The sequence below is a fragment of the Dawidia cretensis genome, from assembly GCF_018598175.1.
In the GTDB taxonomy this organism is placed as follows: domain Bacteria; phylum Bacteroidota; class Bacteroidia; order Cytophagales; family Cyclobacteriaceae; genus Ohtaekwangia; species Ohtaekwangia cretensis.
In genome coordinates, this window is sequence record NZ_JAHESE010000026.1 from 57,672 (window position 1) to 112,584 (window position 54,913).

At 51.3% G+C, this 54,913-nt stretch carries 57 protein-coding genes and 1 riboswitch (1 of these 58 running past the window's edge); of the genes, 38 read left to right on the top strand and 19 right to left on the bottom strand.

The features are described 5' to 3' along the window. The 4 genes from KK062_RS21300 to KK062_RS21315 form a co-directional block, all read left to right on the top strand. Nucleotides 1-1,540: the 3' portion of a T9SS type B sorting domain-containing protein gene (locus tag KK062_RS21300; RefSeq protein WP_254086375.1), read on the top strand. Its footprint begins 839 nt before the window's first position; the window shows 1,540 of its 2,379 coding nt (coding positions 840-2,379); its start codon lies beyond the left edge, outside the window; its stop codon occupies nt 1,538-1,540. An 8-nt stretch (nt 1,541-1,548) separates the two neighbouring features. Further along, nucleotides 1,549-2,457, top strand: a complete 909-nt coding sequence (locus tag KK062_RS21305; RefSeq protein ID WP_254086376.1) for a PorP/SprF family type IX secretion system membrane protein — start codon at nt 1,549-1,551, stop codon at nt 2,455-2,457. Nucleotides 2,458-2,553: 96 nt separating this feature from the next. Beyond that, nucleotides 2,554-3,522, top strand: a complete 969-nt coding sequence (locus KK062_RS21310; RefSeq protein WP_254086377.1) for a hypothetical protein — start codon at nt 2,554-2,556, stop codon at nt 3,520-3,522. A 12-nt stretch (nt 3,523-3,534) separates the two neighbouring features. Continuing rightward, nucleotides 3,535-4,206, top strand: coding sequence for a basic secretory protein-like protein (locus tag KK062_RS21315; RefSeq protein WP_254086378.1), 672 nt, complete (start codon nt 3,535-3,537; stop codon nt 4,204-4,206). Between the two features lie 16 nt (nt 4,207-4,222). On the opposite strand, the gene KK062_RS21320 is transcribed toward KK062_RS21315, so the two are convergent. The 3 genes from KK062_RS21320 to KK062_RS21330 are packed head-to-tail and all read right to left on the bottom strand — an operon-like array spanning nt 4,223 to nt 7,272. Beyond that, nucleotides 4,223-5,491, bottom strand: coding sequence for a DUF1501 domain-containing protein (locus tag KK062_RS21320; protein WP_254086379.1), 1,269 nt, complete (start codon nt 5,489-5,491; stop codon nt 4,223-4,225). A 37-nt stretch (nt 5,492-5,528) separates the two neighbouring features. After that, nucleotides 5,529-6,554, bottom strand: a complete 1,026-nt coding sequence (locus tag KK062_RS21325) for a DUF1800 domain-containing protein (RefSeq protein WP_254086380.1) — start codon at nt 6,552-6,554, stop codon at nt 5,529-5,531. Nucleotides 6,555-6,573: 19 nt separating this feature from the next. Then, nucleotides 6,574-7,272 (bottom strand): DUF1800 family protein, encoded by a 699-nt coding sequence (locus tag KK062_RS21330; protein ID WP_254086381.1) that lies wholly within the window; start codon nt 7,270-7,272, stop codon nt 6,574-6,576. Nucleotides 7,273-7,573: 301 nt separating this feature from the next. Here KK062_RS21330 and KK062_RS21335 point away from each other — a divergent pair, with 301 nt between their 5' ends. Next, entirely contained in the window at nt 7,574-7,975 is a 402-nt protein-coding gene (locus tag KK062_RS21335) for a LytR/AlgR family response regulator transcription factor (RefSeq protein ID WP_254086382.1), read from the top strand. Here KK062_RS21335 and KK062_RS21340 read toward each other — a convergent pair. Genes KK062_RS21340 through KK062_RS21350 form a run of 3 tightly spaced genes read right to left on the bottom strand, consistent with a single transcriptional unit; the run spans nt 7,972 to nt 11,469 of the window. Continuing rightward, a complete protein-coding gene (locus tag KK062_RS21340) occupies nt 7,972-9,114 on the bottom strand; it encodes a DegT/DnrJ/EryC1/StrS family aminotransferase (RefSeq protein ID WP_254086383.1) in 1,143 nt (380 codons plus the stop codon). The two genes, KK062_RS21335 and KK062_RS21340, sit on opposite strands and share 4 nt — an antisense overlap. Next, nucleotides 9,111-10,154: a Gfo/Idh/MocA family protein gene (locus KK062_RS21345; protein ID WP_254086384.1), complete on the bottom strand. Its 1,044-nt coding sequence runs from the start codon at nt 10,152-10,154 to the stop codon at nt 9,111-9,113. The genes KK062_RS21340 and KK062_RS21345 overlap by 4 nt, the downstream gene beginning before the upstream one ends. Further along, entirely contained in the window at nt 10,135-11,469 is a 1,335-nt protein-coding gene (locus tag KK062_RS21350) for a glycosyltransferase family 4 protein (protein WP_254086385.1), read from the bottom strand. The genes KK062_RS21345 and KK062_RS21350 overlap by 20 nt, the downstream gene beginning before the upstream one ends. Before the next feature lie 233 nt (nt 11,470-11,702). Between KK062_RS21350 and KK062_RS21355 the strand changes: the two genes are divergently transcribed. From KK062_RS21355 to thiH, 9 genes are all read left to right on the top strand, one after another. Further along, entirely contained in the window at nt 11,703-12,446 is a 744-nt protein-coding gene (locus KK062_RS21355; RefSeq protein ID WP_254086386.1) for a hypothetical protein, read from the top strand. Between the two features lie 26 nt (nt 12,447-12,472). Further along, entirely contained in the window at nt 12,473-12,862 is a 390-nt protein-coding gene (locus KK062_RS21360) for a DUF4890 domain-containing protein (RefSeq protein WP_254086387.1), read from the top strand. Between the two features lie 193 nt (nt 12,863-13,055). Then, nucleotides 13,056-13,145, top strand: a riboswitch (TPP riboswitch). Between the two features lie 75 nt (nt 13,146-13,220). Next, the gene (gene thiS / locus KK062_RS21365) at nt 13,221-13,424 is read left to right on the top strand and encodes a sulfur carrier protein ThiS (protein WP_254086388.1); all 204 of its coding nucleotides are present in this window, start codon (nt 13,221-13,223) and stop codon (nt 13,422-13,424) included. A gap of 2 nt (nt 13,425-13,426) precedes the next feature. Next, complete coding sequence (gene thiC / locus KK062_RS21370) at nt 13,427-15,241, top strand: phosphomethylpyrimidine synthase ThiC (RefSeq protein WP_254086389.1); 1,815 nt, start codon at nt 13,427-13,429, stop codon at nt 15,239-15,241. Between the two features lie 4 nt (nt 15,242-15,245). After that, a complete protein-coding gene (locus KK062_RS21375; protein ID WP_254086390.1) occupies nt 15,246-15,851 on the top strand; it encodes a thiamine phosphate synthase in 606 nt (201 codons plus the stop codon). After that, nucleotides 15,827-16,579, top strand: a complete 753-nt coding sequence (locus tag KK062_RS21380) for a hydroxymethylpyrimidine/phosphomethylpyrimidine kinase (protein ID WP_254086391.1) — start codon at nt 15,827-15,829, stop codon at nt 16,577-16,579. Before KK062_RS21375 ends, KK062_RS21380 begins: the two co-directional genes overlap by 25 nt. Next, nucleotides 16,572-17,216 carry a thiamine phosphate synthase gene (locus tag KK062_RS21385; protein ID WP_254086392.1) on the top strand — a complete coding sequence of 215 codons (645 nt, stop codon included), beginning with the start codon at nt 16,572-16,574 and terminating at the stop codon, nt 17,214-17,216. The genes KK062_RS21380 and KK062_RS21385 overlap by 8 nt, the downstream gene beginning before the upstream one ends. Next, nucleotides 17,191-17,961 carry a thiazole synthase gene (locus KK062_RS21390; protein ID WP_254086393.1) on the top strand — a complete coding sequence of 257 codons (771 nt, stop codon included), beginning with the start codon at nt 17,191-17,193 and terminating at the stop codon, nt 17,959-17,961. The genes KK062_RS21385 and KK062_RS21390 overlap by 26 nt, the downstream gene beginning before the upstream one ends. Nucleotides 17,962-17,963: 2 nt before the next feature. After that, a complete protein-coding gene (thiH, locus tag KK062_RS21395; RefSeq protein WP_254086394.1) occupies nt 17,964-19,103 on the top strand; it encodes a 2-iminoacetate synthase ThiH in 1,140 nt (379 codons plus the stop codon). Here the strand turns inward: thiH and KK062_RS21400 are convergent. Further along, nucleotides 19,082-19,945: a lipopolysaccharide kinase InaA family protein gene (locus KK062_RS21400; RefSeq protein WP_254086395.1), complete on the bottom strand. Its 864-nt coding sequence runs from the start codon at nt 19,943-19,945 to the stop codon at nt 19,082-19,084. The genes thiH and KK062_RS21400 overlap by 22 nt on opposite strands. A gap of 199 nt (nt 19,946-20,144) precedes the next feature. Further along, nucleotides 20,145-21,194, bottom strand: a complete 1,050-nt coding sequence (locus KK062_RS21405; protein ID WP_254086396.1) for a glycosyltransferase family 9 protein — start codon at nt 21,192-21,194, stop codon at nt 20,145-20,147. 215 nt (nt 21,195-21,409) lie between these two features. Between KK062_RS21405 and KK062_RS21410 the strand changes: the two genes are divergently transcribed. The 8 genes from KK062_RS21410 (at nt 21,410) to KK062_RS21445 (ending at nt 28,209) form a co-directional block, all read left to right on the top strand. Next, on the top strand, nt 21,410-22,330 hold the full coding sequence (locus KK062_RS21410; RefSeq protein WP_254086397.1) for a DMT family transporter: 921 nt from the start codon (nt 21,410-21,412) through the stop codon (nt 22,328-22,330). A 31-nt stretch (nt 22,331-22,361) separates the two neighbouring features. Then, complete coding sequence (locus KK062_RS21415; protein WP_254086398.1) at nt 22,362-22,883, top strand: GNAT family N-acetyltransferase; 522 nt, start codon at nt 22,362-22,364, stop codon at nt 22,881-22,883. 35 nt (nt 22,884-22,918) lie between these two features. Continuing rightward, nucleotides 22,919-23,416: a GNAT family N-acetyltransferase gene (locus KK062_RS21420; protein ID WP_254086399.1), complete on the top strand. Its 498-nt coding sequence runs from the start codon at nt 22,919-22,921 to the stop codon at nt 23,414-23,416. Between the two features lie 103 nt (nt 23,417-23,519). Then, on the top strand, nt 23,520-24,095 hold the full coding sequence (locus KK062_RS21425) for a DJ-1/PfpI family protein (RefSeq protein ID WP_254086400.1): 576 nt from the start codon (nt 23,520-23,522) through the stop codon (nt 24,093-24,095). 21 nt (nt 24,096-24,116) lie between these two features. Beyond that, the gene (locus tag KK062_RS21430; protein ID WP_254086401.1) at nt 24,117-25,523 is read left to right on the top strand and encodes a pyridoxal phosphate-dependent decarboxylase family protein; all 1,407 of its coding nucleotides are present in this window, start codon (nt 24,117-24,119) and stop codon (nt 25,521-25,523) included. A gap of 55 nt (nt 25,524-25,578) precedes the next feature. Beyond that, nucleotides 25,579-26,655, top strand: coding sequence for a branched-chain amino acid aminotransferase (locus KK062_RS21435; RefSeq protein WP_254086402.1), 1,077 nt, complete (start codon nt 25,579-25,581; stop codon nt 26,653-26,655). A gap of 82 nt (nt 26,656-26,737) precedes the next feature. Then, entirely contained in the window at nt 26,738-27,739 is a 1,002-nt protein-coding gene (locus KK062_RS21440; protein WP_254086403.1) for a zinc-binding dehydrogenase, read from the top strand. Continuing rightward, on the top strand, nt 27,736-28,209 hold the full coding sequence (locus KK062_RS21445) for a GNAT family N-acetyltransferase (protein WP_254086404.1): 474 nt from the start codon (nt 27,736-27,738) through the stop codon (nt 28,207-28,209). Before KK062_RS21440 ends, KK062_RS21445 begins: the two co-directional genes overlap by 4 nt. A gap of 29 nt (nt 28,210-28,238) precedes the next feature. Here the strand turns inward: KK062_RS21445 and KK062_RS21450 are convergent, their stop codons facing one another. Next, nucleotides 28,239-29,483, bottom strand: a complete 1,245-nt coding sequence (locus KK062_RS21450) for a DUF4374 domain-containing protein (protein ID WP_254086405.1) — start codon at nt 29,481-29,483, stop codon at nt 28,239-28,241. Between the two features lie 44 nt (nt 29,484-29,527). Continuing rightward, on the bottom strand, nt 29,528-31,984 hold the full coding sequence (locus KK062_RS21455; protein ID WP_262899282.1) for a TonB-dependent receptor: 2,457 nt from the start codon (nt 31,982-31,984) through the stop codon (nt 29,528-29,530). Between the two features lie 285 nt (nt 31,985-32,269). Here KK062_RS21455 and KK062_RS21460 point away from each other — a divergent pair, with 285 nt between their 5' ends. The 3 genes from KK062_RS21460 (at nt 32,270) to KK062_RS21470 (ending at nt 33,648) form a co-directional block, all read left to right on the top strand. Beyond that, nucleotides 32,270-32,677 carry a GNAT family N-acetyltransferase gene (locus tag KK062_RS21460; protein WP_254086407.1) on the top strand — a complete coding sequence of 136 codons (408 nt, stop codon included), beginning with the start codon at nt 32,270-32,272 and terminating at the stop codon, nt 32,675-32,677. Nucleotides 32,678-32,778: 101 nt separating this feature from the next. Next, nucleotides 32,779-33,168 carry a VOC family protein gene (locus KK062_RS21465; RefSeq protein ID WP_254086408.1) on the top strand — a complete coding sequence of 130 codons (390 nt, stop codon included), beginning with the start codon at nt 32,779-32,781 and terminating at the stop codon, nt 33,166-33,168. Nucleotides 33,169-33,234: 66 nt separating this feature from the next. Next, nucleotides 33,235-33,648: a Dabb family protein gene (locus KK062_RS21470; protein WP_254086409.1), complete on the top strand. Its 414-nt coding sequence runs from the start codon at nt 33,235-33,237 to the stop codon at nt 33,646-33,648. A gap of 68 nt (nt 33,649-33,716) precedes the next feature. Here the strand turns inward: KK062_RS21470 and KK062_RS21475 are convergent, their stop codons facing one another. Both KK062_RS21475 and KK062_RS21480 read right to left on the bottom strand, forming a co-directional pair. Beyond that, a complete protein-coding gene (locus KK062_RS21475) occupies nt 33,717-34,280 on the bottom strand; it encodes a redoxin domain-containing protein (RefSeq protein ID WP_254086410.1) in 564 nt (187 codons plus the stop codon). Further along, nucleotides 34,277-34,906 carry a 4'-phosphopantetheinyl transferase family protein gene (locus KK062_RS21480; protein ID WP_254086411.1) on the bottom strand — a complete coding sequence of 210 codons (630 nt, stop codon included), beginning with the start codon at nt 34,904-34,906 and terminating at the stop codon, nt 34,277-34,279. Before KK062_RS21480 ends, KK062_RS21475 begins: the two co-directional genes overlap by 4 nt. A gap of 63 nt (nt 34,907-34,969) precedes the next feature. On the opposite strand from KK062_RS21480, the gene KK062_RS21485 reads away from it, so the two are divergent. Genes KK062_RS21485 through KK062_RS21500 form a run of 4 tightly spaced genes read left to right on the top strand, consistent with a single transcriptional unit; the run spans nt 34,970 to nt 37,935 of the window. Next, nucleotides 34,970-35,881 carry a WD40 repeat domain-containing protein gene (locus tag KK062_RS21485; protein ID WP_254086412.1) on the top strand — a complete coding sequence of 304 codons (912 nt, stop codon included), beginning with the start codon at nt 34,970-34,972 and terminating at the stop codon, nt 35,879-35,881. Nucleotides 35,882-35,893: 12 nt separating this feature from the next. After that, on the top strand, nt 35,894-36,691 hold the full coding sequence (locus KK062_RS21490) for a DivIVA domain-containing protein (protein ID WP_254086413.1): 798 nt from the start codon (nt 35,894-35,896) through the stop codon (nt 36,689-36,691). Then, entirely contained in the window at nt 36,688-37,053 is a 366-nt protein-coding gene (gene folB / locus KK062_RS21495; protein ID WP_254086414.1) for a dihydroneopterin aldolase, read from the top strand. Before KK062_RS21490 ends, folB begins: the two co-directional genes overlap by 4 nt. A 21-nt stretch (nt 37,054-37,074) precedes the next feature. Next, complete coding sequence (locus KK062_RS21500; protein WP_254086415.1) at nt 37,075-37,935, top strand: ChaN family lipoprotein; 861 nt, start codon at nt 37,075-37,077, stop codon at nt 37,933-37,935. 73 nt (nt 37,936-38,008) lie between these two features. On the opposite strand, the gene KK062_RS21505 is transcribed toward KK062_RS21500, so the two are convergent. The 4 genes from KK062_RS21505 to glgP all read right to left on the bottom strand — a co-directional run bounded on the left by KK062_RS21505 (nt 38,009) and on the right by glgP (nt 44,879). Then, nucleotides 38,009-38,473 (bottom strand): hypothetical protein, encoded by a 465-nt coding sequence (locus tag KK062_RS21505; protein WP_254086416.1) that lies wholly within the window; start codon nt 38,471-38,473, stop codon nt 38,009-38,011. A gap of 31 nt (nt 38,474-38,504) precedes the next feature. Then, nucleotides 38,505-39,947, bottom strand: coding sequence for a SusD/RagB family nutrient-binding outer membrane lipoprotein (locus KK062_RS21510; RefSeq protein WP_254086417.1), 1,443 nt, complete (start codon nt 39,945-39,947; stop codon nt 38,505-38,507). A gap of 19 nt (nt 39,948-39,966) precedes the next feature. Next, the gene (locus tag KK062_RS21515; protein WP_254086418.1) at nt 39,967-43,023 is read right to left on the bottom strand and encodes a SusC/RagA family TonB-linked outer membrane protein; all 3,057 of its coding nucleotides are present in this window, start codon (nt 43,021-43,023) and stop codon (nt 39,967-39,969) included. A 206-nt stretch (nt 43,024-43,229) separates the two neighbouring features. Next, the gene (glgP, locus tag KK062_RS21520; RefSeq protein WP_254086419.1) at nt 43,230-44,879 is read right to left on the bottom strand and encodes an alpha-glucan family phosphorylase; all 1,650 of its coding nucleotides are present in this window, start codon (nt 44,877-44,879) and stop codon (nt 43,230-43,232) included. A gap of 574 nt (nt 44,880-45,453) precedes the next feature. Between glgP and KK062_RS21525 the strand changes: the two genes are divergently transcribed. Then, a complete protein-coding gene (locus KK062_RS21525) occupies nt 45,454-46,695 on the top strand; it encodes an AAA family ATPase (protein WP_254086420.1) in 1,242 nt (413 codons plus the stop codon). A 4-nt stretch (nt 46,696-46,699) separates the two neighbouring features. Next, nucleotides 46,700-47,404 carry a hypothetical protein gene (locus KK062_RS21530; RefSeq protein ID WP_254086421.1) on the top strand — a complete coding sequence of 235 codons (705 nt, stop codon included), beginning with the start codon at nt 46,700-46,702 and terminating at the stop codon, nt 47,402-47,404. A gap of 4 nt (nt 47,405-47,408) precedes the next feature. On the opposite strand, the gene KK062_RS21535 is transcribed toward KK062_RS21530, so the two are convergent. The 3 genes from KK062_RS21535 to KK062_RS21545 all read right to left on the bottom strand — a co-directional run bounded on the left by KK062_RS21535 (nt 47,409) and on the right by KK062_RS21545 (nt 50,267). Further along, on the bottom strand, nt 47,409-48,182 hold the full coding sequence (locus tag KK062_RS21535) for a hypothetical protein (protein ID WP_254086422.1): 774 nt from the start codon (nt 48,180-48,182) through the stop codon (nt 47,409-47,411). A 90-nt stretch (nt 48,183-48,272) separates the two neighbouring features. Continuing rightward, on the bottom strand, nt 48,273-49,253 hold the full coding sequence (locus tag KK062_RS21540; RefSeq protein WP_254086423.1) for an ABC transporter ATP-binding protein: 981 nt from the start codon (nt 49,251-49,253) through the stop codon (nt 48,273-48,275). Nucleotides 49,254-49,256: 3 nt separating this feature from the next. Next, nucleotides 49,257-50,267 (bottom strand): iron chelate uptake ABC transporter family permease subunit, encoded by a 1,011-nt coding sequence (locus KK062_RS21545; RefSeq protein ID WP_254086424.1) that lies wholly within the window; start codon nt 50,265-50,267, stop codon nt 49,257-49,259. A 706-nt stretch (nt 50,268-50,973) separates the two neighbouring features. On the opposite strand from KK062_RS21545, the gene rplC reads away from it, so the two are divergent. The 7 genes from rplC to rpsC form a co-directional block, all read left to right on the top strand. Beyond that, complete coding sequence (gene rplC, locus KK062_RS21550; RefSeq protein ID WP_254086425.1) at nt 50,974-51,606, top strand: 50S ribosomal protein L3; 633 nt, start codon at nt 50,974-50,976, stop codon at nt 51,604-51,606. Further along, on the top strand, nt 51,606-52,238 hold the full coding sequence (gene rplD / locus KK062_RS21555) for a 50S ribosomal protein L4 (protein WP_254086426.1): 633 nt from the start codon (nt 51,606-51,608) through the stop codon (nt 52,236-52,238). The genes rplC and rplD overlap by 1 nt, the downstream gene beginning before the upstream one ends. Next, nucleotides 52,238-52,525 (top strand): 50S ribosomal protein L23, encoded by a 288-nt coding sequence (gene rplW, locus KK062_RS21560; RefSeq protein WP_254086427.1) that lies wholly within the window; start codon nt 52,238-52,240, stop codon nt 52,523-52,525. The genes rplD and rplW overlap by 1 nt, the downstream gene beginning before the upstream one ends. A 10-nt stretch (nt 52,526-52,535) precedes the next feature. Beyond that, the gene (gene rplB, locus KK062_RS21565; protein ID WP_254086428.1) at nt 52,536-53,360 is read left to right on the top strand and encodes a 50S ribosomal protein L2; all 825 of its coding nucleotides are present in this window, start codon (nt 52,536-52,538) and stop codon (nt 53,358-53,360) included. Continuing rightward, nucleotides 53,360-53,638: a 30S ribosomal protein S19 gene (gene rpsS / locus KK062_RS21570; protein WP_254086429.1), complete on the top strand. Its 279-nt coding sequence runs from the start codon at nt 53,360-53,362 to the stop codon at nt 53,636-53,638. Before rplB ends, rpsS begins: the two co-directional genes overlap by 1 nt. 2 nt (nt 53,639-53,640) lie before the next feature. Next, a complete protein-coding gene (gene rplV, locus KK062_RS21575; protein WP_262899283.1) occupies nt 53,641-54,111 on the top strand; it encodes a 50S ribosomal protein L22 in 471 nt (156 codons plus the stop codon). Further along, a partial coding sequence (rpsC, locus tag KK062_RS21580) for a 30S ribosomal protein S3 (RefSeq protein WP_254086430.1) occupies nt 54,111-54,913 on the top strand: 803 nt, incomplete at its 3' end. The genes rplV and rpsC, both read left to right, overlap by 1 nt.

Consider the following 54,913-nt stretch of genomic DNA (forward strand, 5'->3'; position numbering starts at 1 on the left):
GCAATTTGATAACGATAATACAGACGAAAATGGCCTTAAGCTGATCGATAACAACTTGGCTTCAAAATATCTCATACCTGATGACTATGCAGTGCCCTATTGGGTTCGGTATCAGTCGACCACTGGTGGGAATACGCTGCTGACGAAATATACACTAACCTCGGGCGGTGATGCTGCGGAACGTGATCCGAAAAATTGGGTGTTGGAAGGCTCTGACAATGGCGCCGACTGGACCATGGTCGATATACGTACCAATTTTTTATTTGCGGCCCGTAGTCAAACAGCAACCTTCGTGGTGCCGACGCCCGTGCAGTATACATATTATCAGATACGTGTGACAGACAACAACGGCAGCACCGGTATACCGGGCCAGATTACGGAGTGGGAGTTATGGGGTGTTGATCCGAATGCGCCCCCACTGCCGCAAAACATAGCGGTCACGGCACTCTCGAAACGAGTAGCCGAGATCACCTGGGAAGATGCGGCTGCGAATGAAACGGGCTATGAAATCTTTCGCTCGGACAACGGCACCGATTTTTTGTCGATTGACACGGCAGCCGTGGACGCGACATCGTTTACCGACACGGGACGCAAAGGGGGGCTGACATACTACTATCGTATCCGCACGCTGTATGGTACAAACAATGCCACCATCTACTCGGCAATCACCGCCGTCACCATGCCAGGACAGAATATTGCGCCGACCCTCGACCCGATTGCGGATATCACGACGTGTAATGCGTCGGTGGACCATGTTATTTCGCTGACGGGCATCACCCCGGGTGAGGGGGATGAAGATCAGCAAGTGGCCCTGTCTGTTACGATTGAAGCTGATGGCCGGGAGGTATTTGAAAAAGTACCGGCTGTAACGGAAATCGTCGATGGAAAGGCTACACTAACCTTTAAACTCAACCCCGAAGCCGATGCCGCGACCGTTATTATGAAAGTACAGATTAAGGATGACGGTGGCACGGGCAATAGCGGTGTCGACACAGTAGTGTATAACGTGAAAGTGATCTTTGATCCCCTGCCGGTCGCTGTTAGTCTCGATACAAATTTACCGCTGGCGCGGGGCACGACGATACAACTGAAGGCTACGGGCGCCGAGCAATATATTTGGGAAGAAGGCCCTGGTATCATCGCCGGATCTTCGACCGATGAGCTGACCGTACGCCCGACGCAGGGTTATACCTACGTCGTAACCGGCAGCAACGCCGAAGGCTGTGAACGTGACGCCTCGTTCTTCGTGGGCATAGAAGGTACCTACGCCCTGGATCCTACTAACATTCTCACCCCGGACCAGGACGGCAAGAATGACACCTGGGTGGTATGGAACATCCACATCTTTCCGGGCAACCAAGTCAGCGTATACGATCGCGCGGGAAAGCAGGTATTTAACATGGAAGACTATACCAACGACTGGACGGGCACCTATCAGGGTTCGCCGCTGGCCAATGGTGTATACTACTATGTCGTCGAGCCGGGTGCGGGCATCAAGCCACTCAAAGGTTCTCTTACTATCATTCGCTACGATAAATAAAGACTATCATGAAAAACATTTCTATACGGCTGTGGCTGGTAGGATGCGGCATACTGGTAAACACCGTAGCCTGCCTGCAAGTACAAGCGCAATTAAATCCACCGTCGGCCATCTATTTCCAAAATCAATACCTGGCCAATCCCGCCTGGGCCGGTGCGGAAGAAGGCGCCACGATAAACCTTGGGTATCGTCGTCAGTGGAACGACATCGAGCAAGCTCCTGTCACACAGTACCTCAGCGGTGTCTATAAGTTTGATGAGAAGGCCGGCTTGGGCGCTGTTTTGTATAGCGAGAAAGCGGGCCTGCTCCGTCGCACAAAGATCATGGCTTCGTACGGCTATCACCTGCCGCTTGCCACCGACCGCACCCTACACCTGGGGTTATCGGCCGGTGTCATGAGCGAAAAGATCAGCACCAGCGACATACACGGCGACCTGGACGATCCCACCGTGGCACGGTTTAACGATCGTGGTCTGTATGTGGACGGCGATTTTGGTGCGGCGTACACCGATCACAGCTTCACGTTACAGGCATCTATTCCAAACATTCGGTCAACCTTTGAAAACGAAGATAATCCGGTGGACAAGTCGCTTTTCTTTGCAGCGGCGAGCTACGCCTGGGTATTTGAGCGTGCATTCAACACGGTACGGCTTGAACCTAAAGTAGCATTCCGCGGTGTGAAGGGACACGACAACATTGTCGACGTGGGCGCCAATGTCCGTCTGGAGAACCAGCGGCTAAACTTCTTTGCCATGTACCACACTACGAGGAACGCTACACTGGGGGCAGGCCTGGAGGTAGTCGAACGGTTGACCTTAACGGCCATGTTCACGTCGGAGACGAGTGGGCTGCGGGAGCAGGGCGGTGGCACGTTCGAGTTTGGCCTGAAAGGAAAATTGTTAGGTAAGGAGAAATAATATGCAAAGGGTAAGGCCGGCGGATTTCCGCCGGCCCTTGTTTAGGGAATCATCGACTTTTATTGACTTAATTTGTAAATGCATAAACCGAAATTCATGATACGGAAATTTCAAGTATGCTTGTTATGCCTGTTCTTGCTGGCTGTTGGCAGTACAATGGTAGCTTGTAGCGGCGGCGATGACGAAGAACCCGTCATAGACACGCCCGACGACGATCCGGAGGAAGAAGAAGAGGAAGTGAAGTTGCCGGTACCGCCGGAGTTTTGGACGGAACATTGGCACGATCACCGACAATCGCTGGAGCGTGTTTATTATGACGATGATCTGGTGGTGTATTTTGATAAAGATGTAGACCGCACCGTGCGCTGGCCATTCCAATACGTAGGCGATGTATGGAGGTATACAAAAAAGACATATGGTGGCTATGGTGATGATCCGCGTTTGTGGGCTGTCTTTCACACTGGTCGCCACAGTGGCGGTCACCCAGGCTATTATTTCGATGCGTCGCACGACTACCGCAATGCCATCGACTGTGGCGATGGCACCTGGCTGACGCAGGAAGGCAACATCGACCTGCCCACTCACGAAGTGTTTCACATTGTGGAGTCGGCCAGCTTTGGCGCAAAGGGCTCTCCGGGTTTTGGTAACCCACCAAACGGCGTATGGGGTGATAGTAAGTTTGCCGAAATCTATCAATACGACGTATACCTGGGACTAGGCCTGACAGCTGAAGCCAATCGTTGGAAAGATCACGTCATGAACCAGGTCAATGATAATCCCAAAGCGCTGACTTATTGGTTCCGCGATTGGTTCTATCCGATCTATACCCAGCATGGAAAGACAAAAGTACTCGTAGAGTACTTTAAGCTTCAGGCGAAATATTTCCCAAAAGATGCCAACAATCATTTCACACGCCAGATGAACTGGGGTGAGTTTGTTCATTTCTTTAGCGGGGCCGCCAAAACTGATCTGCAGGAAACCGCAGAGACCGCCTTTGGCTGGACCACCGAGATGGAGGGGCAATTGTACCAGGCGAAGATCGATTTCCCCGATATTACCTACTAATTGTATCTATATATGAAACACTGTTCTATTTTATTGTTGTTATTGGCGCTGTTGGTATGTGGCGTGCAGGCGCAAACTCCCGAAGTCTTCCGTGAGAAAGGCTATACGTTGAATTTTGTTAACCAGGATCCGACATTTGATCCCGCCGTGAAAGCCCGTCTGATCAAAACGTTCTTTGAAGTATATCCCGTATTGGTGGATCAATACAACAAAGCCTCCATCAAAGAAGTGACGTTCTTTGTCGATACCACCTATAAAGCCGTAGCCGAAGCCGGCGGCGGCCGGGTACGGTTCAGCCCCGGATGGTTCCGGGCACACCCTGGTGATATCGATGTGGTCACGCACGAAGTGATGCACATTGTGCAGTCGTACCCACACCGTGCGGGTCCGGGTTGGTTGACAGAGGGCATTGCCGACTATGTACGGTATGCCTATGGCGTCGACAACAGAGGTGCGGGCTGGTCACTGCCCGCGTATGCTGCCAGTCAGCACTATACTAACGCCTATCGCATCACAGCCCGCTTTCTGCTGTGGCTGGAGAAATATGTGAAGCCGGGGCTGGTTAAGACACTGGACGACGCCATGCGGACGAAAACCTATACTGACGGCATCTGGAGTAAACAAACCGGTAAAAGCCTGGACGACCTCTGGCAGACCTACGCCGCACAAGCCGCAAAAAGCTAACGAGTATATACCGGTGTCAGGCAGTTCGCATGACACCGGTTCTTTTTTCTTCCCAGTCCGGAAACAACACGCGGTTGTTCTGTATAGCCAGGTGCGTGCCGGCAACCTCGCTAAAGATACTCCGGAAGTCCGTCGTTACTGCCAGGTCGCGTCCGTCTTCCAGATTCTCGACCGCCAGCGGATGCAGCGCGCCGTGTACCAGGCCACCCTTCACATCATTCCCAATAATAAAGGAACACGAGGCACGCCCATGATCGGTACCTCGGGTGCCGTTTTGTTTAACCGTGCGTCCGAACTCTGTCATGGTTAAAATCGTCACATCATCTTGATACGCGACCAGGTCGGCCCAGAAGGCAGCAATACTATTACTAAAATCCTGTGCATTGCGGGCAAAGGTACCGTTGCCTGTACCCTGATTAAAATGTGTATCCCAACCCCCGGATTCGGCAAAAGCAACTTCGAGGCCGACGTCCATCTTGACAAGCTGCGCGATTTGCTTCAACGATGTACCCAGTGCAGTGGTAGGATAGACTACTCCTGGCGCAGGGGCATACTTGCCAGTTTGGGCCTGCTGTAGAATCTTCATAGCTTCAAAGCTCTCCTTACCAGTTTGTTTTAATAGTGCGGACGACGTCTGGTCATATAAGCTTTCAAAACTCTGCGCAGTGGTGGAAAGGTCCAGCGGAGTACCCTTGGATTGCAGTGCAAAGTCTTTGAGGTCGCGTATGGCGAGGGCAGGTTGATCACCGTAGAGTGAGCGGGGCATGGCAGACGTTAGGCTGACCGCCTGGAACGGTGAGGCATCATGCCCCAGAAGGCCCACGGCACGATTCAGCCATCCACTGGACGTGGACTTGCTAAACGGCGTGCCGGACTCCATATAGTCCTGCGCGTCGAAGTGTGAGCGCGTATTGTTGGGTGAGCCCATGCCGTGCACAATCGCCAGACGCTTTTCGCGGAACAAGGGTTCGAATGCCTGCAGGGCAGGATGTAGTCCGAAGGTACCATCGAGATCAATCAATGGTTTACCCGTGCCGTTGCGCGCGGGAGACATAAACAGATCAGGCCGCGCCTCGCGTAAATAAGGATCGTTGAATGGAGACACAGCCATAAGGCCGTCCATCGCACCGCGTTGAAAGATACAAACCAGCACCTTGCTCCGTTTATAAAGTGCTATATGCTTTTGACTGTCGGCAGCGCGTGCCATAAAACCAGGCACACCACCGAGGCCTAATCCCACCAGGGCCAGGCCTCCTGCTTTTAAAAATGCTCTTCGGGATGTCATAGGTCGTTGTTGTTTTAATGGAAGTATAGCGCGCCTATTACCGTCGTTGAAACTCGGGTGAACCTAGAATGATACCGGCCACCTGTGATAGTTTATAGCGTTTGGGCGCGGCGCTGTCGGCAAGAATAGTCTCGTCCTCGTCAGCATCATCGCCAGTACCATGCTTGTGTATCACGCTGCCATGCGCGGCACTGTCGATCTTTTCTTGTAAAGCAGGATCATTGAGTAGCGGTGTAAGACGACGAATAGTTTCGTGTGTATCGCGCGCGGGCAGGAGCAGGGCGCTATAGGTCGCGAGCGCATCCGCTGCGCTTTCCGGCTCGTGCCGGTTATTGAGTGCGAGAAGATCGAGCTTTACGCCCGGTATACGCCCGGCCGCCAGCGCCATGCCGAAGTTCATACGGTTTAGCAAAGCACCGGTATTGATCCAGTACGTGGCCTTGTCGGGGAAACCCGTAGGAGCCTGGTAAAAGTATATCTTCTGGCCCATGCGCGTTACCCATTGAAACAAAGGATACGGCCGTTGCACATCTGCATGTAAACCGCGCAGTGCGCTCATGGTAAGCTCAAAAGGTGATTTAGTCTTTTCACGCAATGCATCTTTATTCCAGAACGTAGGCGAAGACACAAGCGTGGTCAGCAGCGCGCGAATGTCGCCATGCGTCTGCTGGTATGTTTTGGCCAGCGCATCGATTAATGCTTGCGGCGGTGTATCGCTGACAAAGCGAGTAGCCAGCTTTCGCGCAACGAATTTCGCGGTAGAAGGATGCGCTCCCAGCATGGTTAGTAGTTGCACTCCTTCTTCATAGCCGCCACCCGCCGGGAATGTTTTGCCCAAGACAACTTTTGCGCCGTCGTCGTGGCGATTGGGAGCGAACAGGAAGTCGCCCGTATGAACGCCACCGCGTTTTTGCAGGGTAGCATCATCGGGAAGCAAGCGGCGGAGGCTATCACCCGCGTATACACCCCGGGGGTATACGGTCCAACCCGTCAGGATGCGGGCGGCCTCGGTTACATCGGTTTGTGTATAGCCGCCGTCTACACCCAGGGTGTGGAGCTCCATCACTTCGCGCGCGTAGTTTTCATTGAGCCCTTTGCGTCGCTTCGTTTTTTTGCGACTGACGCTTCGCGCGCTCGGTATTTACGCCACTACTACTCGCATTGTCGAGGTATAACAGCATGGCGGGCGATTGGGCCGTTGCCAGTAACAAATCGTTGAAGCGGCCTAATGCATTCGGTCGGATGACATCGCGCTCGTAGGCTGGAATATAGCGTGTACAGATTCCCTTCGTGAAGGATACATTAAAATGGTTAAACCAAAAGTCCGTCAATACTTCCTGTACCTGGTTTTGCGTGTAGACCGCACGCAAGATTTTTTGATTCACGAATTGTCGTACGAGTTCCTGTTCGGAGCGAAAACCGTTTTGCTGCCGGTACTTTTGCAGCGCGGCGCGATACTCCGTTTTATCTTGTGAGGAGTCGGCTGTAACGGCGCCGTCTTTTATAGCCATGCGCAGTAATGCGCCGTTCTTTATAAAAATGCGTGTGACTTCTTCCGTGCTAAGCGACAACGCGTCGTAAGGTATTAAACGTTGTTGTAAGGTATCGTCAGGTAGGGTTGCCTGGAGCTGCAGGGCGAACCATTCCTCCAATCCCATACGGGCCACCTGATTAACCAGACCCGGCGTTGCACCATAGGTAAAGCGACTCACCAGATGCGCTGCTGCCTGCTGCCGGGTGAGGCCAGCGGCTGCATACGGAAAAACGGAAGGACCGGGCATACGTGACAACCGGTGTGTGGGCAGGCAAGACCAGTAATCCGAGTACGATAAAAACCGTCAATTTTGCGTGTGTCATAGCGTCGTGATAAAAAGTCAAAACCCTTCTTTTAAATCGTATTAGAGGCCTTTGGGTCATACCGGTGCATTAGACACGGCGGGGATAAAAAGGTTTAATACGTTCTGGCCGGTCTTCTCTTTTTTTGCAACTTTTCACCAACGCCATCCAACGTTTCCCTAAACACATCCGTCTCACCTACAGTAGCCGTTCGGTTGTAGGGCGGGTGCGCTAACCTGTACCGCTATGACCAGACCGGTTGAGAATATCGTGCCATGCCCACATTTTTTAGAAGAAACCTCTCCGGGATCACCGTTTAACCGCAAGATCGGGTTCCCGGTGCGGGAAGGGCTTGTTTTTTTATCGGCCCACGAGATCACCTGGTGCCAGGCCAGTGGTGCATACTCCGTGATATATTATGGTGCCGGTAAAAAACTGCTGTTGTCCAAGAACCTGACGGAACTAGAGTCTTTGTTACATACAGGCATCTTTTTTCGGGTTCACCATTCCGCCATCATCAACCTCTACAAAGTCACCCGCTACTTCCGGGGCAAGGGCGGTGAGGTGGAAATGGAAGACGGTAGCCTGGTAGCCGTATCGGCGCAAAAGAAAAAACTTTTACTCGAACGCTACACACTTCCGACCTAGTGCTGCGCCGCTAGGAATGCTTTTATCGTTGAACAAATAAAGACCACTTCGTCCTCCTGCATAGTAGGATGGATGGGCAAGGAAAGCATGTGTGCATGCACATGCTCTGCCACCGGAAAGGTATCGCTATTGTATGCCTGATACGCTTTCTGCCTGTGTAACAGCAATGGATAGTATAACACTGCCGGAATGCCGCGTTCTACCAGGTACGCTTTGATGGCATCGCGATGTTTTGTCTGAAGGGTATATTGATGAAAGACATGCGTTGAGTATTCACTACGGGCCGGTATTTGTAAACCAGCAATAGAGCCAAGCTCCCTATCGTAAAAAGCCGCGATGTCATTTCGTTTATGAATTTCTTGCTGAAGGTATTTAAGTTTCACCTGAAGGATAGCGGCCTGTAAGGTATCAAGTCGGCTGTTGACGCCCACGAGTTCGTGGTGATATTTTAGACGCTGGCCGTGATTGGCGATCATACGCATCTTTTCGGCATACAGGGCGTCATGGGTAAAAATGGCGCCGCCGTCGCCGTAACATCCCAGGCTTTTGGTGGGAAAGAATGATGTTGTGCCCATGGTACCCATGGTGCCGGCCAGTTGTTGGCGACCGTCCGGGAATGTATAGACAGCACCAAGGGCTTGCGCAGTGTCCTCGATGACAAACAGATTATGCTGCGCGGCGATATTGAGGATGGTTTCCATGTTAGCACACTGCCCGAAGAGATGCACCGGCACGATAGCCTTTGTCTTGGGTGTGATATACAAGTGCAGGCGGCGATCGTCCAACAGGAATGTATGCGGATCGATGTCAGCAAAGACAGGAGTGATGCGTAACAGTGCCAGCACCTCGGCCGTGGCAACATAGGTATTGACCGGAACGATGACTTCGTCGCCCGGTTCTAGCCCCAGGGCCATCATGGCAATCTGTAGCGCATCCGTACCGTTGCCACACGATATAACCGCACCGGCACCGGTGTACTCTTGTAAGGCCTGCTCGAAGGAAGAGACCTGTGGTCCCTGAATGAACGCAGCAGCAGTGAGTACTTCCCGGATGGCCGTGTCGATCTCTTCCTGGTATAAATGATATTGCGCGACGAGATCGACGATGCGGATCTCGCGTGAGAAATGATGGGATGTCATCGGTAGGTTGGTTGTGCCATGACGGCACTCTTATAAATCTTTTCAATGATCTCGACAGTCTTCAGGCCCTCGTAGCAATTGGTCAGGATCGAGCCGTTGTGCCGCAATACATCAACAATGTTGTCATAGACCAGGTTGTGGTTGGACATCGAGCCCCGGTATTTTCCATAGTCGTTGGCTGGATTGCCGGCAGCCACATTGGGAATACTATAGTCCTTGATCTTTTGATAGTCGACCGTGTTCAGGTACTGGCCGCCAATCTTTACCGTGCCTTTTTCTCCAAAAAGCGTTAGCGAGCCTTCCATATTCTCCTGATAGGCATTGATCGTAAAGTGAATGGTACCAAGAGCACCGTTGTGAAATTTTAGAATGACAACTCCACTGTCCTCAAACTCAATCGTGTTTTGGTGCTCGAAGTTTCCCGCCAGGGCATGTACCTCGCGGATGTCGCCCACCAGCCAATACAACAGGTCGATGAAGTGGCTGAACTGGGTATAGAGCGTACCACCATCCAATGCCAGGGTACCCTTCCAGTCAGAGGAAGAATAATATTCCCGGTCACGGTTCCAAAAGCAATTCAATTGCACAGTATACAGGCGACCGAGCTTGCCCTCTTCGATAAGCTTCTTAACCGCCGCTACCGGTGGATTAAGACGGTTTTGCTTGACGATAAACAACCTCCGGTTGGCACGCTCTGCCTGCTGGATCATTTCGCCACAATCCTGGGTAGATAAAGCCATCGGCTTTTCGCACAGCACATTGACACCGGCACGCAGCGCCTGGATGGAATGGCGTGCATGCAGGCCGTTGGGTGTACAAATGGCAACGAGGTCGATGTTTTTCTCTTGCTCCAGCAAGCGGTCAAGCGAATCATATGCGGTGGCACCGCTGGTGGCGGCGAGCGCTGCGGCTTTGCCTGCATCGACGTCGCAGACCGCTTGTAGCACGCCGTATTTTTGCATTTGGGCGGCGTGGCGCAAGCCTATACGACCGCAACCGGCAAGGGCGAAATGAAGGGGTTTATCGATACTTGTTTCCATGGGTGGATGGGGTCGGTACATGTGTATTCAGAAGTTCGGCCAGCGCCGCCGTTAAATTTCTTCGCGAGAATTGAGCGATAGACGACGATGCCACGAAGGGCTCATGTTGTTGATACGCCTGAAAGCGTTCGCGGAAATAGTGCAGCAATGCGTCCTGATCCGTATAGCCCACTGTTTCGCCGGCCTGTAGGGAGCGTATCACATGGGCGGTATCGCCATGTACCGGACCGATTGAGAGGATAGGACGCCGCGCGGCCAGGTACTCGAACAGTTTTCCCGGTAGGAATCCAACGTCGATGGCGCAGTCGTGTATCGGAAGGTATAACAGCTGTGCACGCTGGAGGATGTTCGGCACGGCAGTATGCGGCACATACTGTTCCACGTGCGTATTGCCGAGTAATACAGGGGGAATAGATTCCAGGATCGCTGCATCGACTTTTCCATATAGATGTATTTCCAGCGCTTCGTGAAAAGCGTTGTTTTGTTGGGCAAAGGTGGCCAATGCTTGCCAGAAGATCCGGTGGTCGCGTGCGCCCCCCAGCATACCCATGTGTACAATGGTAAACCGCACGTCTGGCGCCGGACGCTCGTGGAGGAAATTCTCTTCGTCAAAACCGTTGGTAATGACATGGACCTTTCTATGAGAAATCCCTTCGAGCATTTTTTGCAGAAAAGGGCTTACGGTAATAACACTATCCGCTTGCGTTAGCGTGCGATACTCTAACCGTTGGTGCAGTCTTCGTGCCGCAGCGGTCAGGGCGAGCTTGTCGAAATAGTCGATACCCGTCCACGGATCGCGAAAGTCTGCTATCCAGGATATCGAGAATTTCTTACTGACCTTGCTGGCGATGAGGTGTACAGTGTGGGGCGGCCCGGTGCTAATAATGGCATCGACCTTCTCTTGTCGGAGAAAAGCATTCAACTGACGGGTGGCGGGGATGAACCAGCCGATGCGCGCATCGGGTATAAAAAGATTGCTTCTGACCCAAAAGAGTAAACGGCGCAAGAGTCCCTTCTTTTGGCGGCTGTGAAAGAGATTGGTGTTAACGGGTTGTTTGTTGCCGGTGAGGGCTCGAAAAAGCGAATAGGGCTCCAGTGTGGGCGCGGTGAGGACGTGTAGATTTTCGGGAATGTCCTGTAAAAGTGTTTCGTCACGCTCTGGGTATTCGCCGTTGGCGACGGTAAAAACGATGGCCTCCCAACCGAACTCTCGCAGATATTTAGTAAATTTTACAGGGCGCTGTACACCCGATCCACCAGCCGGTGGCCAATAATATGTAATAAATAGCACGCGTTTTTTTCGCTCAGCACTCATTGCAACAGGCACATGGTTCAAACCCTGGTATCCAGCGTCAGTACCAAGGTAGTGTCCTTCGGCATAGAAGAAATGTATGATTTACGGATGCGTGTGCTGGGTTTGCCGGCAGGAATTTAAAGGACAAAAAAAAGTTCTCGAATGCGTTAAACCTTTGCCGGGTCCTGGTTTCTAAGCTTCGAAAATCACAAAGCGAAAACCATTTTAAACCATCATTCCTTAAATAAGTAACTATGAAAACTTTGAACGCGACGTTTTTTGCATGTTTAGTACTGGCAGCCGGTGCATGTAAAGATGACGATGAAAAAGAGGCAGTTTCAAACGACGAAGCGGCCGAAATGATTGCCTCGTCTTTAGCAGAAAGCTCGTCTGGCTTTGCAGCAGTGGCAGACGAGTCGGCGACTGTTACCGACGGCGTAATGGACGTATACAACGGGGGCCGCACAGCCTCATGTGGTTATGAATACGAACAGACATTTACGCGAACAAATTCCTCGAATGCACCCGTAACCTATGAATTTGTATATACATACCACTATCTGTTGAGCTGCGAAAATGATGCTCCCAAAAGCATGGAGGTAAATGTAACATACGATGGCGAATTTGACGGGCCACGCATTTCATCGGCACACGAAGGGTCGGCAGATATCACCATCACCAAACTTGAAAATACATCGGCCACCTATAGCATCGATGCCGACTATCAGTGGCACGGCTCTTTGCAATCAAAAATCCGGAATCAGAACTCAACGTCAAGCAGCGTAGAGATCACACTCGACGATGTGGTAGTAGACAAAGAGTCGCACGAGATCCTGAGCGGCAGCGCGTCGGCGACAATTACAGGCACAGCGACAGGCAAGGGATCCTTTACCTATACAGGCACGGTTGTTTTTAATGGCAATCACATGGCGGAGCTAACCGTGAAGGGAAGTAAGTATTTGATCAACGTAACAACAGGCAGCGTAACTGCCGAATAATTATAACGAGTATAAACTATAGTGAAATGAAAGTGATGAAAATTTCCATGCTGCTGGCAGTATTGATCGCCGGCAGTTTCGGGCAGCAAGCCACAGCGCAAACAGCAGAACGTACGTCCCTGACAGCCGAAGAGCGCGCGCAGAAGTGGACAGACTGGATGAAGAAGGAGTTGACGCTCACGGCGGAGCAGGAGCCCAGGGTACATGCCATCAACGTAAAGTATGCAGACCAGATGGATGGCATTAAGGCCGAAGAAGGGGATCGTCGTAGTAAGTTTAAGGAAGTCCGCGAGACTAATAAGGCGAAAGATGAAGAACTGAAAGCCGTGCTGACACCCGAGCAGTTTACAAAGTATACCGAAAAGAAACAGGAAAGACAGCAGAAGATGCGTGAGAATCGGAAGCGCGGCGGTTAAGCAGAACGACAAAATCCGGAGTCCAGAAATGACTCCGGATTTTCACTTTTTAACGTGATATCGAGGTGTGCCGATATATAAATTCGGAGTATTGTGAGCGTTTTATGTAATTATGAATCAGTGTTTTAGAGGGTTCTCTTCGTTGCCGTCCATCACATTCTTTTTGATAATCTCAAATAAACTCCTAACCTTTGTCATGCTTTAGGGGTGCCATAGTGCTGAGATAATACCCTACGAACCTGATGCAGCTAGTACTGCCGAAGGGAAAAGTAAAGATTGACCGCGTGCATTTTTGTCTGTTATTGTTTCAGCGCGCTTATCGTCATTCCTAAAGCAACACGCTACACAGGAATGCGACATGAAAATCACCATCAACGATCAACCGTATGAAGTAGCCGAAGGGGCTACGCTTCAAAGCATTGTTATCGCCCGCATGGGCGAAAAACAAACCGGCTTTGCTGTTGCCGTGAACCAGGAAGTAATCGCCCGCGTCGACCATGACCGTCATTACCTGCAAGCCCACGATTCGATTCTTATCATTCAAGCAACACAAGGAGGATAGCTATGGAAAAAACAGTTTCGACAGGAGCCATCAGTGGCTCGCGAAAAGTATACGTGTCGGGCACACTACACAACATACAGGTAGCCATGCGCGAGATCGTGCTCTCACCGACACGGCTGCACAACGGTCAACTGGTAGAAAATCACCCCGTGACCGTATACGATACTGGCGGTGCCTATACCGACGACCAGCAGGAGATCAATATACGCAAGGGCCTTCCACGCCTGCGCGAAGCGTGGATCCACAGCCGCGGCGACATAGAAGCATTGGACGGCGTGAGCTCGGTCTATGGCCGTGTGCGCCAGGAAGACAGCAACCTGGAGCACCTGCGGTTTGAACATATCCGTAAACCCCTGCGGGCAAAAGCCGGCGCGAACGTGACACAACTGTTTTACGCCAGACAGGGTATCATTACCGCCGAGATGGAATACATTGCCATCCGCGAGAACCAACGCATCCAGGAGCAATACGCCGCCAGCCAGGATCAGACATTGTGCCACCAACATGCCGGGAATAGTTTTGGCGCCCGTACGCCAAAATATATAACACCCGAATTTGTACGCGACGAGATAGCCGCGGGCCGTGCCATCATCCCGAATAACATCAACCACCCCGAAAGCGAGCCGATGATTATCGGGCGGAATTTCCTGGTAAAGATCAACGCCAACATAGGCAACAGCGCCGTGACATCTTCCATCGAAGAGGAAGTGGAGAAAGCCGTGTGGGCATGTCGTTGGGGCGCCGATACCATCATGGACCTGTCCACAGGAAAGAACATCCATGAGACACGCGAGTGGATCATTCGCAACTCGCCGGTGCCGATCGGTACCGTGCCGATCTACCAGGCACTGGAGAAAGTGAACGGCAAAGCCGAAGACCTGACATGGGAGATCTTCCGCGATACACTGATCGAGCAGGCGGAACAAGGCGTATCATATTTCACCATCCATGCCGGGGTACTGCTGCGGTATATTCCACTGACCGCGAAGCGTGTCACCGGAATTGTTTCCCGAGGAGGAAGTATCATGGCCAAATGGTGCCTGTCGCATCATCGCGAAAACTTCTTGTATACCCACTTTGAAGAGATTTGTGAGATCATGAAGGCGTATGACGTGGCCTTCTCACTAGGTGATGGTTTACGGCCCGGGTCTATTGCCGATGCAAATGATGCAGCACAGTTTGGGGAATTGGAAACCCTGGGTGAGTTGACAAAGGTAGCTTGGAAACACGACGTGCAAGTGATGATCGAAGGCCCCGGCCACGTGCCCATGCATCTCATCAAGGAAAACATGGAGAAACAGCTGCGCGAATGCCATGAAGCCCCGTTTTATACACTCGGCCCGTTGACAACGGACATCGCGCCCGGATATGATCACATCACCTCGGCGATCGGCGCTGCCATGATTGGCTGGTTCGGTACGGCCATGCTGTGCTACGTAACACCCAAAGAACATTTAGGTCTTCCAAACAGGAAAGACGTAAAGGACGGCGTGATTACCTACAAGCTTGCCGCCCACGCAGCGGACCTGGCCAAGGGACATCCGGGAGCACAGTATCGCGACAATGCGTTGAGCAAGGCACGGTTTGAGTTTCGGTGGGAAGACCAATTCAACCTGTCGCTGGATCCCGATACGGCGCGCGAGTTTCACGACGAAACATTGCCGGCGGACGGCGCGAAAGTCGCGCACTTTTGCTCGATGTGCGGCCCAAAGTTCTGCTCGATGAAGATCACGCAGGAGATTCGCGACTCGGCGGCGCAAGGTATGTTTGACAAGTCGGAAGAGTTTCGCATGCAAGGCAGCGAGCTGTATCACTAACAGTATGGTGGTCGTTGTCTCAAGCCCCGCGCTGGTACCCCAGGAAGCCGAATGCTTCAACCGTCTCTTTGAGGCAGGGCTGGACATTCTGCATGTGCGTAAACCGGAAGCCGGTGAAGAAGTAATCAACGACCTGCTCCAAGAGATAGATCCTCACTACTATGCACGGTTGGCCTGGCACCATCAGCACGCGGTAGGAGAGGCCTGGGGCATGCAGCGGATACATCTGACATCGGTCGTGCGGCGGCAGACATCCACCGCACAGCTTGATCGCTGGAAGGCGGCAGGCCGGACAATATCGACGTCGATTCATACGCCGGAAGAATATGAAGCGCTTCCTTCCACCATAGACTATGCGTTGCTGGGTCCCGTATTCCCAAGCATCTCCAAGCCCGGCTACCAATCCGCGTCACCGTTGCGTGCGCCGGTGCGGACCTCACAGGTGACGAAGTTGATCGCGATCGGTGGTATTGAGCCCCATCGTTGTCAGGCGGTATACGCGTTAGGATTTGATGGTATTGCCGTACTGGGATCGATCTGGCAACAGGGTGACCCCGTAGAGAATTTTAAACAGGTGCAGGAAGCATGGTATATACACGACCCATCGTAGTGAGCATAGCGGGCATGGATCCCACCGGCGGCGCAGGCTTACTGGCCGACGTAAAGACCTGCGAGCAACACCGGTGCCTGGGCTTTGGTGTCGTGTCCGCGCTGACGGTACAAACGGAAGATACCTTTTACCGGGCAGACTGGTTGCCGATGGCGGCGATCATCGACCAGGCTGCCCCCTTGTTTGCGCAGTACGAGGTGGCAGTGGTCAAGATCGGTATCGTTGAAAACTTTGCCGTCCTCGACAGCCTGGTGCGGTGGATTACCGAACAGCGTCCCGGCATCCGCATTGTTTGGGATCCTGTGCTGACAGCTTCTGCCGGATTCAGATTTGTGGATCGTGTGGACCCGGCAGTGCTTCAGCAAGTACTGCAGCACATCTACCTGATCACGCCGAATGCTCCGGAAGCAAGACAGCTGGCAGGTGTTGACAATACGCAGGAAGCCGCACGCCACCTGGCAAGTGACTGCCGGGTATACCTGAAGGGCGGCCACCTGGCCGAAAATACGGGCACGGACTACCTGTACGAAGCGGAAACAGTAACGACATTCTCGCCGGGCATACGGCGTGTGTGGCCCAAGCACGGTTCCGGATGTATCCTGTCTTCGGCCATCGCGTCGCGCCTGGCAGAGGGAAAAACCTTGGCGCAGGCATGTGTCGGCGCCAAGGAGTATATAGAACGTATTTTAATCAGCAACGAAAACCTACTCGCGTATCACCATGTTTAGTAGAGTTCAATACATATCACAAGGGACAACGCCGCTGGAGCAGCGGCAAAATATCCACGCCGCGCTCGATGCAGGCTGTACCTGGATTCAGTTACGTCTCAAAGGACAAGAAGAAGCGGTTGTTCGTTCATTAGCGGAAGCCGTTCGCAAGTTGTGCGCCGAATATAAAGCCTTCTTTATTGTCAACGACCATGCGCGCATAGCGCTGGAGACAGACGCCCACGGTGTACACCTGGGGCTAAAGGATATGCCCGTGACGGAAGCGCGTACCATCGTAGGCAGCACACGAATAATAGGCGGCACAGCCAATACGTTGGAGGACCTGCACCAGCGCATCGCCGAAGGCTGTGACTATATCGGTCTGGGCCCCTTCCGGTTCACAACGACAAAAGCGAAGCTTAGCCCCATGCTCGGTTTGGAAGGATACACAACGCTTTTAAAAGCGTTGCAACGCGGCGATATAAACATTCCTGTATATGCCATTGGCGGCATCACACTGGAAGATGTACCAGCCTTGCGTGAGAGAGGCGTATATGGCGTAGCGCTCTCAGGAGCCATCACGCACGCCGTGGATAAAAGACAGACAGTCGATCAGCTAAAAGAAATACTTTATGCAGCCACTACACATAGCCGGTAAGGCATTTCAATCGCGGTTGTTTCTGGGCACTGGTAAATTTGGTTCTCCGGAAGAAATGGCCCGCGCCGTACGGGCATCGGGTACAGAATTGGTGACCGTCGCGCTAAAGCGCGTAGACCGGGAGACCGACACGGACGCACTGCTGGCACCGCTACGCACCGCGTCACTGGGGCTATTGCCCAATACTTCGGGCGCCCGCAATGCGCGGGAAGCAGTATTTGCAGCACAGCTGGCACGGGAAGCGCTGGAGACCAACTGGGTAAAATTGGAAATACATCCCGATCCGAAATACCTGTTACCCGATGCGTTGGAAACCCTGAAGGCAACTGAAGCCCTGGCCAAGCTGGGGTTTGTAGTGCTGCCATACATCCACGCCGACCCGGTGCTGTGCAAACAACTGGAAAGCGCGGGAACCGCTGCCGTGATGCCGTTGGGATCTCCGATCGGAAGTAACAAGGGACTACGCACCATTGATTTTTTAGAGATCATCATTGAGCAAAGCCAGGTGCCCGTCATTATAGACGCAGGTATCGGCGCACCGTCCGATGCCGCGAAGGCAATGGAGATCGGCGCCGACGCCGTACTGGTCAATACAGCCATTGCTGTCTCGCACGATCCGGAGGCGATGGCGCAAGCTTTCGCATGGGCGGTAAAAGCCGGGCGCCTGGCGTTTGAGGCACGCCTGGCGGCCATACACGACCACGCGCAGGCAAGCAGTCCATTAACCTCATTCCTGAAAGAGTAAAGATGTTTACCGACTACTTCAACCGATTCTCCTGGCAAGAAGTGCAGGCCGATATTCTGGCAAAGACCGATGCCGATGTGCGCCGCGCGTTGCAGAAAGATCGATGCGACCTGGAAGATTTTAAAGCACTGATCTCGCCCGCCGCCGCGCCGCACCTCGAAACAATGGCACGGATCAGCCAGGCGCGGACACTAAAACGTTTTGGCCGTACCATCCAGATGTATGTGCCGCTATACCTCAGCAACGAGTGCCAGAATATCTGTACCTATTGCGCCTTTAGCCTCGACAACCAAATCAAACGTAAAACACTAACCGACGCAGAGATCCTGCAGGAAGTACAGGCCATTAAAGCCATGGGCTACGACCACATTCTACTCGTAACGGGGGAAGCCAATCAAACCGTCGGTGTACCGTACTTACAGCATGCCATTCAATTAATAAAACCCCACTTTGCACACATCTCGCTGGAAGTGCAACCATTGGACCAAACTGACTATGAAACGTTAATCGCGGAAGGCCTGCACACGGTACTGGTATATCAGGAAACCTATCATGCCGCGCAGTATAAACGCCATCATCCCAAAGGCAAAAAGTCAAACTTCCAATACCGACTGGAAACGCCCGACCGCTTAGGCAAAGCCGGCATCCATAAGATCGGCGTGGGCGCATTGATAGGATTGGAAGACTGGCGCACCGACAGCTTCTTTACGGCGCTACATATTCACTACCTGGAAAAGATATATTGGCAAACCAAATACTCGGTGTCCTTCCCACGACTGCGCCCGATAGAAGTGGACAAAGCCGGCCAAAGCCAGGTACAAGAGTTTCATAGCTATATGAGCGACCGCGAGCTCGTGCAACTGATCAGTGCATATCGTTTGCTAAACGACACATTAGAAATATCAATCTCCACCCGGGAGCAGGAATCGTTTCGTGACAACATCATCAAGCTGGGCATCACAAGTATAAGTGCCGGGTCAAAGACAAACCCCGGCGGCTACTCCGTAGCGCCCGAGTCCCTGGAGCAGTTTGAAGTCTCAGACGAGCGTTCCGCAGATGAGGTCGCTTCCATGATTCGAAAGCAAGGCTACGAGCCAGTTTGGAAGGATTGGGATGCAGCCTACGACTTTCGCCACCAATAGGTGACTAATAGAACAAAGCTCGTCATAAAATTAACAGCCGCTAAGTAGCGTGTCGACAGCGCCCGTCTAACAAGCGAAGTTTGCTGCCCGATCCCTTTCAATCCAGCGAAAGCTTTTTTAAAAGCCTTCTTTCGCAAGCGCTGCTCCAATTGCCTACGTTTATAATAGAATAGTCGCTCCAGCGCAATAACCTCCGGCACATTCCATAAGCGCGCATACTCCTGTCCCACCAATGTCAGATGTTCGACAGAAAGTCCCAACCGCGCAAAGTTGCGAATTCCATCTTCAAAGCGGATCAACCCAAACTTCATGCGGTTGTTATCAATCAGCGAAAGCTCGTGTCGGCCATCGTGCTCACGGAAGAGTATATTCTCCAGATTATAGTCAATGTGGTAGACGCCCATTTGGTGCATTTTGTAAGTATGCCGGGCGAGCTGTAGCAGGAGAGGCCTGGCCTCCTCCAGCGACGTTTCGCGAATCGCGTCCAACGCCATGAAGTCAGTGTATTCCGAAACAAAATACATCTCCGTGATCAGCCCGTCACGTACGATTTCAATGTAAGCTATCGGGCGCGGCGTTGTAAAACCTAACTTCGTCAGGATGTGGGCGTTGTCGAAAGCACGTTGAGCCTTCGAAGAAGTGAAATAAGTATACCGGATGCGATTGGGCAGGTAAATGCGTTTAAAGGATTTGATCACCAGGTGTACACCTTGCACCGTATCCTCCTTAATAATATTCCGCTTCGCATGCAGCACGATTCCCCGACTCCCAAAGGTTTGGGGAATATTCTCAATATATTCCTGTAGAAAGGAATACGCAGGATCAGTAATAATTCTCTTCATGGGTGTTAAGGGTATCGTCGAAAAGCCCTCTGAAATATTGTATACTTTTTAAAGCAAACGATTTCGGTGGATGCTATTCGGCGCATCTACAAAAACAACGCAAACAAAAAGCAAAAGATTGCTTCCAGGTTTGCGAAATAATCGTACCCGGGACAAAATAGCGACGAAGGGAAACAATTGATCTACTAACGTAGCGGGACTATACCTGTTCCAGAATCCCGCGGATGATACGCGTACATCCTTCGAGGTCCATGTGCCGGGTGTCAATGCCGAGGCTATTGTGCCCGTAGGGCTGATACGCTTCGGGGTCGGTGATAGAAAATAATCCAACGGTAGGTGCGCGGGACGCCGTGGCCAGGTGCATGATGCCGCTGTCCGCACCGACGAAAATAGAAGTAGCTGCGATAAACGCAGCAATGGCGCGTATGTCATTACTATAGAAAGTGGGCGCCTGGAAGGAAAGCATCGAGATATTTTCAATGGGTAGAACCTCGATGATGTTGTATTGGGGAAATTCTGTTTTTAGTCGATCGTAGAAGGTTGTCCACCAGTCAGAAGAATAACATTTGTCGCCCGTGGCGTAGGTATACAGGCTGATGGTCTTTCGGTCGTTGCCTGTGAGCTGGTGCAACTGTGTTTCGCCGTCGGCAAGTTCGGCCGCGCGCAGCCGGAGATCCAGGGACGGAGCATCGCCTGGGCGCGTAGGCATGCCCCAGGCCGACAGGTGGTTCCGAAGTTGGTATACCGGGTACCGGGCGATGTGCTGGTGACCGGTCAGCGCCGGGTCGATCGTCGTTTCATCACCAAAGATCTTATAGGCGGCGTTTGAAAATTTGGTTGCCAATCTTCCCGACGACGAGCCTTTCACGACGTTGATCACCAGGTCATACCGGGTACGTTTTAAAGAGATCCAGACGCGCAGGTAGCGCAGCAGCTCCTTGAACGGTTTCTTCGGCAGGGATATGATTCGCTCTATATTCTCATAGCCCTGAAAGATCGTAGGGGCCACGCCTCCTTTTACGAGCAAGTCGATTCGGCAGCCGGGAAAAGTTGCCGTCACTTCCTGTATCAGGGGCGTGATCAGCAAGAGGTTACCGAGGCGGTGGTTAGGACGGCAGATAAGCACCCGTTGGATGACGATGGATTTACCAGGTGTCCCGGCGGGAAGGTGACTGGACTGGCCGATGCCCCGGGTAAGACCACGCATCAGATTTCTCCGGAAGGAGTTTATTTTTTTAGAGACACTCATGAAAATAAAAGCGAAATGTAGACACCATGCTGACATAAACGTTTTTGAAGCATGCTTATTTTATTGACGGCATTGCCCATGGCAGGTGATGAAGCCCGTAACGGACACCGAACAGATCAAACTGATATGGTTAAAATACTAAAAACTGAAACTGTTTTTTCTACGTATTAAAAGCAAGTTTTAACCATTCTTTACACGTATCTAATTGCAACGCTTTGAAAAGAGATTTACTGTTTGCGTACCTGGCCCTTGTGGCGATCTGCATCATCTGGGGGACTACCTTTTTGGCCATGCGGATGGCGGTTGTCGATTTCCCGCCATTTTTGTTCACCATTATCCGGCAACTAACAGCCGGGTCGATCCTGGTTATCTTTATGCTGACCATTGGAAAAGTGAAAGTGCCGAATAAGCGATATGTGCTCCGTCAGGCGTTGGCGGGTTTCCTCATGATCTCGGTTGGCAACGGCTTTGTGGCGTGGGCGGAAGTGCACATCCCCAGTGGCATCGCGGCCGTGATCTGTTCCTTTATGCCGGTGGTGGTGATCCTGTTAAACCTGGCCATCCAGAAAGACGAGCGTCCTACGGTGCCGATCATGCTCGGTGTAGCCCTGGGTGCCGTGGGCATTGGGTTGATCTTTAGTGAACACCTCAGTGACTTTGCGCAGCCCAAATACGTCATGGGCATCGGCATGACGCTGACCGCCGTGTTCTCCTGGGCTACAGGCATGATCTGGATGAAGAAAAATAGCGCCGATAGCAATCCTTTTTTGAATGCGGGCCTGCAAATGCTCTTCGGAGGACTGTGGTTGATTCCGTTCTCATTACTCTTTGACGACCTGCATGCCATACCGTGGACGACCAAGACCATGTTGCCACTGGCATACCTGATTGTGTTCGGATCCGTGATCGCGTATACCTGCTACTCGTATGCATTGCGTAAACTGCCCGTAACGATCGTATCACTCTATGCCTATGTGAACCCCCTGGTGGCCGTGGTGTTGGGCTGGCTGGTGCTGGATGAAAAGCTCAATATGCGCATGGGAGGTGCCATTCTGCTAACCATTGCCGGCATCTACATAGTGAACCGCGGGTATCAGCTACGCAATGCCTGGAAGGCACAGCTTTCACACGATTAGGGATATATCTTTATACCTATCTTATATACGTATGGAGGAAGAATTTGTAATCCGAACGGTGGAGCATGACACGTTGCCGGTGCTGCGTGAGCTCGCCATCAAAACCTTTGAAGATACATTCCGCGAACATAACACCGCGGAAGATATGGCCCTGTATCGCGAGCAGAACTTTGGCTTGTCAAAGCTGGAGATGGAATGGCAGGAGGAAGGGACCGTATTTTTCCTGGCCTATACCGGCACAGACGCCGTAGGGTATGCCAAGGTGCGCAAAGGCGAGCCGCTGGAAGCCCTGAAAGTTGAAGTAGCGCTGGAGATCGAACGCATTTATGTACACCAGGACTACCTGGGGCGCCAGGTGGGCAAAATCTTGCTGCAAGCTTGCCTGCACTACGCACGCAAAGCCGGCTACAAAACTGCATGGCTGGGTGTATGGGAACACAACACACGCGCGCAAGCCTTCTACAAAAAGTTTGGCTTCGAGCGTTTCAGCGAGCACGCCTTTGTGTTGGGTGGCGACGCGCAGACAGACTGGCTTATGAAAAAGACACTTTGACCCGATAAACATTCACCAGACCTATACCTATACCTATGAAGTTCCGAAATGCCACCCTGCAAGACCTGCCGCAGATTGTAGCGATCTACAATACGACAGTGCCGGGCAGAATGGTAACAGCCGACACCGAGCCGGTTACTGTTGAAAGCCGTGTAAAGTGGTTTGAAGATTTCACCCCCGACCGCCGCCCCTTGTGGATAGTAGAAGATGATGCGGGCACGATCCTGGGCTGGGTCAGCATCAAATCGTTTTATGGTCGCCCTGCCTACAACGGCACGACGGAGATTGCCATCTACCTCGACCCCGCCGCGCGCGGCAAAGGCTATGGCAAAAAGATCCTGGAGGAAGCGACCACCCGGTGCCGCGCACTCGGCGTCAGCACCTTGCTGGGTTTCATCTTCGCGCACAACGAGCCGAGTATTCGTTTGTTTCAAGGTGCAGGCTTTACGCAATGGGGATTGTTCCCCGACGTTGCCGTGCTCGACGGTGTGCAGCGAAGCCTGGCCATTCTCGGAAAACGTATCGATACGTAAATCCCGGTATATACTTTGACGGCTGAGGCCAGAAGTTTACCGGGGGATGTAAAACCCTCGGGCGGAATTGTATTGTTAAGATAAAACCATAACCAGACTAGCCATGAAGAAAATCACCATTGTCGCCTTTGAAAATTTTACAGACATCGATGTCTACCTCGCCTGGGATTTGTTTAACCGTGTGCGCTTTATCGACCCCGAATGGAGTGTCCGCATTGTAGGTACGGAAAAGATCCATACCTCCGTTACCGGGCTACCGCTGAAGACACACGGTACGATTGAAGAATGTGCCGATGCCGACGTCGTATTCTTTGCCAGTGGTAAAGGCGTGCGCGCATTGATCAAAGATGAGCAGTACCTGAACCGGCTAACCCTCGATCCGTCCCGGCAAATCATCTGCTCGATGTGCTCGGGCGCGTTGATCCTGGCAGCGCTGGGGTTGCTGGAGGGCATTACGGCCACGACCTACCCTACGGCGATCGAGGAGTTGAAAGCGATGGGCGTAACAGTAGAAGACAAAGCCCTGGTGGTACACGGAAATATTGCTACCGCTGCCGGGTGCATGGCGGCGATCGACCTGGTCGGCTGGATCGTCGAGCAAAAGGTGGGCACCGTGGCAAAAGAAGAAGTGCTGGCCTCGGTGCAACCGGTAGGAAAGGGATTGGTTTGTATCTATTAAGTACGGTAAGACAACTTAATCATGAACGCAGTATTACGAAGCGATAAAGAAGCCATCAGCGCCATCTTGCAACAGGTAGGGAAACTGGCCGACGAACATTTTCACCCGACCGAGCTGGCGCCACCCTCGCGCTATGTGCCTGACGACCCCTTTGCCGATTTACCCGCGGAAGGATGGGGGGCATTGGATGTGCTGGTACAATTTCGCGAACGGTATGCGCCCCGCATGGCCAACAGCGCCGGTCCACGCTACTTTGGCTTTGTCACAGGCGGCTCGACACCCGCGTCGCTGGCCGGCGACTGGCTGGTGAGTGTATACGACCAGGTGATGTCGGGCAGCACCGACTCGGTCGCCCATTTCCTGGAACGTCAAACGCTACACTTTCTCAAGCAGCTCTTCGGTCTGGACACAGCCTATACCGGCACATTTGTAACAGGCGCGACGATGTCCAACTTTGTCAGCCTCGCCTCTGCGCGTCAGTGGATCGGTGAGCAACAGGGTATAAATCTGAGCGAAGACGGCCTTTACGGCATGGCGCCCATGCGAGTACTTAGCGCAACACCGCACTCGAGCATTTTAAAAAGCCTCTCCATGCTGGGCATGGGCCGCAAGTCGTGGGTGAACGTTGAAACACTACCCGGCCGGGAGGCCATTGATCCGCGGGCGTTGGAAGCAGCGCTGGCACGTGAGCAAGGCCCCGTGGTAGTAGTAGCCAATGCCGGCACGGTCAACACGGTGGACTTCGACAACATGGAGGCGATCGGTGCCTTGAAACAGAAATATAATTTCTGGCTACACGTCGATGCTGCTTTTGGAGGCTTCGCCGCCTGCTCGCCGCAACATCAGCACCTGATGCGCGGCATTAATCTGGCCGATAGTGTAACGATTGATGCACACAAATGGTTGAATGTACCATACGATGCGGCGATGCAGTTCACGCGTCACAAAAGTATTCAGGTAAAAGTGTTTCAGAACCAGGCTGCTTACCTCGGCGACCCGGCGCTGATGCCCGATTCCATGCACGTGACACCGGAAAATTCCAGGCGGTTTCGCGCCCTGCCGTCCTGGTTTACGTTGCTGGCGTATGGCCGCAACGGGTATCGCGAAATTGTCGAGCGAAACTGTGCGGTGGCCCACGGGCTGGGTGAACGGCTGGAGCATTCGGAAGAGTTTCGCCTGCTGGCGCCGGTGCGGATGAACATCGTATGTTTCTCCTTCCGCAACGAGACCACGCTGGAGGAGATCCGCACGTTTCTCGATGCCATTCGCGACGACGGACGTGTTTTCTTTACGCCTACAGTCTACAAAGGGACGCCGGCCATTCGCGCGGCGATCTCCAACTGGCAGACTGGTGAGGCCGACGGAAAACTCGCTTTTGAAGTGTTACAGGCCGTGTATCGCGCGCAGGCACTAAAAATATCCGTATAATCCATGCTTATTAGACAGATAATTTAGAAATTTCCACCTCATAACCCATTGAACTATGACGACCTTGACGACTTCTATTCCTGTGCAGCGCGTTTCGAAATCGAGAATCAAAGAAGTTGATTTCAACAACCTGGAATTTGGAAAATACATTGCAGACCACATGATCGTGGCCGATTTCAAAGACGGCAAGTGGCATGAGCCTGCGATTGTGCCGTACGGCGATATGCTCATGAGCCCTGCCATGCTTTCCCTGCACTACGGCCAGGCGGTCTTTGAAGGAATGAAGGCGTTTTGGACCGGCGATAAAAATATCAACATCTTCCGCCCGACACGTCACGCACAGCGTTTTAACCGTTCGCTGAATCGCATGTGTATGCCGGAAGTACCGGAAGAAATGTTTGTACAGTCGCTGCACGCACTGATCGAGCTCGACAAAGATTGGATCCCAACCAGCGAAGGCTCGTCGTTCTACATCCGCCCCTTTATGTTTGCATACGAAGCACGCCTGGGTGTGAAAGTTGCCGATCACTTTAAGTTTATCATTATCAACAGCCCCGTAGCCGCCTACCAGGCCAAGCCCTACCGCCTGAAAGTAGAGAACCACTACGTGCGTACCGCCGAAGGTGGCACTGGGTTTGCCAAATGCGCCGGGAACTACGGTGGTGCTTTCTACCCCACACAGATCGCCCGCGAAGAAGGCTTTGATCAAATCCTCTGGACAGACCACAAAGACCACCAATACATTGACGAGGTAGGCATGATGAACGTAATGTTCGTCATCAACGGCACACTCGTAACACCCAAGCTTACCACGGCCATCCTGGACGGTATCACCCGTGATACCATCCTGACCCTGGCCAAAGACATGGGCATGAAGATCGAAGAGCGCCGCGTAAGCATAGACGAGATCGAAGCCGGCCTGAAAAGCGGTGCCGTGACCGAAGCGTTCGGTACCGGTACAGCGGCCGTGGTAGCGCCCATCGCCCTGATCAATATCAAAGGTCAGGACCTGGCAATCCCCGAAGCAGGCGCCAATAGCTTCCAGTTGCGTGTGAAAGAGAAGCTCAACAACATCCGCATGGGGATTGAGGCTGACATTCACCAGTGGAACTACATCATCCCGATACGCTAATAACTTTTTACGGTATAATAACGTATCACTACCTGACCGGCTGCAACCCGGCCGATCAGGTAGTGATTTTTTTTGATACGATATGAAAGCCCTATTGTTTAAAGGCAAAGACCAACCCCTGGAGGTTGGCGATGTGAAGAAACCCAAGCCTGTCAAAGACCAGGTACTCATCCGGCTATACGCCGCCGCCCTCAACCACCGCGACCTGTGGGTAATACAAGAGCAGGAACAGAATTTCCCCGACGGCGTGATCCTCGGCTCCGACGGCTGTGGCATTGTGGAGGATGTAGGAGAGGATGCCGATCCGTTTCTGATAGGCACGGAGGTGGTGATCAACCCTTCGCTGGAGTGGGGCACAAACCCGATCGTGCAGGGGGACAAGTTCCGCATCCTGGGTTTCCCCGACAACGGCACCTTTGCCGAATACATGGTCATATCCAAGAAGTATATTTTTGAAAGACCTGTACACTTGTCGAACGAAGAGAGCGCGGCCATACCGTTGTCAGCATTAACTGCTTATCGTGCGTTGTTCTCCAAAGCGCGATTGCGTGCAAAGGAGAAAGTGCTGATCACCGGCATCGGCGGTGGCGCCGCGTTGTGGCTGCTGCAATTTGCCGTAGCGTATCAGGCACGGGTGTATGTCACGTCCAGCTCACGTGAGAAGATCGAGAAGGCAAAAGCACTCGGTGCTGCCGGCGGATTTGTTTATACCGAAGCAGACTGGGCCGCCCAGGCACAAAAAGAGACCGGTGGTTTTGATATCATTATCGACAGCGCCGGAGGCGATCAGTTTAACAAGTTTATTGACCTGGCGCTGCCGGGCGGGCGCATCGTGAACTTCGGTCGCACCGCCGGAAACATTACAGACGTGGCCACACGCCTGCTGTATTGGAAACAGCTTTCCATACATGGAACGACCATGGGCACCCGCGACGAGTTTCTGTCGATGCTCGATTTTATCGAGAGCCGTGAGCTCAAGCCTGTAATCGACAAAGTATATCCGCTGGCACAGGCGGCAGAAGCATTTAAGCTCATAGAACAAGGCGGACAATTTGGTAAGATCGTATTGAAGATCGGCTCATGAGTGCATTTGTATTTCCTGATCTGATAGCCGACGGCTTTGTCTATAGCGCTGACCGAGCACGTCTCGACGTACCGTACATACATCAATACCTTTCAGAACGTTCCTATTGGGCGCAACACATTCCACTGGAGATTGTACAACGGTCCATTGATAACGCGTTGTGTTTTGGTATTTATCATGACGGTAAGCAGGTTGGCTTTGCCCGGCTTGTTACCGACTATGCCACCTTTGGTTACCTGGGGGATGTGTTTGTTGACGAAGCTTATCGCGGCCGGGGACTCTCCAAACAACTGATGCAGTATATATTTGAAGCAGAGCCCCTGCAGGGCTTTCGACGGATGGTGCTGGTAACCTCCGATGCACAGGGACTGTATAGTCAGTACGGCTTCCGACCGCTGGAATTTCCCGAACGTTATATGGAGCTCCGCAGGACGAACGTCTATCAAAAAAAATCTCCCGGCGCTGCGTAACGCCGGGAGATTACTATTCCAGGAAGTTATTACTTCAATCGGCTGATACGAGTGACGGCGGTAATACCCGAATCAATTTCAGCGCCTTTCGTCAAGGTGCCTTTATCAACATCGTATTTTGCGATAAACCAGCGGGAGTCATCTGTTTTTAGAATGACGTACAGATCATTGCCACTGTTTTCGGTATAGGTTTCCAGGGTCTTCTGGACAGTACCCAGTCCGAAGCTGTTCAGATCTTTTACTACTTTTTTGTTGCGCACATCGATGACGTAAGAGCTTATAAAGGCCAGTCCATTCTTTAAATATGTATGATGATCGGTGCCGGCATAATCACCGGCAGCAGCGCCCAGATTTCCGAGCTCTTTCAAATCATATTCATAAGTAGGATCGATTTCGGTCGCGCCGCTTTTAATGCGCAACACGCCGTATTGGGAATCATTGTTGACTGTGGTGAAGTAGTAGTCCCCGTTGTCGTCGGTAAAGCTCGACGAGGCGGCATACCAGGAGCCCGATACGTGACCCAGACGCGTATCTTTCAGAATCTTTACATTGCCCAGGCTGGGGTAATCACAAACCAGCATATACGCCGTATCCACTTCGGTAAGCCAATGGTAATGGTAGCCAATGAACAACTTGTTGTTGCGTACAGCAAAACTCGACGGTGTGAGCGACAGTTCCTCGTTGGGAATTAATTTACCCTCCTCGTCGTATATATCGAACGTGGGCATCGGAAATTTGATCGGGTTCTTGGACTTTACCGTCATGGCACCGGTGGTGTCGACAACAAACAGCTTATTTTCCAGCACTTCCTCATCGGCATTGTAGGTCGTTTGCCAGCTGATAAAGTTCAGGCCGTTGGTGTTGAAGAGTGTCTTCATCATGAACAGGTCATAGGCGCTCGACTCGCCCACCACGTTGCCGATCTCCTTGTATTTACCGGCTTCGAGGCGTCGTTTACTGACGGAGTTGCCCTCCATGGTATAATAAAAATTGCCATTGGAGTACGCGCTATAAATCGTCGCCCAGTATAAATCTGCATCCGCTACGATGCCGGAACCCACCGGGCTGATCACCGTTTCTTCATTCAGATCGTCAACCGTAAGGGTATAGTAGGCCTCTTCCGAGTTGGCGTTACCCGCTGTCACGAATACCGCGTATTTTTTTATGTCTTCGGGCGCGACGTTATCGGGCGTATCGCTACACGCCAGTAACAGCATGGCGCATGCACCGCTTAGAAGTACTTTAAACAGGTCTTTGGTAGTCATTGTTATCATGTTTTGTTTTTAAGAATTGGATAGTATTAGAGTATGCTTAGAGATCACATAATGGAAACCCTGAACTTCACGTAAAACGCCCGCCCAGGCTTCTGCAGCCTGAAGCTGTCGTAGGCGCGTTCGTCGGTGAGGTTTCGGGCTTCAAACGAAATGTTGTAGATGTCTTTTTTCCAGCTGTAGGTCAGTATAACGGTGTGAATAGTTTGCGCGGGTACGTAATTGAGACTCGACGGATGTCCGAGTTTTGCCCACGTCATATAAAACCAGTGAATATTTTGATACAGGTAACTGAGCTGCAGGCGCGTATCCTTTCCGATCAGGTCTTTTTTGCCCAGGCTCAGGTTTGCATTTCCATAGGCCCATGGGCGGTTCGGCAGTTGCTCATGGTACGTGAGGCTAAGCTTGGAATTTGTGGAGTCGGTGTACTTCCAGCTGTCGATGGCCTTGTCGTATGTCCCGTTGAGGGAAAGACTGACAATGTCTTTGTATCCATATTTAACTTCGGCTTCAGCACCGTATAACAGTACACCCGGGAAGTTGCGGCTTTGCGAGTAGATGTTATCAGGCAGGACCTGCGCGAGGATGTAGTTTTCTGAATTTCTATAGAATCCGGCGGCGTCAATATTAATGAAATGGTCACCGAAGAAATGGTTATAGTAGAAACCGGCGTTGAAATTGTCGCTGCGTTCGGGTGTCAAGTCGTAGTTAGCCAGGACAAAGCGGCCATCTCCGAACAGTGATGTAGTTTCGGGTAAATTATACCCCCGCTCCACCGAAGCTTTGATGCCCAGCTCTGGAGTGAGACGGTAACGCAGTGCCAGGGAGCCACTGGGATAGTTGAATAGGTTCGCGGTGGTGTTGATCTCGCCGCCGATAGGTTTACCGGTCTCGTCAAATTCCCGGTTATCGATCGCTACCCGCGTATCCATGCCGTAGTACTTTACCGACAGCACGCTGATCAATTTCTTATTGAACCACTGTCCTTGCCAGCTCAAGCCGACGATGTGTTTACCCAACCGTTTGGGAAGCCCTGACGTCTCAATCTGGTCCGGGTTGGCCCGCATCAGGTCGTAGGTATGGCGTTTGGTCGTGCTGAAAGTATAGTTCAGGTTGAGGCTGTGGTTCAGTTCCTGGTCGAGGTCATAATTGAAGTTAGCGCGCCCCACGAAGCTGTCATCGATCAACCGGTTGTGGATCTCGTCGAGGGGTTTTCCGCTGGCATTGGCCACCCAGGTACCACCCCAGTCATAATTATACCTGGCGGTATCGCGAATGTTATCCGTGCTTCGGGAATAATTGGCATACAGGTTAGCGTACAGTCCTTTTATCAAGAAGTTTTCTTTACGATACTTTACCGTCGGCATAATGTATCGGTTCTCTGTCCAGGCTCCGCCCCGTACAGCATTGATCGTTGCTCCCGTTTGGACCTGTTTCATATTCTCCGAATACGTGAGCCCGACCGTAAACCAGTCAGCCCATTTCACTTTCTCGAATCCGATTTCCATTTCGCCCATCACCGACCAGTACCGGTCATGAAATCGCCGGGCTTTGTCGATGGGAACATAGCGGTATACATCCGACGCTGCATCCGGATCCTTTCTGACAACGTTCAGTACGACGTCGTATTCAGGATCGCTATACATTCGGTAGTTGTTGTCTGAAAAATTATAGTATGCGCTTGCCCGGGCTTTTAATCCCGTCTTTTTATCGCGTATGCCCCCCGTGATCGCCGTCTGGTGGGTATTGAACGAGCCGTAGCTTTGGCTTATATCCAGGAATTTACGTGTGCGCTGTTTGGTAATGATATTGACAGCGCCACCCATGGCGTCTGAGCCGAGGTGCGCCGGCACAACACCCTTATAGACTTCGATCCGGTCGACGAGGTTTACGGGAATGTTGTTCAACGTCATGGAGCTGCCGTATTGATCCATCGGCACATCGTCGATGTAGATCTTTCCCGCCAGACCGTTGATGCGGAAGGTGAAGTCCGATCCCATGCCTCCGGATTCACGGATCACCAGACCTGCGGTACGTTTTAATACCTGGTTGACGTCTGTGGTCATGTTGTTATAGGTCTTGAGATCAATGACACTCGTATGAAAGCCTGACGTTCTGATCTCCTCCATTCTTACCTGGTTCTCCGATTTCCCCTCGACCACAACTTCGGACAGCTCTGTTTCTGCCGATGTGAGTGTTACATTGAATGAAAGTGTTTTTTCTTTTTCGATCTTGAGCTCATGTGTCTGCGCGGCAAATCCTACAGCAGTGACGTGTAGCTTGATTTTGCCGGTCTTTACTCCTTTAATAAGGAACTTACCGTTCTCATCCGACATGGTGCCAGTGCCTGCCGTGCCGGAAACGAAAAGGGATGTGCCAGGAACCGGGTTGCCCGATAAATCCATGACTGTTCCAGAAATGTTACCGGTCTCTTGGGATTGCGCGTATAATCCAAAGCATAGGAGACAGAGAAAAACTGTGTGTAAAATTTTGTTCAATAGCATTATTTTTTGGTCCGCATGGGAAGGCGGAGGATTATTCTCGGTGAGATGAGTTTAGAAGGATTATAAATAAGTGCAAACATTATTTCCAGAACCCCCAAAAGCAAAGTAATGCGTGTAAATCTTGATAAAATCACCTGTTAGAGTTAGGCGGCATACCCTTTGGCGGGTACAGTTGCTGCCAGGTAAATTTTCTGACGCGCGCTGCCGTACAAACAAAACCGTGCTTCAAAAAAAACGTGTACAGCAAGGTGAATAATCATCAATTTGAACCCTTTCATTATGCTTATGGCAGACATTGAGTACTACGACAACCGCCCGATTACAACAGTAGAATTCATTGACGTGCTGCAGCGATCAACCTTGTCCGAGCGTCGGCCTGTGAGCGAGCCCGATCGCGTTGCCCGTATGCTGGAGCACGCCAACGTGCTGGTTACAGCCTGGAGCGGTGACCTGCTGGTGGGGGTATCACGCGCGTTGACAGATTTTTCCTTCTGTTGTTATCTCTCCGACCTGGCAGTAGACGAAGCGTTTCAGCATCAGGGCATTGGTAAGGAACTGATTCGCCGTACGCACATCGCCTCGGGTGAAGAAACTACACTGATCCTATTAGCCGCACCCAAGGCCATCGACTATTATCCGAAGATCGGGATGGTAAAATACGAGCACTGCTTTAAAATCGACCGCACACGCTAACTGGTTCAAGTCTTCCGACCGAAGGGAGGGCGACTTGGACCCACGCTGATGGCAGTCTTCAGACTGTCGAACCATTAACCGCACGCACTAACCTACACACAATGAAAATCGAACACATCGCCGTCTGGACACACAATCTGGAAAAACTCCGCGCCTTTTACGAGAAATACTTCGGAGCAAGCGCCCACGATAAGTACATCAATCCGAAGAAAAACTTCGAGTCATACTTCCTGAGCTTTGGTGAAGGCTGTCGCCTGGAGATCATGCAAATGCCCGGTATTCCCGCCAGCGAGAACGATATATACAAGCAGTTTACCGGGTTGGTGCACTTTGCGCTTTCGACGGGTAGCAAGGGGGAGGTAGATCGCCTGACAGAAGTGCTGCGTGGCGATGGATATGAAGTGGTGGGCGAGCCGCGTACAACAGGGGATGGGTACTATGAAAGCGTGGTGCTGGATCCCGACGGCAACCGGATTGAAATCACCGAATAGTAACGGCGGGGACTTCCGTCGTTGGCGGTTATGTTGTACCTTGTGTAATCGATACAATTAATCCCCATGAAAAAGCAAACCCGCAGAACCTTCATCGCCAGCGCCGTCGTCCTGACGGCCGGCGTGGCCACAGGTATGTCACTTACAACTATGGAAGCAAAAGATAAAAAGCAACTAGCGCATCACGTATTCTTCTGGCTGAAGAACCGCGACTCAAAAGAAGACCTTAACAAGCTACTCGAAGGCCTGCGCACGTTGCGCAAGATTGAGACGGTGCGCAGCCTGCACATTGGCGTCCCCGCCAGCACCGAGCTCCGCCCGGTAGTAGATGCCAGCTATAGCGCGTCGGAGTTGATCCTCTTTGATGATGTGGAAGGGCAGAATGTATATCAAGTACACCCTATTCACGAGAAGTTCGTGAAAGAGTACTCTCATCTTTGGGAGAAGGTTATAGTATACGACTCCCTTGATGTAGAATAGAAAGGGTTACTAAAAAACAAAAACCCCGGGCGATCCACCCGGGGTTTTTTATGTTCGTTAAGTACAGCCTACTTCTTCCGAATACTACACCCCGCCGGGCGAACTTCTGTCGTAGCAACCTTCTGATTCGCCAGCATAATATCAATAGCATCTTTCAAATGATGATGCCGCACGTCGGCTTCCACCTGCGCATTGTCATCAATGGCGCCGCTGTAAATCAACATAAACTTCCCACCATTATTCTTCAACAAATAAGCCGAAGGACTTTTCGCAACTCCCAAGCTAGTCATCAACACCTGGTCCTTATCCGCCAGGTAAGGCAACGACCAACCCGCTGCCTTCTTTTTCATATTGTCAATCGACTCGTTGGGATCATTGTGTGAGTTCACCAGCAGGACAGGCACCTTGTCCTGATACTCGCGTGCCAGCTTACCAACGCGGCCGCGGTAATATTCATCGTAGGGACAGGCGTTGCTGGTAAACAAAATCACGATGCCCGCGCAGGAGGGGTATGTGTTCAGGGATACGGTCTTGCCGTTGGCGACGTTGAAAAGGCTAAAGTCTTTTACTTCCTGGGCGTGTACCGCCAGAGAAGCTGCAGCCGCGGCAAAAAGGAAAATGAGCTTTTTCATATTGTGGTGGCTTTATTGAATACCAGGACAAAGTCCGGGGTGACCGTGTAGCATAAAGGTATTACCCTTTCCTCGTTATCGACAATAATGCTGCCAACTATCTCGCCGTCGGTTTTCCGCGAAAACGGAGCCACTAACAGGCTTTTTGCGAAGGTGAGGTCTTTCTTTCCATACACTTTTATCAACGCCTCTTTTGCGCACCAGTAGATGCACAACTTGATCAGATCCGTGCCGGCGTCGGCCAGCTCCGTCGGGTGAAACATGCGCGGGGCAATGCGCAGCAGTTTTTCTTTCGGTTGCTCCAGGTCGATGCCGACAGACTGATGAGCATCTAACAATACAGCGGCATAGGGAAACGAATGGCTCAACGAGAGCTGATAGTCATGGCCAGTGGGAAAAGGCTTACCAAAGGCATCTTTGACGATGCCGCGATAGGGGAGGTGGAGGGTCTGGAGAGCTTCTTTCACCAACACGCGGCCGGACAGCCATTCCAGCCGTTTTTGCGCGTTGGTGACGTTTTCGGGGGCGTGTTCGCCCAGGTGCGCGGCCAATGTGGATTCGTCTTCGTCAATGTGCCACAGGGCCAGCACGCGGCCGGGACTTGTCTCGATCTTTTCAAGTCCCATTATTTTACAGACATCTTTTTAGAAAACATCCCGAAAGTTAGAACTTTGGCCGTTTAATTCAGGATGGAGGGAAAGATAGAAGTCGTCAAGCAGCACACCCTTAAGGGTCATCGCGATTGTGTATACACCCTGGCGGGGTCAGGCGTGGCGCAGCGCTTTTTCTCCGGTGCCGGCGACGGCATGGTGGTGACGTGGGATCTGAACGATCCTGAGAACGGCGAGCTGATCGCCAAGCTGCCCAACTCGGTCTATGCCTTGACGTACCACCATGCCTCCGGCCAGTTGGTAGCAGGGCATAACTACGAAGGCATCCATTTGCTGGACTGGGAGAATAAAAAAGAGACCGGGTCGTTACAATTGACGAAGGCTGCCATCTTTGATTTACAACAATCCGGTGATTTTGTGTACGTGGGCACCGGCGATGGCACGATTTTAAAGGTACATGTGGCGTCACTCACAATCGTGGCCCGGCATCAGGCATCAGACAAGAGCGCGCGAACGATCAGTCTGAATCCGGTAAACGGTGATGTGGCGGTAGGGTACAGCGACGACAGCATTCGGATTTACGATTCTGCATTGCAGTTGAAGCACGAATGGAAGGCGCACGGAAAATCAGTATTCACCGTCCGGTACACATCCGACGGTCATTTTTTGCTGAGCGGTGCGCGCGATGCACGGTTGAAAATGTGGGATGTCCAGGCCCGATACGCGCAAGCGGCGGAGGTCGTAGCGCATATGTATGCGATAAATCACCTTGATTTTAGCCCGGATAACAAACATTTCGTAACTTGTAGCATGGATAAGTCCTTGAAAGTGTGGAGTATGGAGGAGTTAAAGCTGCTCAAGGTCATTGACCGGTCGCGGCATGCGGGGCATGGCACATCCGTAAACAAAGTGTTATGGACACACCATCACAACCTGCTGCTCAGCGCAAGCGACGACCGTACAATATCAGTCTGGAATATCATTTTTTAAACTTATATACTTATGCGAGTAACACCACTTGAAATACGCCAGAAGACGTTCGAGAAGAACTTCCGGGGGTATCAGATCGATGAAGTTAACGGTTTTTTACAGACGCTTTCACAGGAATGGGAACGCATCCAGGACGATAACAAAGAACTCCGCATTAAGCTCGAAGCCACCGAACGCGAAGTAAACAAACTGCGCGAAGTAGAAAGCTCGTTGTACAAGACCCTCAAGACCGCCGAGGATACCGGCGCCAACGTCATCGAGCAGGCACGCCTTTCGGCAGACCTTCACATGAAGGAAACGCAGATGCGGGCAGACGCCATCATGCACGAAGCCAAGACCAAGGCAAAAGATACCATTGAAGAATCCGACGAGCGCGCAAAAGAGATCGTAGCCGAAATGGAAGAGCGTCTTAAGATGCTGGTAGAAAACTATAAGAAGCTGGAGTCTTCACGCGAAGACCTGATGGCTGATCTGAAGCGCCTGGGCAACGAAACACTGGAGCGGGTAGAACGTGCGCGGAATCACACCAAAGAATTCGATGCCGATCAACACCTGGTGACAGCACGCCGCGAGGCCCGCAAAATTGCCTTCCCGAATAACTACAGCGAAAAGATCCTGCGTCCCGAACCCGTAGCAGCGATCACCCACGTGCACACCGAGCAGATGATCAGCACCCAGCATGTCGTACAGCGGGTGGAGAAAGAGGTCATTGTCGAGCCACAGCCCGTCGCCGTGCTGGTAGAATCGACACCGGTAACCGTAGCGCCTGCCAGAAAGGTGCTGAAGTCTTTCTTTGACGAGATTGCATGATCGGACGTGTAGCACTCGAGGGGCTCGAGTTCCATGCATTTCACGGCGTCTATCCCCATGAACGCGAATCGGGCAACTGGTTCGAAGTAGACATCGCCGTGGACACCGATTTCAGTCAGGCAGCAGCCGAAGACGACCTGAACGGCACCGTCAATTACGAAACCCTTTTCCGGATCGTCCAGGAGGAAATGAACAAACCCTCCAAACTGTTGGAAACCGTCGTGGCCAAAATAGCCAACGACGTTTTACACACATGGTCGATGGCAAACTCCGTGGAGGTAAAGCTCTCCAAGCTCAACCCACCCATCGGCGGCAAGTGCCGGCGATCATCGGTCACCGTGATCCGCCGCCGCGGCCAATAACAGACTTTATTTTTTTCTTCTATGCGTACGTATCTCGCCTGCCTGCTCCTCCTGATCATCACAACGGTCCGGGCACAGGACAAACCTGCGTATAAACTATTTACCCCAGACGGCAAGGGTACAGACTATACCAAAATGATCAAGGCCCTCGCCAAGGCAGACATCGTGCTGTTCGGCGAGCTACACGACGATGCCCTGGACCACTGGCTCGAGCTGCAAGTGGCAAAGGACCTATATGCGCTACGCAACGACCTCGCATTGGGTCTCGAAATGTTTGAAGCCGATGACCAGATCGTACTGGATGAATACCTCACCGGCGTAATCGAAGAGCGTCACCTGCTGAGTGAAGCCAAAGTATGGGAAAACTATAAGACTGACTACAAGCCGCTGATCGAGTTCGCCAAAGAAAAGAAACTCCCGGCCGTCGCTACGAACCCACCGCGCCGCTATGCCAACCTGGTATACCGCAAGGGCATCGAAGCGTTGCAGTCCCTGCCGGAGGACGCAAAGCGATGGATAGCACCATTGCCGATCGAGATTGATCTTACCTTACCAGGCTACAAGAGCATGGCGTCGATGGGAGGACACGGCACAGCCGCGCCCGCCAATGACAACATGGCGAAGTCGCAAGCCGTGAAAGATGCGACGATGGCGCATTTTATCATAAAGAATCGGAAGGGACTTTTTCTACACTACCATGGCGCATATCACTCCAGGAATTTTGAAGGCATTGTGTGGTATTTAAAGAAGGCTGCGCCGGACTTGAAGATTGTAACGATTCACTCTGTAGAGCAAGCTTCGATCGATGATCTGGAAAATGAGAATCGTGGGGCAGCGGATTTTATTATTGCCATTCCGAAGGATATGACGAAAACGTATTAGTTCGATCACAATCTATAGAAAAAGCGGTAGTTGCCAAATGAGCAACTACTGCTTTTTTGTTTAAGCTTACCGGCTAAGGAATGGCAGTGACGTTGCGGCTTCTGGTGAGTGTCAACGTATTTTCATTTATAATTTCCATTTCTAGTTTAATCGTTGTTTCTGCGGCGACTGTTGGCACAGTGTACCGTAGAATAAGGGTGTCGGCAGACTTCATTCTTGAAAAAGCTGCAATCTCCGCATATTGGCCAGCGTATACTTTTTCCCGGGGGCCGGTGCCAAGGGTAGCGTACATATTTACTTCTTTTACACGGTCTTCCGTCCAGTATACCAGCTCCAGGGCGAGGTCGGAGCCGCCGGCGTAACGCCAGGTGGTGTTGGTAGGATTGTTGAGGTTTGTGAACGTATTGCCAGAGACCGGGTAGAAACCCTTGCCGGGAGCGGCACGGTCGAAGAGCACCTTGTCGTTGTCATCTTCTTCATAGCAAGCGGAGAGACTGACAAAAAGTATCAGGGTTGTTATTAGCGTATGTATATTCATGATTGAGTGCGTTTAATCGTGTGTCGATAAATTATTCTTCCCACCACATTTTTATTTCCATGGTCTTGATATGCGGCGTGACGGATGCGCTGTTGCGGTTGATCTCGTCAAAGGGGTATAGTACGCGGCGGACAAACTGGTTATTGAGATTGTTGTTGTAATTGCCCGGTAGCTCCATACCCCTGTATAACGTATTGTTGTATTGATAACGCCGCACGTCGACCCACGCCTCAGGGTTCAGGAACATGGCAATGTATTTCTCTTTTAAGATCAGCTCGAGTGTAAGATTGTCCTTGCCGACAGCAACCTCGTCGGTATTGGCGAGGTAAGCGGCGGGGTCGAGTCCCAGCTTGGCGAAGTGAGCGGTAATGCCGGCGATATAGGCATCATACGCTTCCTGCGTGGTGCCAACAGAGGTGGTTGTACCGCCGTTTTGCAGAAAGCGTGCTTCGGCTTCGAGAAACCTGGCTTCGATCAGCGTAACCATCAGCAGCGGCGCCGTCTGTGCCGCGTACCAGGTGTTGACGCTCAGCCGGCTATTACCGCCGGTGGCCAACCCGTTGGTCAGTCCGCTATAGGCGGCAGCGCCCTGATTGTCGAACATTTTCGGGAGACGGGGGTCGATCACGTCGTAATAGGTGCCGTTCATCAGGCTAATGATCTGTTCCGATGGTCCCACGGTAAAGTTTCCGGTGGTGATGGGCGACGATACATTGTTATACCAGGGATTGCGGTTAACGGTGTTGTATGTTAGTTGGAGATCTTCTGTCGGTGCGCTGATGCCCAGCGGAAGTGCCGCAAGGACTGTCGACACGGCCGCGTTCTGATCGCGGTTAGTCAGGTGCATGGCATAGCGGGCTTTTAATGTATAGGCCACTTTTACCCAGTTTACAAGCTTCCCGGCAAAGATGAGATCGTCGGCCGCAGGTTTGAAAAGCGACGTGGGTTGTTGCAGGTCGGTAATGGCCTCGTCGAGCAATGTATGGATGGTTTGATAGATCTGTTCCTGGCTGTCATAGTCAGGTGTCAGGCCATTCTCTCCCTGAAAGGCATCGGAGAAAGGTACATCTCCCCAGGTATCGGTTGCTATACCAAGATTGATGGCTTGCAGAATCTTGCCAATGCCTGCGTAGTGCGGCGAGCTCTGCTCTTCTGCCTGGTCAACCAAAACATCCAGGTTGGTGAGGGCTGTCAGGTAGATTCCTACCCACGTAGTGGCCATACGGGTCTCCTCGTAGGAATCGGTTCCCCCGGGGAAATACGACGCCAGGTGCTGCGTGAACTGGCCCGTAGTAAAGGCTGCCAGGTAATGGTTGTTACTGGTGGCGTCGATACAGGGCGCCAGCAGCGCCTCCAACGTGACTGTTTGGGCACGGTTCGGATCGATGTTCGTATCGAGGTAGTTGTCGCAGGCAGTGAGAAGAATAATGACCGCCAGCGCGCTGCTTATTTTTAGGGCAATGTTATGCATCATATAGATTGATGGTTAGAGGTCAGAAATTGGCACTTACAGTAAAGGTCAGGCTGCGGGTCATGGGGATGTTCAGGCCCGTGTAACCAAGCAAATTGCTTCCCGAACCGTAGGAACTACCCTCGGGGTCAAAGCCCTTGAAAGGGGTGAACAGCAGCAGGTTGTTGCCGGCAGCCGACAGTGTAAGCGAGTTAAGCGGCGTATTGGCAAGCACGCTTCTGCCGAACGTATACGAAAAGGAGGCACTGCGCAGACGCAGCCACGAAGCCTCTTGAAGAAGTACCTCCGAGACATCGGCATAGCGTGCAGCCACCCGGTAATACGTATCGCCATCGATGCGCACCGACCGGGTGTTGGGCGAGCCATCGGCGTTGACGCCCTGGAAGACCACATCGACGTTGCGCGGTACGGTGCGCTCGTCTACACCGTTGCGTATGCGGTTGCGCATGCCGGTGTCATAGGCATCACCTCCTTCACGTACTTCGACCAGGAACGACAGCGACAGGCCTTTCCAGCTTATCGTATTCGTCAGGCCGCCCATCCAGTCGGGCAGGGCATTTCCTACTTTTACATAGGTGTCGGTAAAAGCAGGATAACCATCAGCATCGAGGATCAGCTCGCCCTGGTCGTTTTGGCGATACGGCCGGCCATAGAGATCGGCAATCGAGCCGCCCTGGACAAACTTATTGGCAATGCGATCGTCCATGAACATGATCTCATTGATACCGTCGGGCATCGTGACGATCTTATTCCGGTTGGCAGACCAGTTTAGTGAAACGTCCCAACTAAAATTACCCGAGCGCACCGGGGTTCCGGTCAGCAAAAGCTCGACACCCTGGTTGCGTATTTTGCCAGCGTTCGTGACGTATAACGCCAGGCCAGAGGTGTAACTGACCGGTATGTCTGTAATTTGATTGGAGCTCATGGCCCGGTAGTAGGTAGCGTCGAGTGAAAGACGGTTATTGAAAAACTTCAGCTCCGTTCCTAATTCAAGTGAGCGGGTTCTTTCCGGCTGAAGGTTTTCAGAACCGTACGTTGTGCTTTCACGGAAACCATTAACCCCATTGAAGGGGAACCCGAGCGCCAGTTGATAATACTGACCGATCTGATAAGCTTGCGCATCTTTTCCCACTTCCGCCCAGGAAGCACGAATCTTACCGTAGTTGAATGTGGGATTGGTGCTCAATCCCAATGACTCTGTAAAGACATAGCCGGCACTAATCGATGGATAGAAGAAAGAACGGTTCTGTACGGGCAGTGTGGAAGTCCAGTCGTTACGCCCCGTGATGCTGACATACAACATGCTTTTATACTCCAGCTTGGCATCACCGAAGACACCGACAAGCCGCTGCACGACATCGCCTTCAGTGGTAAATTTATTCGCGGTATTGGTAAGGTCGTAAAACCCTTTCAAGCCAAACTTCTCACCTCGTACATTCAGTTGATTGGAGTGAATGTCAAGAACATTGTTCCCAACCATGATCGATCCTTTGAGATCTTCGCTGAAGGAGTGGCGCGCCGTAAGTAAAAAGTTCGAGTTGATCTCACGATAAAGAAGCCGCTCTTCGACCATAAATCCACCCGCGGCCGTAGAGATGTCAAGACCGACCGGCGCAATGCGCACACGCTGGTCTCCGTAATAATCCAGCCCCAGCTGATAGTCAGCTTCCAGCCAGTCAAGGATCTTCACGTTGGCGCCGGCGTACGTAATGATGCGGTTTACATCGTCCTCCATCGTGCTGAATTCAGCCAGGTAACGCGGGTTGTCGATGGTTGTGCCCGCATAACTTTTAATCGAGCCGTCAGGATTGATATAGTCGTTGACGTCAACGGAGGTAGTGTGATAGTTGAGCGCGCTCATGATAGACTTGTCACCCCCCTGTGGCCGCAATCCACCGGAGTTGGTATACGTTGCCCCGCCCCGCAGCGTCAGTCGGTCTGACATGGTAGTATTGCCGCTAAAGCGGACGGATGTGCGTGACCAGTCTGAGTTCGGTACAATACCTTCTTGTTTCAGGTGCGAAACAGAGGTGAAATAACTGGCCTTGTCGTTTCCACCGGAAACACTCAGGTTGTTGCTGAAGCGCTTGCCAGTTTGAAAGAAATTCTTGAAGTTGTCGTAAAGCACGTCGTCTTCGGTCACCGGCGGCCCGAACGTTTGAAACGGCGTTCCTGCACCGGGCACACCAATGCGTCTGACACCGGATGCGCCTTCACGGTACGCACGCTGAATACCCGGCGTTTTATTGACCTCATCCCAGCCTACAGAACCTGTATACGAGATCTGCGGCTTACCCGCCTTTCCTCGTTTCGTAGTAATCATAACAACACCGTTGGAAGCACGCAAACCATACAACGCTGTGGCCGCGGGACCTTTCAAGACGTTGAGCGATTCGATATCGTCCGGATTAATATCGATCGCACGGTTGCTAAACGAGTATTGCTCCGTGCTGGTCGTTGCCACCGAGCCGGAGCTCGGCAGCACGTTGGCGGCTACTGTCTGGTTGCTCATCGGCACGCCGTCGATAACAAAGAGCGGTTGATTATTTTGCCCCGAGGTCATCGACGTGATACCGCGTATCAGAATGCTGGTGCCAGCCCCCGGTGCGCCACCAGAATTCTGGATCCGCACACCCGCCACCTTACCCTGAAGTGCGGTGACAATATTCGTCGGACGTGTATTGGCGAGCTCGGCGCCTTTTACCTCCTGCGACGCATATCCCAACGCGCGCTTCTCCTGCTTGACACCAAGGGCCGTAACGACGACTTCCGACAATGCCGTTACATCCACAGCAAGCTGTATAGCAAGCGTTGTATTGCTGCCAACAGCAACTTCCTGACTCTTGTAGCCAATAAAGCTGATAGTTAAAATAGCATCGGGTGGAACGTCAAGGGAGAAAGCACCCGCGGCATCCGTAATCGTTCCTCGGGTTGTTCCCTTTAACGAGACGTTGACGCCAGGCATGGCGCCTCCGTTTTCAACATCTGTGACCGTACCAGTGATGGTGGTTGTCTGGGCATACACAGGCGAATAGAATATAATCGCAAGGATGCCTGCTAGCAGTAGCAGTCTTTTCATGCTCATAAGATTTAGGTTAATGAAGGGTTTGGACACAGGTCCTTATGAAAGTTAATGCCTACGGTGTATAAATAGCAAGATGTGTAGAAGCACTTCCACAACATATTTCACAACGTCAGGGCAGAAAACGTTTTAGGGAAATCAATAGAAATAAAAAAGGGTTGCCATGCGAACATAGCAACCCGTATGTATAGTCCTTAAATGACTTAGCTATACAGCTTCGTATAATATTCATCCGCCATGCGTCCCGAATCAAACATCGTAGACACCCCACTCATACTGGCCTTCATAATGCCCCGCCACTTCGCCGGCTGCTCATAATACATCGGAATAATCTCGTGTTCCAAAAGATCTAGCAACGCATTTCCCTCGAGCTTATCCTTCGACTCCGCTGTCAGCAAATCATTTGCCGGCGGAATGATAAACGCATTCTTGCCATGCTGCGCAAACTCAGGCACCCAACCGTCCGGTATCGAGAGGTTAATCGAACCATTCATGGCAGCCGTCATACCCGACGTGCCGGAAGCCTCATGATACAGGCGTGGGTTGTTAAGCCAAAGGTCAGAGCCTTTCTTTAAGTGCCCCGATAACCAAAGCTCGTAGCCTGTTACCACCGTGCAGTTGGGCATATCTTTGGTCTTCCAGTATATTTCGTTGAAGATGTTGATGGCATTGTAGTCCTCCGGGTAAGGCTTGCCGGCCCAGATAATCTGTATGGGATATTTCGTGTTTTGGACAATGCGCAGGAAGCGATTATAGTCCGCCAGCAGTAGGTTGGCGCGTTTGTACGCTGCGAAGCGACGGGCCCACACCATCGTCAATACATTTTCGTTGAAGAGCTTGCCGGTTTGGTTCGCCACGGTGCGGAAGAGCTTATACTTCAATTCCTTTTTACGCGCAATCAACGCCTGGTCGTTTCCCTCGGTCAGGGCCTTGTCCATCGCCGGATCGCTCCAGTACGTTTTGTTCTGGGCGTTGGTGATGGCGGTGATCTCGCAGATGCTGCCGTAGTCGCCCCACATCTTGCGCGATACTTCGCCGTGCAGTTGCGATACGCCGTTGGCGCGACGGGCCAGGCGTAACGCCGTAAGCGTATAATTTAATACACCGTTCTCCGGCTGTACATACTCATCCACTTGCTTTTGCGTGAGGCCGTTGAAGAAGCTCATGCTGTTGAGCAGCGGCACGCTGTGCTCCTCGTTGCCGGCTTTCTCGGGCGTGTGCGTGGTAAAGACAACGCGCTTTCGCACCTCTTGCAGGTTCTTGTATTTGTCGAGCAGGTAGAAACACAAGGGCAGTGCATGGCCTTCGTTCATGTGGTAGATTTCGGTCTCGCGCTCCAGTACGTCCAGCAGCTTGGCGCCGCCGATGCCCAGTAAAATGGACTGCGCAATACGGGTCGTTTCGTTAGGATCGTAGAGACGGTGGCTGATCGTTTGGGCCAGGTAGTCGTTCTCAGGAATGTCGGTGGTTAACAAAAACAACGGCACCGTGTTGAATACCTCCGGCTTGAGCAGGTAAGCTTTTACGTACACCCGCGCACCGTGTATGATGATGGGGAACACGATGTGCGTATCGGTCAGGAAGTGATAATCTTTATCGCGGAAGTTCGCGCGCAGGGTTTGATCCTGGTTGCGTTCCTGGTCGTAATAGCCTTTCTTCCACAGGATGCCGATGCCAATCATGTTTTGCTTTAGCTCATAACCGCTGCGCAGGTGCGAACCGGCCAGGAAGCCGAGACCGCCGCTATAAATCTTCAGGGGCTGATCTACGGCAAACTCCATGGAGAAGTACGCGACGGGCTTTTGGTACCGCTCGTCAAAGGCATATGGGAATAAATCGGTCAATTTGATCATGGGTGGTATGCTTCTATTAGGTGTAGAAACGACAAACTAATAAAACCTGAGGCATACAGTTTCAGGAATTTTGGGTGGGACCTTACACGCAGTCGCTGCAAACGATTGATTTGTCTGCCAGGGCGTATTGTTATTTTAACCGAAAGGGAGTCAACTGCTCTGCGCGTCGCTGTGGAGGGGATTCACCACAAGTACCTAATCCTCTAAAGGTCCGTAAATCTATGCACAGGTTCATGCGTGGGACGAATCTCATGGCTTAGACCCTTCGCCATACGCTAGGCACGAACAGAGCGGTTATTCGTCTTGAGAGTTCGTCGTTGAGCCTGGCCAATGGATAAAATGCGACGCTTAGGCATAAATTATTTTTTACCTTAAGTGATGATTATCCTTTTCAGAGACAATATTTATCAAATAAAGAGCAGGAAATCTTCCGATTTGCTGGTAGGATACTCGGTATTGTATTCGGGAATTTCTTGCGATTTTGGCTATTTTTAACCCGTTTTGCTTAATGGCCGAAGTAGCCAGAGTGCGGACAAAGGGTAGAGAAACATAGGTCTAAAGACCAGCTACAGAAATGAGAATTGATAATATTCGAATAGAGAATTTTAAGTCAATTGTTGATTTGCAATTAAATCTGGGACGATTTAATGTTCTGATTGGAGAAAATGGATCGGGGAAGTCGAACATTTTAGAAGCTATAGCGTTTGGCGCAGCGGCAAATGCCAACAAACTTGATTATGAATTTTTTGGAAGCCGAGGCATAAGGGCAGCAAATCCAGAATTCATGTTTTCGTCATTTGAGGGTGTACAGAAAAAGATAATCAAACTATACTACAGCACAATTGAGGAAGAAACACGCAATTCTTTTGAATATGACCTTATTAACGATGATGAGAATTCGAAGAAATGGATACGCTTACCGAAAACAAGCAAAAATGTAAAGGAATCAGAAATTATTGATACGATTGTCTCCAGCTTTCTTAACAACGAGGTGGAGGAGCGAGTAAAGACATTGGATCCATTAATAGGTGAAAATTTGCGAGTAGCATTAGAGCAATTTTGGGGTGGACTAAAAGATCTTGCAACAAGCAAGAATCTGGAGGCTGATATCCTGCTCAGATATTTTGCAAATTTGATGCTTACGACACTTCCCAATAAGGCATTGTCTGATTTCGTAATATACTCACCGGAACAAAGTAGTTTGCGTAGATTTGATGACTCCGCCCAAATCTATCCATTGGGTATCCGTGGAGAGGGACTGTTTCAATATTTGAAAGAGGTATCGCTAGATCCCAAAGAGCAAGAAATGCTGAGAAGCATAAAGGAGAAGCTCTTGCTATTGGATTGGTATGAGGATTTTCGGTTGCCTGAGAATTTAATGAGCAGTGAATTTTCTCTGCAAATTAAAGATCGCTATCTTGATCCAACTCTTCAATATTTTGATCAGAGAAGCACCAACGAGGGTTTTTTGTTTTTGTTATTTTATTCTACCCTATTTACTTCTAAAATAACTCCAGCATTTTTTGCGATTGATAACATCGACGCATCGTTTAACCCCAAGTTGTGTATGCGTTTAACGCAGACGTTGGTTAAATTGGCCAAAGAACATAATAAGCAAGTGATCGTGACCACTCAAAATCCAGCAATACTGGACGGCCTTGATTTAAGCGACAATGACCAACGATTATTTGTTGTGCGAAGAAATGATGAAGGCCATACTAAAGTCAGCAGAATCGAAGATAAGCCAGGAAGAACTGCTAAACTATCAGAAGTTTGGTTAGGTGGTTATATCGGCGGATTACCTGAAAATTTCTAGTGTCATGAAAGTTGCCTTAATCACAGAAGGGCCGTCCGAGCACAGAATTGTTAAGCATATTATCACCAGATATTTCAAGGGTGAGGATGTTGAAATCCGCCAGATCCAACCAAAATTGATTAGCGGCCGGCAAGACAACAACACCCCAGGAGGATGGAACGAAGTCCTGAAATATTGTGGACGTGAAGAAATTCGTGATATCCTGATTGAAAACGATTATCTCGTTATTCAGATAGATACAGATCAATCTCAAATTTCACCTTTTGATGTTAGTCACACTCATTTAAATAATACGCAGAAAAGTCCCAGTGAACTTTGTACGGAGGTCATTGAAAAACTTAAAGGGTTATTCAAAACTGATATTAAACACGAATATGGACACAGAATCTTTTTTGCTATTTGCGTCCATACCATTGAGTGCTGGTTGTTGCCTATATACTATTCAAATAAGGAGACCCATTGCTCTAAGACGGTCAGTTGTATATCTCTATTGAATAAGGAACTTTCGCGCCAAAATATTCAGACTCTACCAACGAATGATAAGAATAGCACGAATGCTGTTAGAGTATACGATACTATCTTACAGAATTGGAGGAAAAGAACTGATATAGAAGAATCCGCCCGGTATCACGCTGGATTTCAAATCTTTATTGACTCTTTAGGTTCCATTCAATCCGCTAAACAGGAGCCTACAGAAAGTCGATCTTAATATGCTAGCACTGGCAGGGTATTCCTCCGAGACGGATTATTTCAACCTGCAGAATGAGCGGAGTATAAGGGGGAACGCCATAAAAGCTGTTCGCGCCAAAAGCCCGGCAGGAGGGAAGGAAGAAGTTGGCCTTAGCGCCTTCCTCAAGGGCTTTGATGGCTGCTCTGGCTTCTGGTGTGTAACGACCCCACTCATCGGAGGAGACAGGACCTTGATAAACCAAGGTGCCATCGAGATAGTAGAAGGAAGACCGGATGTCCACGATTTGTAGATAATTGTCTGTTACCTTCTTTCCGTTTCCAGCTTGTGTAATAACATACTGCCGCTCGAGTTCATCGCGGAGGGGGGTAAGGCTATGGTCGGCAAAATACTGGTCCAATACGGCCTGGTCTTTGGCCAACCAGGAGTCTCCACAGGGATCGATGAAGGGAATTTCAACCTGTTGCGTTACACGGTCGGTCTCTCCGTCTTCGTTGGTGATTTCCAATTCAATATTATAAGTGCCCGCTGCATCAAAACGATACTCCAGCACTGGCGATGTAACATAGTTGCCTTCAATATGCCAGCGCAGGGATTCCGCATGTTTGGAGGTGCTGGTGAACGTGGCGTAAAGTGGTTTGTTCTCGGGATCCTGCTCGACCATAAAACTGGCTTTGGGTTCATCGTCTACACAGGAAGAGAGTGACACAACTAAAAATAAAAATGCAAGGTGCGGTAGTTTGTTAACTGATATCATGTTGTTGAATTGATTACAATGGCTAGCGAGGGACTTTTGCAAAGATAACTTTTTATTTTCAGAACGTTGTGGATGCTACAGATAACGTGCCACGCTCGTAAAAGATGTGTGTAAACCGGGAAAAAGTTATTGCTAAAGCGCCTGGAGTACTTCCTTCAATGAATAGTATACTTTCTGTGCGGTGCCTTCTTGCAATTGCCAGGAGGGGCGGTCGCCTGGTTCAACCGTAACGGTAACATCGGTAGGGGCGGACGCCGCGATGTTATAGCCATTCCGCTCGAGCGCGTTGCGGGTCCAACGGTATAGGTATCCTTCGCCGTGCAGGGCCACGGTCTTGTTACGGAAGGCCGTATGGTATATCTGGCCCGTTTTGAGGTCGAAGCCTTTTAATTGAAAGATATCATCGAGGGTGCCTTGCAATACCAGGTCTTCCGGTAGACCGGTAAGAAGGGTTTTGTCTTTGCCGGCGACCCACAGGATATCGGCCGTTTGCAGCGCCAGGTCCAGCTCATGGGTGGCGACCAGTATCGCTTTGCCGGTTTCGCGCGCCAGGCGTTTCAGCAGCTTCATGATCTCGACGCGGTTGTTGAGGTCGAGGTGGGCCGTAGGCTCGTCGAGGAGGATGACCGCGGTGTCTTGCGCCAGTGCCCGGGCAATCATTACCAGTTGTAACTGACCGTCGCTGAGCTCATATAGTTTTTTGTGTGTAAAGCCGTGGATGCGTGCCTGGGCAATCGCCTGGCCAATGATCTTTTTATCTTCTTCGCGTAAGCGCATGTTCCAGTCCAGGTACGGATAGCGTCCGAAAGTGACAAGCTCGTATACTGTCATGTTCATGCCGGCGATCTTCTCCGTCAGAACCACTGCCACCTGGTGCTCCGGCGGCATACCCGCGCCTCCCTCCAGGGTAACGCTACCGGCCAGTGGACGCTGCAACCCGGCCAGGGTGCGCATCAACGTAGACTTGCCTACTCCGTTTGGCCCCATTAAGCACACGAGCTCACCCGCGTGCAGCGTAAGCGACATGTTTTCCAACAGGTGCAGTACAGGATTGCTGTAGCCGGTGGATAGGGCGTGTGTTTGGAGCGCTATGGTCGGTGTGCGGGGAGACATATATCAAGGATGCATACGGGGATGACGAAGAATAACCCAGATCACCACGGGTGCCCCAATCAACGCAGTCACGGCATTGATGGGCAACACCTGCGTACTGCCCGGCAGTTGCGCCAGCACATCGCAGAATAACATCAGGGCGGCCCCGCCCACCATGGACGCAGGAATGAGGATCTTATGATCACTGGTGCGGATCAATAGCTTGACCAAATGCGGCACCGCCAGGCCGACAAAACCTATCGGCCCGCAAAAAGCCGTCACACTGCCCGTCAGGATACACGTGGACAGTATAATGATCATGCGTGAGCGTTTGATCGGTACCCCCAGGCTTTGCGCGTAATGCTGGCCCAGCAGCCAGGCGTTCAGCGCCTTGGCCGATCGTACGGCCAGCAACGTACCGGCCGCCAGGGTGAAGGTGAGCACGGCAATTTCCGGCCAGCTCAAGCTGCCCAGGCTGCCGAAGGTCCATATAATATAGATCTGCATTTCCTCGGCCTTGCTCACAAATTGAAGGATAGCAACGATCGATGACACCCCGGCACTGATCATCATGCCCACGAGTAGCAGCGAAACGTTGTCGCGCAGGCGCTGGGCAATGGCGAGCATAATAATGACTATCGCAAAGCAGCCGCCGCTGGCTACCAGGGCGGTTGTCCACGGCGAAGGTTCATATAACAGACGGATGCCGGCGGCCTGCCCCATAAAGATCAGGGCGACGGCGAGGCTGGCGCCGGCGCTGAGACCCAGCACATCGGGGCCTGCCAGGGCGTTTCGGAAAAGCGTTTGCATTTGCAGGCCCGCCAGGGCCAGGCCGCCGCCGGCTAAAATGCAGGTGAGGGCCTTTGTCAGGCGGAAATTCCAAACAATGTCTGCCCAGACCGGCTCGGTGGCATTGCCGCCGGCAAGAATGGTCAGGATTTGTGCAAAAGGAATCTGCACACTGCCCAGTGAGAGGCTAAACCCGAAAAGTAGGGTAAGAAGCAGCGGAAGGAGGAGCCAGCGGTTGCGGTTCATGTGGGCGATTCGGCTGCAAACATAGTAAATGTCAACCGTTGGTGAGGTGGGATTACCCGTATCAAAGCCGTACATAAGCCGTAGATAAGCCGTACTAAAGCCGTATTTACGGTATATGGAGAGGTATGCCTGGCATGCTGCGCACGTGCGCCGTCCCATACATTCCAATAGCTTCACTATAAGGTTACAATATGTCAAGCATAGCTTTGGTATAGGTATGGTATAGGTATGCTACGGGTGAACCCTGGCCTTGGTATGGCTGCCGATAGCGCGCACAAAGCGGGGATGTCTCAGAGTATAGCCAGTGTTAAGTCAGAGTTTAGCTAGAGATGAGTCAGTACTAAAAGGACTGGGATATTGGCGGGATAGTGCACTAAGCGCTCCATTACAAATTATAAATTAGGGGCTAAAAGAGCTTTTCCATGCAGCCAGCCCACAAAAATGGCGATATTTGAGAAAATCAGGTGACGCTCCGCTGCATTCGTCCGACAATATTCTCACCTAGTATTCTTTTTCCAAGCTTTTTTTGTACTTTTGCCGCCCCGCAAAGCAGGAATGCAGTAATGGGAACTCGGTACTTGGGGTCAAATTCCCCAAAAATATTGAAGGGTGAATTTGGTAACTCCCCTATAGTTCCTATCTTTGCAGTCCTTTTTGCGACAAGAGTTCAAAAAGTCCTGAAAAACAGCATAAAACGGTTTCAACCATGCCTGGAATTATAGGAAAGAAAATAGGAATGACTAGCATATTCGGCCCAGAGGGTGAGAATATTGCATGCACAGTAATCGAGGCTGGCCCTTGTGTTGTAACACAAGTGAAGAATGAAGAGACAGACGGATATCGTGCCGTTCAACTTGCTTTCGGTGAGAAAAAAGAGAAAAACTCGACCAAAGCAGAAATTGGCCACTTCAAAAAGGCCAGTACAACCCCGAAAAAAGAGGTAGTTGAATTTCGCGATTTCAAAGCTGAGTTTGAAGGCTTGGCTGAGCTCGGTAAAGAGCTGCGTATTCAAGACATTTTTGTTGTCGGAGATTTTATCGATGCGGTCGGTACATCTAAAGGCCGCGGTTTTCAAGGTGTTGTAAAGCGTCACGGTTTCGGTGGTGTCGGTGGTGCAACCCACGGTCAGCACGATCGTCTGCGCGCTCCCGGTTCTATGGGTAACGCCTCGTTCGCATCACGCGTACCGAAAGGCAAGCGTCTTCCGGGCCGTATGGGTGGTGCTCAGGTAAAACTGACCAACCTGGAGGTAGTAAAGATCCTTCCCGAACAAAATCTGATCGTTATCAGCGGCTCCGTTCCGGGCCCTAAAAATTCAACTGTAATCCTTCAGAAATAATGGAAGTAGCAGTCATTAAATCCAGCGGCGAGAAGACCAGCAAGAATATCAATCTTCCTGAGACTGTCTTCGGCATCGAGCCAAACGACCACGCCATCTACTTAGACGTAAAAAGCTATCTGGCCAACCAACGTCAAGGTACGCACAAATCAAAGCAGCGTAACGAAATCTCCGGTTCAAGCAAAAAGCTGAAGAAGCAAAAAGGCACCGGTGGAGCTCGTGCGGGTAACATCAAGAACCCTCAGTTCAAAGGTGGTGGACGGATTTTCGGTCCTCAACCCCGTGACTACTCGTTCAAGCTGAACAAGAAAGTAAAAGACCTGGCACGTAAGTCAGCGTTGACATACAAAGCGAAAGATAACTCAATCGCTATCCTTGAAGATTTCTCTTTCGAGGCTCCGAAGACCAAGCAATTCCTGTCACTCCTGGCAGCATTGTCACTGTCAGACAAGAAGACGCTTCTCGTACTTCCGGAAGTTAATAAGAACGTAGTTCTTTCCGGCAGAAACATCCAGAACACAAAAATTACCACAGCCGATCAGATCAACACATACGATGTGATGAACGCGGACAACGTGATCTTTGTCGAGAGCTCGATTACTAAAGTTGAGAACTTATTAAATAAAGCATAATGAGTATCCTGAAGAGACCATTGGTAACGGAGAAAGTTTCTGCCCTGAACGAGAAAGGCAAATACGGTTTTGTCGTGGATGCTGATGCTAATAAGGTAGAGATCAAAAAGGCCGTTGAAAAGCAATATGGCGTGAACGTAGAGAAAGTGAATACCATGAACGTAATGGGTAAGAAAAAGACCCGCTACACAAAGACAGGTATTCTTTCCGGTCGCCGTCCCAGCTATAAGAAAGCTGTCGTGACACTTGCACAAGGCGAAGTAATAGATTTTTATAGCAACGTATAATTTTTGAGCCATGGCGTTGAAGAAACTTAAACCAGTAACGGCCGGTACGCGACACAGACTCGCGCCCTCGTTCGATGACATTACTGCATCGAAGCCGGAGAAATCACTGGTAAAAACGATAAAGAAGACCGGTGGACGTAACAGCAATGGCAAAATGTCCATGCGCTACATCGGTGGTGGCCACAAGCAAAAAGGAAGAGAAGTAGACTTCAAACGTAATAAGGCGGGTATTCCTGCTACGGTGAAGTCTATCGAGTACGATCCGACGCGTACAGCGCGTATCGCTCTGCTTTACTATGCTGACGGCTTTAAGACATATATTCTTGCTCCGGACGGCCTGAAAGCAGGTCAGCAAGTTGTCTCGGGTGCTGATGTAGCTCCTGAAGTTGGTAACGCGCTGCCGCTGGCAAAGATTCCCATCGGTACAATCGTACACAACGTTGAGCTGAAGCCGGGTAGAGGTGGTGCAATCGCCCGCTCTGCCGGTACCTTCGTACAGTTGCTGGCCCGTGAAAACGGTATGGCTACGCTGAAGATGCCTTCTGGCGAAATGCGTAACGTGATGGACGTATGTATGGCAACGGTAGGTGCTACTTCAAACGCTGACCACATGAACGAAAGTGTTGGTAAAGCTGGTCGTAGCCGCTGGAGAGGTATCCGCCCCCGCACCCGGCCAGTAGCGATGAACCCTGTCGATCACCCGATGGGTGGTGGTGAAGGTCGTGCTTCTGGTGGTCACCCGCGCTCACGCAACGGTCTCTACACGAAAGGTAAGAAGACACGTTCTCCGAAGAAATATTCCGATCGTCTAATCATATCTAGAAGGAAAAAATAATGGGACGCTCAATTAAGAAAGGTCCGTACTGCGACAACCGTCTGATGAAGAAGGTTGAGACGGCAGAGAAGTCAGGTAAAAAGTCTGTGATCAAGACCTGGTCACGTCGCTCGACGATTACACCTGATCTTATCGGCAATACCTTCGCGGTACATAATGGAAATAAATTCATTCCTGTTTATGTAACGGAGAACATGGTAGGTCACAAGCTTGGCGAATTCGCCCCGACCCGCACGTTCCGTGGTCACTCAGGAAACAAGAAAGATAACGCTAGGTAATCATGGAAACTGTAGCGAAAAAGACAAAACGTTCAGTATTAAAGCGTGAACAACGCGATGCCCGGAAAGAGACCGCCAAGAACGGCCCTTCGGTAGCAAAATTGAAAAATGTGCCGACCTCTCCGCGCAAAATGCGCCTGGTGGCTGACTTGATCCGCGGTGTACGCGTGAACAAGGCACTGAACATTCTGAAATACGAGCCGAAAATTGGTGCAGGCAAGCTTGAAAAGCTGCTGTTGTCCGCGATCTCTAGCTGGGAAGCGAAACACACCGACGTGAAGCTGGAAGAAGCCGACCTGTACGTAAAAGATATTTTCGTAGACGGCGGCCGGATTCTGAAAAGACTGCGCCCTGCACCGCAAGGTCGTGCGCACCGCATCAGAAAGCGTTCGAACCACGTAACACTGATCGTGGATAGCTTCAAAAAGGAAGGCTCAGAAGTGGCAACAACTGACAAAGAAACTAAGGAATAATGGGACAGAAGATTAATCCAATAGGCCTGCGCTTAGGCATCGTACGTGGCTGGGATAGTGCCTGGTACGGTGGCAAGACCTTCGCTGATAAACTGGTTGAAGATCAGAAGATCAGAGAGTATGTTCAGGCTCGTATTCCCAAAGGCGGTATTGCCAAGGTTGTCATTGAACGCACGTTGAAACGCATCACCCTGACTATTCACACGGCTCGTCCCGGTGTTGTAATCGGTAAAGGCGGTGGCGAAGTAGATAAGATCAAAGAAGAGCTGAAGAAGATCACGAACAAAGATGTTCAGATCAATATCTACGAGATCAAGCGTCCTGAATTGGATGCGAAACTGGTAGGTGAGTCTATCGGCCAGCAGATCGAAGCCCGGATCTCTTACAAGCGTGCGATGAAGCAAGCGATTGCCTCAGCGATGCGTGTAGGTGCAGAAGGCATCAAAATCAAGACTTCAGGTCGTCTGGCCGGTGCCGATATGGCCCGTACAGAACAATATAAAGAAGGTCGGATTCCCCTGCACACCCTGCGTGCGGATATCGACTACGCTCTTTCTGAGGCACAGACTGTATACGGTAAGATCGGTATCAAGGTATGGATCTTCAAGGGTGAGGTTTACGGCAAGCGTGACCTGTCACCGAACGTAGGTCTGGCCAGCAACTCAGGCGGTGAGCAGCGCGGTGACAACCGTGGCGGTGGCCGTGGTGATCGCAACGAACGCGGTGGTAACCGTGGTGGTGGTGATCGTCGTGGAGGCGGTGGTGGAGATCGTCGTGGCGGTGGTCGCGATAGTGGTGGTGG

Coding starts and splice junctions, on each gene's coding strand:
- KK062_RS21305 (WP_254086376.1), top strand. CDS start 1,549: ATGAAAAACATTTCTATACGGCTGTGGCTGGTAGGATGCGGCATACTG.
- KK062_RS21310 (WP_254086377.1), top strand. CDS start 2,554: ATGATACGGAAATTTCAAGTATGCTTGTTATGCCTGTTCTTGCTGGCT.
- KK062_RS21315 (WP_254086378.1), top strand. CDS start 3,535: ATGAAACACTGTTCTATTTTATTGTTGTTATTGGCGCTGTTGGTATGT.
- KK062_RS21320 (WP_254086379.1), bottom strand. CDS start 5,491: ATGACATCCCGAAGAGCATTTTTAAAAGCAGGAGGCCTGGCCCTGGTG.
- KK062_RS21325 (WP_254086380.1), bottom strand. CDS start 6,554: ATGGAGCTCCACACCCTGGGTGTAGACGGCGGCTATACACAAACCGAT.
- KK062_RS21330 (WP_254086381.1), bottom strand. CDS start 7,272: ATGCCCGGTCCTTCCGTTTTTCCGTATGCAGCCGCTGGCCTCACCCGG.
- KK062_RS21335 (WP_254086382.1), top strand. CDS start 7,574: ATGACCAGACCGGTTGAGAATATCGTGCCATGCCCACATTTTTTAGAA.
- KK062_RS21340 (WP_254086383.1), bottom strand. CDS start 9,114: ATGACATCCCATCATTTCTCACGCGAGATCCGCATCGTCGATCTCGTC.
- KK062_RS21345 (WP_254086384.1), bottom strand. CDS start 10,154: ATGGAAACAAGTATCGATAAACCCCTTCATTTCGCCCTTGCCGGTTGC.
- KK062_RS21350 (WP_254086385.1), bottom strand. CDS start 11,469: ATGAGTGCTGAGCGAAAAAAACGCGTGCTATTTATTACATATTATTGG.
- KK062_RS21355 (WP_254086386.1), top strand. CDS start 11,703: ATGAAAACTTTGAACGCGACGTTTTTTGCATGTTTAGTACTGGCAGCC.
- KK062_RS21360 (WP_254086387.1), top strand. CDS start 12,473: ATGAAAGTGATGAAAATTTCCATGCTGCTGGCAGTATTGATCGCCGGC.
- thiS (WP_254086388.1), top strand. CDS start 13,221: ATGAAAATCACCATCAACGATCAACCGTATGAAGTAGCCGAAGGGGCT.
- thiC (WP_254086389.1), top strand. CDS start 13,427: ATGGAAAAAACAGTTTCGACAGGAGCCATCAGTGGCTCGCGAAAAGTA.
- KK062_RS21375 (WP_254086390.1), top strand. CDS start 15,246: ATGGTGGTCGTTGTCTCAAGCCCCGCGCTGGTACCCCAGGAAGCCGAA.
- KK062_RS21380 (WP_254086391.1), top strand. CDS start 15,827: ATGGTATATACACGACCCATCGTAGTGAGCATAGCGGGCATGGATCCC.
- KK062_RS21385 (WP_254086392.1), top strand. CDS start 16,572: ATGTTTAGTAGAGTTCAATACATATCACAAGGGACAACGCCGCTGGAG.
- KK062_RS21390 (WP_254086393.1), top strand. CDS start 17,191: ATGCAGCCACTACACATAGCCGGTAAGGCATTTCAATCGCGGTTGTTT.
- thiH (WP_254086394.1), top strand. CDS start 17,964: ATGTTTACCGACTACTTCAACCGATTCTCCTGGCAAGAAGTGCAGGCC.
- KK062_RS21400 (WP_254086395.1), bottom strand. CDS start 19,945: ATGAAGAGAATTATTACTGATCCTGCGTATTCCTTTCTACAGGAATAT.
- KK062_RS21405 (WP_254086396.1), bottom strand. CDS start 21,194: ATGAGTGTCTCTAAAAAAATAAACTCCTTCCGGAGAAATCTGATGCGT.
- KK062_RS21415 (WP_254086398.1), top strand. CDS start 22,362: ATGGAGGAAGAATTTGTAATCCGAACGGTGGAGCATGACACGTTGCCG.
- KK062_RS21420 (WP_254086399.1), top strand. CDS start 22,919: ATGAAGTTCCGAAATGCCACCCTGCAAGACCTGCCGCAGATTGTAGCG.
- KK062_RS21425 (WP_254086400.1), top strand. CDS start 23,520: ATGAAGAAAATCACCATTGTCGCCTTTGAAAATTTTACAGACATCGAT.
- KK062_RS21430 (WP_254086401.1), top strand. CDS start 24,117: ATGAACGCAGTATTACGAAGCGATAAAGAAGCCATCAGCGCCATCTTG.
- KK062_RS21435 (WP_254086402.1), top strand. CDS start 25,579: ATGACGACCTTGACGACTTCTATTCCTGTGCAGCGCGTTTCGAAATCG.
- KK062_RS21440 (WP_254086403.1), top strand. CDS start 26,738: ATGAAAGCCCTATTGTTTAAAGGCAAAGACCAACCCCTGGAGGTTGGC.
- KK062_RS21445 (WP_254086404.1), top strand. CDS start 27,736: ATGAGTGCATTTGTATTTCCTGATCTGATAGCCGACGGCTTTGTCTAT.
- KK062_RS21450 (WP_254086405.1), bottom strand. CDS start 29,483: ATGATAACAATGACTACCAAAGACCTGTTTAAAGTACTTCTAAGCGGT.
- KK062_RS21455 (WP_262899282.1), bottom strand. CDS start 31,984: ATGCTATTGAACAAAATTTTACACACAGTTTTTCTCTGTCTCCTATGC.
- KK062_RS21460 (WP_254086407.1), top strand. CDS start 32,270: ATGGCAGACATTGAGTACTACGACAACCGCCCGATTACAACAGTAGAA.
- KK062_RS21465 (WP_254086408.1), top strand. CDS start 32,779: ATGAAAATCGAACACATCGCCGTCTGGACACACAATCTGGAAAAACTC.
- KK062_RS21470 (WP_254086409.1), top strand. CDS start 33,235: ATGAAAAAGCAAACCCGCAGAACCTTCATCGCCAGCGCCGTCGTCCTG.
- KK062_RS21475 (WP_254086410.1), bottom strand. CDS start 34,280: ATGAAAAAGCTCATTTTCCTTTTTGCCGCGGCTGCAGCTTCTCTGGCG.
- KK062_RS21480 (WP_254086411.1), bottom strand. CDS start 34,906: ATGGGACTTGAAAAGATCGAGACAAGTCCCGGCCGCGTGCTGGCCCTG.
- KK062_RS21485 (WP_254086412.1), top strand. CDS start 34,970: ATGGAGGGAAAGATAGAAGTCGTCAAGCAGCACACCCTTAAGGGTCAT.
- KK062_RS21490 (WP_254086413.1), top strand. CDS start 35,894: ATGCGAGTAACACCACTTGAAATACGCCAGAAGACGTTCGAGAAGAAC.
- folB (WP_254086414.1), top strand. CDS start 36,688: ATGATCGGACGTGTAGCACTCGAGGGGCTCGAGTTCCATGCATTTCAC.
- KK062_RS21500 (WP_254086415.1), top strand. CDS start 37,075: ATGCGTACGTATCTCGCCTGCCTGCTCCTCCTGATCATCACAACGGTC.
- KK062_RS21505 (WP_254086416.1), bottom strand. CDS start 38,473: ATGAATATACATACGCTAATAACAACCCTGATACTTTTTGTCAGTCTC.
- KK062_RS21510 (WP_254086417.1), bottom strand. CDS start 39,947: ATGATGCATAACATTGCCCTAAAAATAAGCAGCGCGCTGGCGGTCATT.
- KK062_RS21515 (WP_254086418.1), bottom strand. CDS start 43,023: ATGAAAAGACTGCTACTGCTAGCAGGCATCCTTGCGATTATATTCTAT.
- glgP (WP_254086419.1), bottom strand. CDS start 44,879: ATGATCAAATTGACCGATTTATTCCCATATGCCTTTGACGAGCGGTAC.
- KK062_RS21525 (WP_254086420.1), top strand. CDS start 45,454: ATGAGAATTGATAATATTCGAATAGAGAATTTTAAGTCAATTGTTGAT.
- KK062_RS21530 (WP_254086421.1), top strand. CDS start 46,700: ATGAAAGTTGCCTTAATCACAGAAGGGCCGTCCGAGCACAGAATTGTT.
- KK062_RS21540 (WP_254086423.1), bottom strand. CDS start 49,253: ATGTCTCCCCGCACACCGACCATAGCGCTCCAAACACACGCCCTATCC.
- KK062_RS21545 (WP_254086424.1), bottom strand. CDS start 50,267: ATGAACCGCAACCGCTGGCTCCTCCTTCCGCTGCTTCTTACCCTACTT.
- rplC (WP_254086425.1), top strand. CDS start 50,974: ATGCCTGGAATTATAGGAAAGAAAATAGGAATGACTAGCATATTCGGC.
- rplD (WP_254086426.1), top strand. CDS start 51,606: ATGGAAGTAGCAGTCATTAAATCCAGCGGCGAGAAGACCAGCAAGAAT.
- rplW (WP_254086427.1), top strand. CDS start 52,238: ATGAGTATCCTGAAGAGACCATTGGTAACGGAGAAAGTTTCTGCCCTG.
- rplB (WP_254086428.1), top strand. CDS start 52,536: ATGGCGTTGAAGAAACTTAAACCAGTAACGGCCGGTACGCGACACAGA.
- rpsS (WP_254086429.1), top strand. CDS start 53,360: ATGGGACGCTCAATTAAGAAAGGTCCGTACTGCGACAACCGTCTGATG.
- rplV (WP_262899283.1), top strand. CDS start 53,641: ATGGAAACTGTAGCGAAAAAGACAAAACGTTCAGTATTAAAGCGTGAA.